The organism is Humidesulfovibrio sp., from assembly GCF_030689645.1.
Taxonomy (GTDB): Bacteria; Desulfobacterota; Desulfovibrionia; order Desulfovibrionales; family Desulfovibrionaceae; genus Humidesulfovibrio.
The window spans coordinates 56612-111503 of sequence record NZ_JAUYFU010000110.1; the positions used below are offsets into that span (position 1 = coordinate 56612).

The 54892-nt window shown below is 63.6% G+C and carries 49 protein-coding genes and 1 pseudogene; 19 read left to right on the forward strand and 31 right to left on the reverse strand.

All coding sequences use genetic code 11. The annotated features are described in order from the left end of the window. Positions 1–930 precede the first annotated feature (930 nt). The 7 genes from Q8O35_RS14500 to rpmH all read right to left on the reverse strand — a co-directional run bounded on the left by Q8O35_RS14500 (position 931) and on the right by rpmH (position 6751). Complete coding sequence (locus tag Q8O35_RS14500; protein WP_305574604.1) at positions 931–1449, reverse strand: OmpH family outer membrane protein; 519 nt, start codon at positions 1447–1449, stop codon at positions 931–933. Between the two features lie 84 nt (positions 1450–1533). Continuing rightward, entirely contained in the window at positions 1534–2970 is a 1437-nt protein-coding gene (gene mnmE, locus Q8O35_RS14505; RefSeq protein WP_305574606.1) for a tRNA uridine-5-carboxymethylaminomethyl(34) synthesis GTPase MnmE, read from the reverse strand. A gap of 81 nt (positions 2971–3051) precedes the next feature. After that, on the reverse strand, positions 3052–4302 hold the full coding sequence (locus Q8O35_RS14510; RefSeq protein WP_305574608.1) for a protein jag: 1251 nt from the start codon (positions 4300–4302) through the stop codon (positions 3052–3054). Between the two features lie 42 nt (positions 4303–4344). Further along, on the reverse strand, positions 4345–5949 hold the full coding sequence (yidC, locus tag Q8O35_RS14515) for a membrane protein insertase YidC (RefSeq protein ID WP_305574610.1): 1605 nt from the start codon (positions 5947–5949) through the stop codon (positions 4345–4347). 3 nt (positions 5950–5952) lie between these two features. Next, complete coding sequence (yidD, locus tag Q8O35_RS14520; protein ID WP_305574612.1) at positions 5953–6237, reverse strand: membrane protein insertion efficiency factor YidD; 285 nt, start codon at positions 6235–6237, stop codon at positions 5953–5955. Then, the gene (gene rnpA / locus Q8O35_RS14525) at positions 6231–6626 is read right to left on the reverse strand and encodes a ribonuclease P protein component (RefSeq protein ID WP_305574701.1); all 396 of its coding nucleotides are present in this window, start codon (positions 6624–6626) and stop codon (positions 6231–6233) included. The genes yidD and rnpA overlap by 7 nt, the downstream gene beginning before the upstream one ends. Then, positions 6614–6751, reverse strand: a complete 138-nt coding sequence (gene rpmH, locus Q8O35_RS14530) for a 50S ribosomal protein L34 (protein ID WP_305574614.1) — start codon at positions 6749–6751, stop codon at positions 6614–6616. The genes rnpA and rpmH overlap by 13 nt, the downstream gene beginning before the upstream one ends. A gap of 149 nt (positions 6752–6900) precedes the next feature. Between rpmH and Q8O35_RS14535 the strand changes: the two genes are divergently transcribed. Beyond that, positions 6901–7653, forward strand: a complete 753-nt coding sequence (locus Q8O35_RS14535; RefSeq protein WP_305574616.1) for a UPF0280 family protein — start codon at positions 6901–6903, stop codon at positions 7651–7653. An 18-nt stretch (positions 7654–7671) separates the two neighbouring features. On the opposite strand, the gene Q8O35_RS14540 is transcribed toward Q8O35_RS14535, so the two are convergent. The 6 genes from Q8O35_RS14540 to Q8O35_RS14565 form a co-directional block, all read right to left on the reverse strand. After that, a complete protein-coding gene (locus Q8O35_RS14540) occupies positions 7672–8145 on the reverse strand; it encodes a tetratricopeptide repeat protein (protein ID WP_305574618.1) in 474 nt (157 codons plus the stop codon). Continuing rightward, positions 8142–8765 (reverse strand): C39 family peptidase, encoded by a 624-nt coding sequence (locus Q8O35_RS14545; RefSeq protein ID WP_305574621.1) that lies wholly within the window; start codon positions 8763–8765, stop codon positions 8142–8144. The genes Q8O35_RS14540 and Q8O35_RS14545 overlap by 4 nt, the downstream gene beginning before the upstream one ends. A 32-nt stretch (positions 8766–8797) precedes the next feature. After that, the gene (locus Q8O35_RS14550) at positions 8798–9196 is read right to left on the reverse strand and encodes a PA2779 family protein (RefSeq protein ID WP_305574623.1); all 399 of its coding nucleotides are present in this window, start codon (positions 9194–9196) and stop codon (positions 8798–8800) included. 215 nt (positions 9197–9411) lie between these two features. Then, positions 9412–10452 carry a low specificity L-threonine aldolase gene (locus Q8O35_RS14555; protein ID WP_305574625.1) on the reverse strand — a complete coding sequence of 347 codons (1041 nt, stop codon included), beginning with the start codon at positions 10450–10452 and terminating at the stop codon, positions 9412–9414. Between the two features lies 1 nt (position 10453). Beyond that, on the reverse strand, positions 10454–11857 hold the full coding sequence (gene gltX / locus Q8O35_RS14560; protein ID WP_305574627.1) for a glutamate--tRNA ligase: 1404 nt from the start codon (positions 11855–11857) through the stop codon (positions 10454–10456). 3 nt (positions 11858–11860) lie between these two features. Further along, positions 11861–12082, reverse strand: a complete 222-nt coding sequence (locus tag Q8O35_RS14565) for a NifU family protein (protein ID WP_305574629.1) — start codon at positions 12080–12082, stop codon at positions 11861–11863. Positions 12083–12272: 190 nt separating this feature from the next. Here Q8O35_RS14565 and Q8O35_RS14570 point away from each other — a divergent pair, with 190 nt between their 5' ends. Next, positions 12273–13130, forward strand: a complete 858-nt coding sequence (locus tag Q8O35_RS14570; protein ID WP_305574631.1) for a substrate-binding domain-containing protein — start codon at positions 12273–12275, stop codon at positions 13128–13130. A gap of 332 nt (positions 13131–13462) precedes the next feature. Here Q8O35_RS14570 and Q8O35_RS14575 read toward each other — a convergent pair whose 3' ends face one another. Genes Q8O35_RS14575 through Q8O35_RS14585 form a run of 3 tightly spaced genes read right to left on the reverse strand, consistent with a single transcriptional unit; the run spans position 13463 to position 14912 of the window. Next, positions 13463–13999: a GNAT family N-acetyltransferase gene (locus Q8O35_RS14575; RefSeq protein ID WP_305574633.1), complete on the reverse strand. Its 537-nt coding sequence runs from the start codon at positions 13997–13999 to the stop codon at positions 13463–13465. A 43-nt stretch (positions 14000–14042) separates the two neighbouring features. Beyond that, the gene (locus Q8O35_RS14580) at positions 14043–14417 is read right to left on the reverse strand and encodes a NifB/NifX family molybdenum-iron cluster-binding protein (protein WP_305574635.1); all 375 of its coding nucleotides are present in this window, start codon (positions 14415–14417) and stop codon (positions 14043–14045) included. A gap of 18 nt (positions 14418–14435) precedes the next feature. Then, entirely contained in the window at positions 14436–14912 is a 477-nt protein-coding gene (locus tag Q8O35_RS14585; protein ID WP_305574637.1) for a DUF134 domain-containing protein, read from the reverse strand. 232 nt (positions 14913–15144) lie between these two features. On the opposite strand from Q8O35_RS14585, the gene Q8O35_RS14590 reads away from it, so the two are divergent. Next, a complete protein-coding gene (locus Q8O35_RS14590; protein WP_305574639.1) occupies positions 15145–16047 on the forward strand; it encodes an NAD(P)-dependent oxidoreductase in 903 nt (300 codons plus the stop codon). Positions 16048–16118: 71 nt separating this feature from the next. Here the strand turns inward: Q8O35_RS14590 and Q8O35_RS14595 are convergent, their stop codons facing one another. The 6 genes from Q8O35_RS14595 to Q8O35_RS14620 form a co-directional block, all read right to left on the reverse strand. After that, on the reverse strand, positions 16119–16772 hold the full coding sequence (locus Q8O35_RS14595) for a carbonic anhydrase (RefSeq protein ID WP_305574640.1): 654 nt from the start codon (positions 16770–16772) through the stop codon (positions 16119–16121). Positions 16773–16962: 190 nt separating this feature from the next. Next, complete coding sequence (locus Q8O35_RS14600; protein WP_305574642.1) at positions 16963–19071, reverse strand: methyl-accepting chemotaxis protein; 2109 nt, start codon at positions 19069–19071, stop codon at positions 16963–16965. 319 nt (positions 19072–19390) lie between these two features. After that, a complete protein-coding gene (locus Q8O35_RS14605) occupies positions 19391–19879 on the reverse strand; it encodes an ATP-binding protein (protein ID WP_305574644.1) in 489 nt (162 codons plus the stop codon). A gap of 8 nt (positions 19880–19887) precedes the next feature. Continuing rightward, on the reverse strand, positions 19888–20220 hold the full coding sequence (locus Q8O35_RS14610) for an STAS domain-containing protein (protein WP_305574646.1): 333 nt from the start codon (positions 20218–20220) through the stop codon (positions 19888–19890). A gap of 24 nt (positions 20221–20244) precedes the next feature. Beyond that, positions 20245–22305 (reverse strand): SpoIIE family protein phosphatase, encoded by a 2061-nt coding sequence (locus Q8O35_RS14615; protein WP_305574648.1) that lies wholly within the window; start codon positions 22303–22305, stop codon positions 20245–20247. After that, a complete protein-coding gene (locus tag Q8O35_RS14620) occupies positions 22302–23279 on the reverse strand; it encodes an ABC transporter substrate-binding protein (RefSeq protein ID WP_305574650.1) in 978 nt (325 codons plus the stop codon). Before Q8O35_RS14620 ends, Q8O35_RS14615 begins: the two co-directional genes overlap by 4 nt. 228 nt (positions 23280–23507) lie before the next feature. On the opposite strand from Q8O35_RS14620, the gene Q8O35_RS14625 reads away from it, so the two are divergent. The 6 genes from Q8O35_RS14625 to Q8O35_RS14650 are packed head-to-tail and all read left to right on the forward strand — an operon-like array spanning position 23508 to position 30108. Then, positions 23508–25016 (forward strand): benzoate-CoA ligase family protein, encoded by a 1509-nt coding sequence (locus Q8O35_RS14625; protein WP_305574652.1) that lies wholly within the window; start codon positions 23508–23510, stop codon positions 25014–25016. A gap of 14 nt (positions 25017–25030) precedes the next feature. After that, positions 25031–25273 (forward strand): acyl carrier protein, encoded by a 243-nt coding sequence (locus Q8O35_RS14630; protein WP_305574654.1) that lies wholly within the window; start codon positions 25031–25033, stop codon positions 25271–25273. Continuing rightward, on the forward strand, positions 25264–26382 hold the full coding sequence (locus tag Q8O35_RS14635; RefSeq protein WP_305574656.1) for an acyl carrier protein: 1119 nt from the start codon (positions 25264–25266) through the stop codon (positions 26380–26382). The genes Q8O35_RS14630 and Q8O35_RS14635 overlap by 10 nt, the downstream gene beginning before the upstream one ends. Positions 26383–26387: 5 nt before the next feature. Then, complete coding sequence (locus tag Q8O35_RS14640; RefSeq protein WP_305574658.1) at positions 26388–28697, forward strand: xanthine dehydrogenase family protein molybdopterin-binding subunit; 2310 nt, start codon at positions 26388–26390, stop codon at positions 28695–28697. Further along, positions 28694–29269 carry a (2Fe-2S)-binding protein gene (locus tag Q8O35_RS14645; protein ID WP_371133152.1) on the forward strand — a complete coding sequence of 192 codons (576 nt, stop codon included), beginning with the start codon at positions 28694–28696 and terminating at the stop codon, positions 29267–29269. Before Q8O35_RS14640 ends, Q8O35_RS14645 begins: the two co-directional genes overlap by 4 nt. After that, entirely contained in the window at positions 29266–30108 is an 843-nt protein-coding gene (locus Q8O35_RS14650) for a xanthine dehydrogenase family protein subunit M (protein ID WP_305574660.1), read from the forward strand. Before Q8O35_RS14645 ends, Q8O35_RS14650 begins: the two co-directional genes overlap by 4 nt. Positions 30109–30111: 3 nt before the next feature. On the opposite strand, the gene Q8O35_RS14655 is transcribed toward Q8O35_RS14650, so the two are convergent. The 4 genes from Q8O35_RS14655 to Q8O35_RS14670 all read right to left on the reverse strand — a co-directional run bounded on the left by Q8O35_RS14655 (position 30112) and on the right by Q8O35_RS14670 (position 35062). Next, positions 30112–31338 carry an MFS transporter gene (locus Q8O35_RS14655; protein ID WP_305574662.1) on the reverse strand — a complete coding sequence of 409 codons (1227 nt, stop codon included), beginning with the start codon at positions 31336–31338 and terminating at the stop codon, positions 30112–30114. Continuing rightward, positions 31335–32465: a histidinol-phosphate transaminase gene (locus Q8O35_RS14660; protein WP_305574664.1), complete on the reverse strand. Its 1131-nt coding sequence runs from the start codon at positions 32463–32465 to the stop codon at positions 31335–31337. Before Q8O35_RS14660 ends, Q8O35_RS14655 begins: the two co-directional genes overlap by 4 nt. Continuing rightward, positions 32446–33822 (reverse strand): ATP-binding protein, encoded by a 1377-nt coding sequence (locus Q8O35_RS14665; RefSeq protein ID WP_305574666.1) that lies wholly within the window; start codon positions 33820–33822, stop codon positions 32446–32448. The genes Q8O35_RS14660 and Q8O35_RS14665 overlap by 20 nt, the downstream gene beginning before the upstream one ends. A 154-nt stretch (positions 33823–33976) precedes the next feature. Beyond that, positions 33977–35062, reverse strand: coding sequence for a peptidoglycan bridge formation glycyltransferase FemA/FemB family protein (locus Q8O35_RS14670; protein ID WP_305574668.1), 1086 nt, complete (start codon positions 35060–35062; stop codon positions 33977–33979). 696 nt (positions 35063–35758) lie between these two features. Between Q8O35_RS14670 and Q8O35_RS14675 the strand changes: the two genes are divergently transcribed. The 6 genes from Q8O35_RS14675 to Q8O35_RS14700 are packed head-to-tail and all read left to right on the forward strand — an operon-like array spanning position 35759 to position 43660. Further along, a complete protein-coding gene (locus tag Q8O35_RS14675; protein WP_305574670.1) occupies positions 35759–36466 on the forward strand; it encodes a tetratricopeptide repeat protein in 708 nt (235 codons plus the stop codon). After that, complete coding sequence (locus tag Q8O35_RS14680) at positions 36463–37101, forward strand: tetratricopeptide repeat protein (protein ID WP_305574672.1); 639 nt, start codon at positions 36463–36465, stop codon at positions 37099–37101. The genes Q8O35_RS14675 and Q8O35_RS14680 overlap by 4 nt, the downstream gene beginning before the upstream one ends. Beyond that, entirely contained in the window at positions 37091–40207 is a 3117-nt protein-coding gene (locus Q8O35_RS14685) for a tetratricopeptide repeat protein (RefSeq protein ID WP_305574675.1), read from the forward strand. Before Q8O35_RS14680 ends, Q8O35_RS14685 begins: the two co-directional genes overlap by 11 nt. A gap of 8 nt (positions 40208–40215) precedes the next feature. Further along, entirely contained in the window at positions 40216–41841 is a 1626-nt protein-coding gene (locus Q8O35_RS14690; protein WP_305574677.1) for a glycosyltransferase family 2 protein, read from the forward strand. Then, a complete protein-coding gene (locus tag Q8O35_RS14695) occupies positions 41838–42869 on the forward strand; it encodes a glycoside hydrolase family 26 protein (RefSeq protein ID WP_305574679.1) in 1032 nt (343 codons plus the stop codon). The genes Q8O35_RS14690 and Q8O35_RS14695 overlap by 4 nt, the downstream gene beginning before the upstream one ends. Next, a complete protein-coding gene (locus Q8O35_RS14700) occupies positions 42866–43660 on the forward strand; it encodes a PilZ domain-containing protein (RefSeq protein WP_305574681.1) in 795 nt (264 codons plus the stop codon). Before Q8O35_RS14695 ends, Q8O35_RS14700 begins: the two co-directional genes overlap by 4 nt. Here Q8O35_RS14700 and Q8O35_RS14705 read toward each other — a convergent pair. Genes Q8O35_RS14705 through Q8O35_RS14715 form a run of 3 tightly spaced genes read right to left on the reverse strand, consistent with a single transcriptional unit; the run spans position 43655 to position 47931 of the window. Next, positions 43655–44083 carry an ATP-binding protein gene (locus Q8O35_RS14705; RefSeq protein WP_305574683.1) on the reverse strand — a complete coding sequence of 143 codons (429 nt, stop codon included), beginning with the start codon at positions 44081–44083 and terminating at the stop codon, positions 43655–43657. The genes Q8O35_RS14700 and Q8O35_RS14705 overlap by 6 nt on opposite strands. Before the next feature lie 4 nt (positions 44084–44087). Next, positions 44088–44444 carry an STAS domain-containing protein gene (locus tag Q8O35_RS14710; protein WP_305574685.1) on the reverse strand — a complete coding sequence of 119 codons (357 nt, stop codon included), beginning with the start codon at positions 44442–44444 and terminating at the stop codon, positions 44088–44090. Between the two features lie 13 nt (positions 44445–44457). Continuing rightward, entirely contained in the window at positions 44458–47931 is a 3474-nt protein-coding gene (locus Q8O35_RS14715; protein ID WP_305574687.1) for a PAS domain S-box protein, read from the reverse strand. 325 nt (positions 47932–48256) lie between these two features. Between Q8O35_RS14715 and Q8O35_RS14720 the strand changes: the two genes are divergently transcribed. Both Q8O35_RS14720 and Q8O35_RS14725 read left to right on the forward strand, forming a co-directional pair. Further along, complete coding sequence (locus tag Q8O35_RS14720) at positions 48257–50149, forward strand: diguanylate cyclase (protein WP_305574689.1); 1893 nt, start codon at positions 48257–48259, stop codon at positions 50147–50149. 267 nt (positions 50150–50416) lie between these two features. Beyond that, on the forward strand, positions 50417–50560 hold the full coding sequence (locus tag Q8O35_RS14725; RefSeq protein WP_305574691.1) for a hypothetical protein: 144 nt from the start codon (positions 50417–50419) through the stop codon (positions 50558–50560). 419 nt (positions 50561–50979) lie between these two features. Here the strand turns inward: Q8O35_RS14725 and pal are convergent, their stop codons facing one another. Continuing rightward, a complete protein-coding gene (gene pal, locus Q8O35_RS14730; protein ID WP_305574693.1) occupies positions 50980–51393 on the reverse strand; it encodes a peptidoglycan-associated lipoprotein Pal in 414 nt (137 codons plus the stop codon). 427 nt (positions 51394–51820) lie between these two features. Next, positions 51821–52381 (reverse strand): annotated as a pseudogene (locus Q8O35_RS14735) (universal stress protein). A gap of 513 nt (positions 52382–52894) precedes the next feature. Here Q8O35_RS14735 and Q8O35_RS14740 point away from each other — a divergent pair. Both Q8O35_RS14740 and Q8O35_RS14745 read left to right on the forward strand, forming a co-directional pair. After that, positions 52895–53257 (forward strand): hypothetical protein, encoded by a 363-nt coding sequence (locus tag Q8O35_RS14740; protein ID WP_305574695.1) that lies wholly within the window; start codon positions 52895–52897, stop codon positions 53255–53257. A 96-nt stretch (positions 53258–53353) separates the two neighbouring features. Beyond that, positions 53354–54841, forward strand: a complete 1488-nt coding sequence (locus Q8O35_RS14745) for a sigma-54 dependent transcriptional regulator (RefSeq protein WP_305574697.1) — start codon at positions 53354–53356, stop codon at positions 54839–54841. Positions 54842–54892 lie beyond the last annotated feature (51 nt).

Genomic DNA, 54892 nt, shown 5'->3' on the forward strand with positions numbered 1-54892 from the left:
GCGCGAAGCTTGGAACGAGGCAAGTGAAAAGGTCCGGGCAAAACCCGGACTTTTTTTGTTGACCGGGGTCCCGTGTGGCTCCGATGGGCTGCCAGCGGAAAGGCCGTTAGGCGCAGAGCACTCGACGATACGGTTCGTGGGCGGATAATTAGATTGGAGTGCGCACTCAGTAATCCTGCAAAATCATAGGGGCGATGGCAATTGACGGTCTGCGGCTTGGAACGTATGATAAAAGAAGAACAACAGAATATCACCGCAGAAGGATTGTCATGCAAAAGATTGTTTTCAAGAGAGCCATACCTTTTCGCACAGAGTCAGGCACAATATTGACCGACACCATTGTTGTGGAAAGCGATATTCCTTGCCCTGATGGTTCGTTGGATATTGTCGCGTTGTTGGATCAGTCAAAGAGTCTCGTGCGTTATAGTAGAAAGTGCGTATTCAGCAAGAATAGCATCATCCACACGGAACCCTTTGGCGGGATTGATTTGCCGGAGCCCGTGTAGCCTCTTTAGACAACAAGCCGTCTTTCTTCCTTTTTTACTCTCCGCTGGCGAATCGTAAACAAGAGAGCTCCCCCCTGAGGGGCTCTCGCTGCCATCCCGTGGCCTCTGCGTATGCTTGTCAGTCGACTGGCTGGAGTTCCTTTTTTTGCGAGATTTTCTAGGGACTGCAGAGCTTGGAAGGCTTCAGCCATCGCGGTGAGCCTGCCGGATTTCGTTCATCTTCGTTCTCGCTTGCCGGATGATCACGTCGAGCGGGTGAGCAATACGCTATGCCCACAAATCTGGCGTTTCGTTGGGATCAATGATGAATCCTTGTGGGCTGCGCTACCTTTACGTGTTCTATCTTGGTGCAAGGCCGGCCAAGCATCGCAGCATCAGTTGGGTGACCGCACACGCCCAGAGAGACTCTGCGCCCCTGGTGAAGCTAGTTGCTCAGATTGACCTGTTTTATGATTTCCTCTGTAATGTCGAGGGAGCTGTCGAAATAGACAAAGGATCCGCTATCCTGGATGGCAGTGATGCCGTTTTCCTTGGCGTACTCTTCAACCACCTTATGCAGCACCTCAATGATCGGCTTGAACCGGGCGCCTTCCTCCTGGGATACTTCTTGTATGAGTTTGCGCTCTGCTGCGCCATAAGCCTGAAGCTTCTGCTGCAACTGGGCTGTATTCGGTCCCCTCGTCTGAGGTTTCTGCCCAGCAGCCTGAAGCTTCAATATCTCTTGCTGCAAAACGCCTAACTCTCTGCGCTGGTTTGAGAATTTGCTCTGTATCTCGCTGATGGCCGCAACGCCCTTGTTACTGCGAGCGAGCGCTTCGCGAGAATTGATGACGGCCAGCTTTAATGCTGGCTGCGCCGTCGGCTTGGCTTCCTGCGCGCTGGCGGGACTGGACAGACACAGGGCAAGGGCAAGCAATGCGGTCATGAAAGCTGTGGACTTCACGTGGAATACCATCCTTTGATTTGTTCGGAGCAACGTGGCTGTGCGTGTGGCGAGAGTGTCACAGGTCGATCTCATGCACAAAAATTATTTCCCAATGCAGAAGCGGGAGAAAATGGCGTTCAGCACCTCGTCGGGCGCAATGTCTCCGGTGAGCTCTGAGAGTGCGCGGCAGGCGGCGTCCAGCCGCAGGCCCAGGATGTCGTAGGGCAGGGCGGCTTCCGTCTCGTCCGCTAGGGAGAGCAATTCGCCGTGCGCCAGTGTTAGGGCCTGGGCTTGCCGTGCGTTGGGCGCTATCTCGTCCGGATCTGGTTCGCGTTGGTCGTCCGTCAGGCGTTGCCGCATAATGTCGCACAACTCCTCCAGTCCGCTTCCGGTCTTGGCTGAAATGCGGGCCGACGCAAGGCCCAGCCCGTCGACAGTCGCCAGCGTCTCATGGAGTGCATCATTCGCACCGGGTAGATCGCACTTGTTCAGCACCACCAGTGCGCGCCGGGCGTCGAGTCGCGTCAGGGCCTCGCGGTCCAGCAAGCGCAAGGGCTTTGATGCGTCCAGCACATAGAGCACAGCCTCGGCGCGGGCCATGAAATCTCGCGCCAGCTCCTGGCCTGCGGCTTCCACCGGATCGATGCCCGGCTTGTCAAGGTCATTTGCTTCGGCACCGGACAGCGAGTCCCGCAGCCCGGCTGTGTCCACAAGGCGCACCAAGAGGCCTGAGAGGTCCAGTTGCTCCTCCAGGTAGTCGCGCGTGGTGCCGGGCGTCGCCGAAACAAGGGCCCGGTTGCGGCCCACCAGGGCATTGAGCAGGCTTGATTTGCCTGCATTGACGCTTCCAGCCAGCACGGCCAGAACCCCTTCACGCCAGGCGCGCGCTCGTTCCACCCCGGCCAGAAGCAAGGCAAGGGCCTCACCCACGGCGAGGGCTTCCTCCCGCAGGGCGGGCAGAGGCAGGCACTCGATGTCTTCGTCCGGGAAATCTACGGCCAGACAGAGTTTTGCCCGCAGATTTTCCAGGCGTGTGCGCAGGTCGGCGATGCGGGCGGAAAGCGCGCCGGAAAGTTTGAGCTGGGCCAGATGCAGGGCGGCGCGGGTGGGCGCGGCGATGGTTTCGGCAATGGCTTCTGCCTGGGCCAGGTCCAGCTTGCCGTTCTTGAAAGCACGGTAGGTAAATTCGCCGGGTCCGGCCAGCCGGGCTCCGCGCGCCAGCAGCTCTTCCAGCACGGCCCGCAGCACTGCCGGACCGCCGTGGCAGAACAACTCGGCCACATCCTCGCCCGTGAAGGACCCGGGGCCAGGCATGAAGGCGGCGAGGATCTCGTCCAGCGCCCGGCCATTAGACCCGGTGAGAACTCCGTGATGCAGACGGTAGGGCTTGAGCCCGCAGAAGCCTGGTCGGGAGGAGCGGAAGAGGGCTTCCGCAAGGGCGCGAGCCTCCGGGCCGCTGATGCGTATGATGCCTACGGCGCCAGGGCCTTGTGCTGTGGCGATGGCGGCGATGGTGTCGCCAGTGCGCAGTTGGGCCATTGGGTGCCTCCCTGAAAAGAAAACGCCGGGGCTGGAGAGAATGTCTCCGGCCCCGGCGGCGTTTTCGGTGTGAACCAGGGCTTAGTCCCGGGGGTCGTCGTCGAATTGCCGGGCCGCGTCCTGGGGGATCTCGTTCACCATTTCGCCGTTCTTGCCCTTGCGCTTGGTCATGATGAGCACGCGCTTCATGGAGCCTTCGCCCTTGCTGCGCGTGAAAACGTGTTCGTCGTCCTGCAGGGTCAGGTGCACCACGCGGCGGTGGTAGCTGCTCATGGGGCGGGTGCTCTGGGTGCGGCCGGAGGCCATGGCCTTGTCCGCCAGGTGGCGGGCGATCTGGCGCAGGCGCTCATCCTGGTTCTCGCGGTAATCCCCGGCGTCGATCTGCACGCGTACGGAGGCGTCCATGCGCTTACTGACCAGGCGGTTCACAAGGTACTGTATGGAGGCCAGGGTCTGGCCCTCGCGTCCGATGAGCAGGCCGGAGTTTTCCGGGTCTTCGATGCGCACGCACACGCGGTCGGCCAGGAGCTCCACGTTCACCTTGGCGTTTTCCACCAAGGGTTCAAGCAGCTTTCCGGTGACCTCGCGGGCCACCTCCTCAAGCTTTGCCTGGTCAAGGTGGGCGATGCCCTGGGGCGCGCCATTGTCCTCGTCGTCGTGAGGGGCGTTGTGCATGGCTTCGCTGCGTGGAGCAGGAGCGCGGTTGCCCTCGGCCTCGCGGCGTGGGCCGCGTTCGCGGCGGCGCGGAGCAGGCGCGCGGTTGCCGTCCACATCGCCGGCCTTGTCGGCAGGCTTGTCGGCAGACCTTTCAGCAGGCTTGTCGGCGGATCTTTCACCGCCGCGTTCGTTTCGTCCACGTCCGCGTCCGCGGCGGCTGCGCTCCGAGCGGCGGGCCTGCTCGCCCTGGGGCTGCTCGGTCTGTGAATCAGTGTTTGCTGTGGCGCCTTCGCCCTCCGCCTCGGCCCGGGGGGCGCGTTCAGCCGAAGGAGCAGCGCGTTCGGCCTCGCGGCGAGGTTGCGGGGCCGGTCGTTCAGCCCGCTCAGGTCTTTCGGACCGTTCGGGCTGTGCAGCCTGCTCCGTGGGTTCGGCCCGTTCTGCAGGTTCGGGACGGCGCTCCGTACGTTCGGGCGCTGCCTCCGGCTGGGTTTTGAAACTGCCGCGGGGTTTGGCCCGCACGATGGCCTTCTTCACGCCCACCAGCCCGAAGATGCCCGACGATCCGCCGGAGACGATTTCGATCTCCAGCTTGTCGCGCTTCAGGTCAAAGTGCTTGCACGCGGCCTCGAAGGCCTCGTCCAGGTTTTTGCCCTGGAATTCTTTGGTTTCGCTCACGTGTATCCTCCCAGCAGATCTGTTACGCCGCCATTTCGTCCGTTACGCTTTGCGTATCATCCACCACTGCTGGGCGATGGAAAGGACGTTGTTCACCAGCCAGTAGACCACGAGCCCGGCGGGGAAGCTCAAGAACAGGAAGGTGAACACCACAGGCATGAGCAACATGATTTTTGCCTGCAAGGGGTCCCCTCCGGTGGGGGTCATTTTCTGCTGGATGAACATGGTGGCCCCCATGATGACGGGGGTGACATAGTAGGGGTCCTTGGCCGAAAGGTCGGCAAGCCACACGATATCGGTGAAGGGCACGTTGGCGATGAACGGTGCGTGCCGCAACTCGATGCTGCCCAAGAGGGCCTTATAGAGGCCGAAGAACACGGGGATTTGCACGACCATAGGCAGGCAGCCGCCCGCCGGATTAACTTTGTAGGTTTTGTAGAGCGACATGATCTCCTTGTTCATGAGCTCTTTGTCGTCCGCGTACTTTTCGCGCAGCTTCTGGATCATGGGCTGGATCTTCTTCATCTGCTCCATGCTCTTGTAGCTTTTGTGCGAGAGGGGCCAGAAGATGATCTTGATGAGCACGGTGAGCAGGACGACGGCCACGCCGTAGTTGTGCACGAATCCGTAGAACCAGTTCAGCATGAACAGGAGCGGCACGGCGATGAGATGGAACCAGCCGAAGTCAACGGCCTGCTCCAGCTTGTTCGGCATTTTCGCCAGGATGGCGCGGTCAGCAGGGCCCATGTAGTAGGAGCAGCCCACGGTCTTGGCCTGTCCGGCCTCGAAGGTGACGGCGTTGCTCACGGCCAGGTTGAACACGCCGTCCTTGAGTTTGCCGTTGGTCAGCGCGTCCTCGGCCTTGGGCATGGCGGCGAACAGGAAGTAGTTGCTCTCAACAGCGGCCCAGTTGATTTTCTCTTCCGGGGCCACGCCCTTCTTCTCCAGGTCGCCGTGGTCGGTTACCTCGTTGAAGCCGCTCTTGACCGTGCCATAGGCGATGCGCGTGGGGTTGTACTGGTCCTCGCCTGTGGGGGAAAGGCCCGCCGTGGCGATGGTGAAGGCCACGCGGCCGCTGACCGGCGCGCTTCCGGGGTTTGTGACGGTGGTCTCTTCGGTGACGAGGTAGGTGTCGGCGCTCAGGGTCAGGCGGCGCTCGATCTTGAGGCCTGCGGCCTCGCCCACGAAGACGAGGGTCTTCTTCTCGCTGCCGGAAAGCTCTGCGTCTGTGCCCTCAAAGGTCCAGCCCGGCGCGTTCCAGGTGTGAACCTCTCCGCCTGCGGGCAGAATTACCAGGCCCAGCGCTGCTTTGTCGCTTGCGGCTTTGCCCACGATGTCGATGTGCGGGGCATCCTTGCGGATGGTTTCGCGGAAATTGTTCAGCACAAAGCTTTCGAGCACTCCGCCCTGGGTGTTGAACCGGGCGGTGTAGAGCGGGGTCTTCACGGTGATGGCGCGGCCTTGCGCAAGGGCTGCGGCGCTGGCGGAAACCACTGGTGCTGGGATTTTTGCGCCCTGTTCCAGCTTGGCGTCGGGCTGTGCTGCAACGGGAAGGGGCTTGGGCTCGTCAGGCGGGAAGAGGTAGCTCCAGCCGAAGAGGACAATGAGGGAAAGGGCCAGGGCCGCGATAAGGCGTTTAGTGTCCATGTGTCAGCTCGCGTGAGTGTCTGGGATGTTGGGGAGGAAACAGACGGGCACGGGATCGTACCCGCCCCGGCACAGGGGCTGGCAACGCAGGATGCGCCAAAAGACCAGCAGGCTGCCCTTGAGCGCGCCGTGCATGATAACGGCCTGCTGGGCATACTGCGAGCAGGAGGGCTCAAAGCGGCAGGAGCCCGCGAAGAGAGGGGACAATAGTCTCTGGTAGAGCCAGATGAGCGCCAGCAGAACGGACTGCCCAAATGAGCGCCCCGCCCCGTGCGTGCCTCTCAGCATGGAGACCTCGCGTCGGTGATCCCGCCCCCGGCCTCCCGGACAAGCCGGGAGAGCGCGGGGAGGAACTCCTGTTCCACCAGGGCCATGTCGATACACTTCGGGTCCAGGTTCCGTTTGGGAACAACGACGATATCGAGGGGCCTGTCGATCATGGCCTGGTGCAGCCTGAAAAATTCGCGCAACACGCGTCGCACGCGGTTGCGCCAAACCGCCCGGCCAACCTTGCGGCTGACCGTAAGCCCAAGACGAAAACCTTCCTCCGCTTCTTCGCGCTGCAAAATAAACAGTACGAAATGGCGGGTGAAGATTTTGCGTCCCTGGTCATAGCACGCGCCGAAGCGCTTGCTGTTTGGCAGGCGGCGGCTTTTGGGCCAGTCTAGAGGGCTAATCTCTTGCGCCCCTTCTGACGGCGGCGGCGAAGGACGGCCTGGCCGCCTTTGGTGCGGGAGCGCACGAGGAATCCGAAGGTGCGTGCACGTCTAATTTTGCTGGGCTGATAAGTACGCTTGCTCATATGTGTTCTCCTGGAAGGATGATGTCGTTTCCGGCTGCGCGGAACCAAGCCGTATAGACGGAAGATTTCCGGTCGTCAAGCTCCGGTTCTTCCTCTGGGCCATGATGTTGGCCTTTTCGGCACTGCTCTGTTCTGGTACTCTGTAACGCATGGCGAAGCAAGTATTCCTTTCACCCCACAGGGCCTACCGAGAGTCTGTCCGCGCGCACCCTGGGGAGACGGCCTTTCAGGTGGTGCTGGAGCAAACCGATCTTTTCGTCACCGCCGAAGCCGACCTGCGCGAACCCATGCTCGACCTGGTTCGCAGCCTTCGCGGCGAGCTCAAGAACTTCATGCTCATGACTCCAGGCTTCCGCGAGAGCCTGACCCCGGTGCCAGCGCCGGAAAGCGCGCCGCTCATCGCGCGGGAGATGGCCAGGGCTGCGGCTGCGGTCAACGTGGGGCCTATGGCTGCCGTGGCTGGAGCCTTCGCCCAGTTTGTGGCCGACCATTTTGCGTCCATGAGTCCAAACATCATTGTTGAGAACGGCGGCGACCTGTACCTGCACTCCACCCGCGAGCGCATTGTGGCGCTCCTGGGCGATCCTGCCTCTGGCGCGCGGCTGGGCCTCAAGCTTTCCCGCCGGGACTTCCCCTTGAGCCTGTGCGCGTCCTCGGCCACCATCGGGCCATCCTTGAGCCTGGGCCAGGGCGAGCTTGTCGTGGTGCGCTCGCGCAGCGGCGCCTTTGCCGATGCTGCCGCCACGGCCCTTGCGAACCTTATCGATACGGCAGACGATCTGGACCTGGTGCTGGCCCGGGCCAAGAAAATGGCCCCGCTCGGCCTTGAGGGCGTGTTTGTGCAGGCCGGGGGCAAGCTTGGGGTGTGGGGGAAAATGGAGTTGGTGGCCCTGGAGGGCTAGGCGTCTGGCGTGGACCTTCTATTTTGCGGCGGCCCGCGCCGCGCGGATGGCCTTCAGGGTATCTTTGTAAGCTGACAGGGCTGACTTGGACGGCGCGCGCGACACGGCGCGTTCCGCCAGGGTCTGGGCCTCTTCGAGGTTGTGCTTGCGCTTGAGCAGCAGCCAGGCCAGATTGTTCATGACCTCAGGATTGTCGGGCAGACGCTCCAGGGCCGCGCGGTACTCGACCTCGGCCTCGGCCAGTTTACCCTGTCCGAACAGAATATTCCCCATATACAACCGGGCCAAGGGCTCGCTGCGCAAGGCCATGCCGTATTCGCTCATGGCGCGTTCGGTCTCGCCCTTGGCTTCGTAGGCCATGCCGAGTTTCAGATGCTCGCGCCCGGAGAGCGGGTCGTCGTGCACGGCTATGCGCGGCATGGCGCAACTGGCGGCCATGAGCGCGCAGCCCAGAAGCAGGATCAGGCAAAGGCGGAGGCGGTTGCGCGTCATTTGCGTTCCTTTCGGGCGGCCTTGCCGGGTGTTTTTCCGGGAGTCAGCAAGAGGGCCCAGCGGTCGGCCCCGTCCCAGGCGGACAAAAATTCTGCCCAGGAGAGGCGCACGCCCTGGCGGCGGCCGGAATTGACCAGCACTCCCTGGGGATCGTAGCCGGTGACGACCATGTAGTGCAGCACGTGGATGCCGCCAAATCCTTCGTCGACCATGACAAGCAGCGGAATGCCCGCATCCACGGCGTCAGCCACGTCCTGCGGCGCGCCCCGGAAGAACCGTGTGGCGAAACCGCGCCCGCGCGGATACAGGGCCAAGTCCAGGCTCAAAGTGCCGCGCAGGCTTTCACGGTAGATGGCGCGGGAGATCTCCTCAGGGGTCGCGGCGTCGCCCAGGTGGTTCAGCACCATGGCCAGGGAGGCCGGGCCGCACTGGTGGTCCTCCTGGGCGTGGAAAGGCACGTTTTGGATCTGCCCCTGGCCCGGCGGCGGGGTGAAGCCTGCCGGGAGCCGGGCGCAGCCCCAGAGGCCCGAGCACAAGGCCAGGCACAGGGCCAGCAGCGGCAAAAACGCGAGGACCGCCCTGGAGGGCGGTCCTGAAACCCGTTGCGGGCGCGTGTTCATCATCAGTCCTTGATTGCGGCCAGGCCGAAAGGTCACCGGATGCTGATGGTCTTGTCGGTAAGCTTCAGTATGACCACCACAAGCAGCACGATGACCAGCAGGGTGACGATGATGCCAAGGCCATCGCCGCCTGCGTCCAGCGCGTTCAGCTGGGAGGCCAGGCTATGCAGCTCCGAGTCGGACACTGCGGAAAGTTTTTCGGAAATCTCGGCGTCGGAGTAACCCAGGGCGGAGAGCTTGGCCTTGACGGCCTTGTGCTCCAGCACCTTCTGCACAGAGGCGAGATCCTGGTTGCGGAGCTCCGAGCTCATGGTCATGGAGGTGGGCACGAGGCTGGCTTCGGCTTTGGGCACGAAGGAGAACAGGGTCATGACGGCGATGAGCAGGAACGCCGTGTGGCGCATGATCATCGTGCTGAGAATCGACTGCATATGGCCTCCCGTGTTGCGAATAAGAGCTGCAATGATGTTATGACAGTGCTTTTGCGCAAGAAGCGCCCTGCGGATGCGCTCCGTTGGACCTTCGGAGCCGGGGGCGCCGCGCACTGGAGCTTCTTACAAAGTGCTCAGGCTTTTTGTCAATAGCTCTGCCGGAAAGCACAGGTGTTCATCTATACTGACGCCCCTCGAAAAGCGCTTACGGCAGGTTATTTTGCTGTCAGGGCTTCCTTGCGCACGGCCTGGGCAAAGGCTTCCACCTCGGCCTCGGTGGTGGCGAAGGAGGTCATGAACCGCACCACGCTCTGTTCATGGTCCCAGGTATAAAAGGCGTAGCGCCGTTGCAGCGTGTCGATGACCTCCGGCTGCAAGGCGGCGAACACGGCGTTGGTCTGCGGGCTTTGCGTGATGCGCACCCCCGGCGCGTCCTTGAGCCTGTCGGCCAGGAGCCGGGCCATTGCGTTGGCGTTGCCAGCGTTTACGCGCCAGAGTGAGTCGTCAAGCAAGGCCAGAAACTGAGCGGCGATGAAGCGCATCTTGGAGCAGAGCTGCATGCCCTGCTTGCGGATGAAAGGGAAGTCCTGCGCGAACTCTGGCCGGAAGAAGACCACGGCCTCGCCGAACATCAGGCCGTTTTTGGTTCCGCCAAAGCTCAGGGCGTCAACGCCTGCATCGCTGGTGATCTCTCGCAGCTCGCAGCCCAGGGCTGCTGCGGCGTTGCCTAGGCGCGCGCCGTCCATGTGCAGGAACATGCCGTGCCCGTGGGCGAAGTCTGCCAGGGCGCGGATTTCCGCAGCCGTGTACAGGGTGCCCAGCTCCGTTGCCTGGGCGATGGAGATGACGCGGGGCTGGTTGTGGTGCTCGTTGCCATGGTGCAGCAGAAAGGGTTCAAGCAGCGCGGGCGTCAGCTTGCCGTCAGGCGTGTCCACATGCATGAGCTTGCAGCCAAGGTGCCTCTCCGGCGCGCCGCACTCGTCCACGTTGATGTGGGCGGAGGCCGCGCAGAGCACGGCGTGGTGCGGTCTTGTCATGGCCTGCAGGGCCAGCACGTTGGCCCCGGTGCCCAGGAACACGAAGAAGGCCTCGGCGCTGTCGCCAAGAACCTCCTTGAAGCGCGCCCGTGCGGCCTGGGTCAGCTCGTCGTCGCCATAGGCCTTGGCCGGGCCGTGGTTGGCCGCAGCCAGGGCGGCCATAACGCGGGGATGCACGCCCGCGTAGTTGTCGCTGGCGAAGCAGGGGGCGTGGGTCACGTTACAGCGCCAGCGCCCGCTTGATGCGCGCGAGGCTCTCGGCCTTGCCCAGCACGCACATGGTTTCGAACAGGCCCGGGCTGGCGGTCTTGCCGGTGAGGGCAACGCGCAGGGGCTGTGCCACGGCTTTGAACTTGAGCCCGCGCTCGTCCAGGAAGGCCTGGGTGGCGGCTTCCAGGGCCTTGTGGTCGGCGTAGTCCGCCGGGGCCTCGTAGATGGGCAGAAGGTCGGTCAAGAGCGCGCGCGACTCAGGCTTCAATTGGTCGGTCACGGCCTTTTCGTCGTAGGCCAGGGAGGCCGCGTCCACCAGGAAGAGCCGGGCCATGTCGGCCATCTCCACCAGGGTCTTGGCGCGGGGCTGGAGCAGGGGCACGATGCTGGCAAGGTAGGCCGGGTCGAGCTTGAGGCCGTCCGTTGCGCCAGCGGCGGCGATGAAGTCCGGGAGCAGGGCGGCCAGGCGCTCGGGCGCGGCCTCCTTGATATAGTGCGCGTTGAGCCACTCAAGCTTCTTGATGTCGAACACGGACGGGGAGTTGCCCAGGTTGCCGGTGCCGAAGAGCTGCACAAGCTCCTCGCGGCTGAAGATCTCCTGGTCGCCGTGGGACCAGCCCAGACGCGCCAGATAGTTCACCAGGGCCTCGGGCAGGTAGCCCATGTTCTTGTATTCCATGACGGAAAGCGCGCCGTGGCGCTTGGAGAGCTTGGCCTTGTCCGGTCCCAGGATCATGGGCACGTGGCCGAACTCGGGCACGCTCCAGCCAAAGGCCTGGTACAGCAAGATCTGGCGCGGGGTGTTGGCAACGTGGTCGTCGCCGCGCAGCACATGGGTCACGCCCATCTCGTGGTCGTCCACCACCACAGCCAGGTTGTACGTGGGCGAGCCGTCGCTGCGGCGCAGGATCATGTCGTCCATCTCGGCGTTCTGCACGGCGGTGGGGCCTTTCACCATGTCGTGAAAGGCGGTGACGCCATCCTGGGGGCCCTTGAAGCGCACCACTCGGCCAGCGCCCGGGCCTTGGCCCAGGTCGCGGCAGCGGCCATCGTACTTGGGCTTTTTGCCTTCGGCCCGCGCCTTCTCGCGCATGGCCTCGACTTCATCTGGCGTGCAGCCGCACCAGTAGGCGTGGCCGCTGGCCAAAAGCTTGTCGATGTAGCTGTTGTAGAGGTCGAAGCGTTGGCTCTGGAACACGGCGGTTCCCTCGGCGGCCAGGTCCAGCCAGGCCATGGCTTCGATGATGGCGTCGGTGGCTTCGGTCGTGCTGCGTTCGCGGTCGGTGTCCTCAACGCGCAACAGGAAGTGCCCGCCTTTGTTCTTGGCCAAGAGCCAGCTGAACAGCGCGGTGCGCGCGCCGCCGATGTGCAGGTAGCCTGTGGGGCTGGGGGCGAAACGGGTGGTGATGCTCATGACTTAGGCCTCCTCAACGGCTTTGACCTGGGGAACTTCTTTCAGGACGATGCGCTCCACGCCGTTTCTCAGGGTCATCTTGGACATTGGGCAGGTTTTGCAACGGCCCGTAAGCCGCACCTTGACGATGCCGTTGGCCGTAATCTCCACAAGCTCCACGTCGCCGCCATCGGCCTGCAACATGGGCCGAACCTTGGCCAGGGCGGCTTCCACCTTCTCGCGCATTGGTGTCCTCCAAAGAAATAAGCCCGCTGAACAATGCCGCCAGAATGGGCGGAAAACGGGCGGAAAATCTGGGCGCAGAACTACGGCCTTTGGCCTGGGCTGTCAACGAAGCGGCCAGGCTGTTGACTGTGCTTCGTCTGTCAGGTTAGGCATATGCCAACACTGACATACTTAACCTGGAGGAAAAAACATGCGCAAACTGTTGCTTGCTTTGGCGGCGGTGCTGTTGCTCGCCGCACCAGTTTTTGCGGAGATGAAGCCGGTCAAGGTCACGGAGTCCTACGGCAAGGGCAATAACGTGTTCAGTCTGGCGACCGGCAGCCCTGGCGAACTGGGGTTGTTGCGGGAACTGGGCGAGGCTTTCGGAAAAAAACATGATGTGCGGCTCGACTGGGTCAAGGCCGGAAGCGGCGAGTCCTTGGAATACCTCAAGGGCAAGCAGGTGGACATGATCATGGTCCACGCGCCTGCCGCTGAAAAGAAGGCCGTGGCCGAGGGCTGGGCCAGCGGGCGCACCCTCATCGGCTCCAACGAGTTCTTTGTCGTCGGACCCGCATCCGACCCGGCGCACATCGCCCATGCCAAGACCGCCGCCGAGGCCTACCAGAAGATCGCTGCGGCCCGCGCCACGTTCTTCTCCCGCGGCGACGACTCCGGCACGCACCGCAAGGAAATGAGTATATGGAAGATGGCAAATGTTCAGCCCTCAGGCGACTGGTACAATGTCACCAAGGCTTTCATGACCGCAACACTCAAGCGCGCCAATGACGAGGGTGGCTACTTCATGACCGATTCCAGCACTTGGGCGTCGGAGAAGAAGTCGTTGCCCGGCCTCAAGATCCTGTTCAAGGGCGACAAGTACCTGGTGAACACCTACCACGCCCTGGCCGCCCCCGCCGGAACAACGGCCGGAGCCAAGACCGCGCAGGCCTTCATCGATTTCGTTGCCTCCGACGCCGGGCAGGAGATCTTCCGCAGCTACGGTAAGAAGACCATCGGCGAGGCGCTGTACGACGACGCCAAGTATGCCAAGCAGTACGACGACTAGAGCAAGAGGAGGGCTGCTTTTCGACCGCCCTGGCCTTGAATCCTCTTCGAATGAGAAATGAAGGTCCGGCGTCAGCCCTGAGCAAAGCGGTTTTGCGCCAAGCTTGCGGCTGATTCCGGGCCTTCGCTGTTGTGATTTCTTCAGGGCGTTTCTGTGGGCTGATTAGTCCCAGGGCGCGCGCGGCTTCGCCGTCCCTGCGAGCAAATCCTCGAGATGGTGCGGCGTTATTCCGTTAAGTTTATGGTATTTCTCATCATAGATGGCGCGAACGAGTGCTTGAACAAGGTCTGGGCCGGCGTCTTGCCCTGGCTCGCATGGGCGGAACAGAAGGTTCATGGGCCAGGAGCAATGCCGTCCAGGGCTGGCTGGCGGTAATCACCGCTGACAACACAGCCGCCATGGCGGCGGAAGAACGCGAGCCGTTTTTCCCTGAGGATTCTGTCCGGCCCGGAGGCGGCGTCTTCCGTCCGCTCCGCCTCCCAGACCATGCCCAGACTGCCGGGCGCCAGCGTTGCGCCTTTTTCGTGGGCAAACTCCAGCAACTTTCCGCCAGCCCCCCGGCCTCTCAGTTCAGGGTCGACGGCAAGGTACACGAGGAACACGGCGGGGATCTTGGGAAGAATGTGCGTTGTGGCCATGGCCACGGTGTTTCCATCCAGAACGGTGCGGAAAGCCATGCCCGCGTTGAGGCGGACGGACTTTTCAATAACTTCGCGCGGCTCTTTTTCGGAAGCTGAAAAGCTGCGCTCATAGATCTCCCAGAAACGTACGTCTCTGGAGAGCGCTCTTTCGTCGAGTTGTTCGTGGCGCAACTGGCCGTCCATTTCATTTCTGCCCACGCCGTGCAGTCGGGGTTTCGTTTGGGTCACGCCAGGGGGAGCGCTCCCCCTGGTCGTCGGATGCTCTCGTGTTCTAGTGGCCGTGGCCGCACTGGTGCCCGGCGCCGTGCTCCAGGCAGATGACCTTGCTGTCCTTGAGGGTGCCGTCAATCCAGGCCTGCACGGCCTCGGCCACATCGCCCTTGGCGCCGCGGAACACCTTGATGCCGGCCTGGTCCAGGCGCATCACCGCGCCCTCGCCCATGTTGCCGGCAACAAGCACCTTCACGCCCATCTCCACCAGGGTGGGGATGAGGTTGGATTTGCAGCCGCAGGCCGGGGGCGGGGTGAAGCGCTCCTGGCCCACAACGGCCTTGTCGTCGTCAAGGGAATAGATGGTGAAGGATTCGCAGTGGCCGAAATGTTCGTCCACCAGTCCGGCGCGTGTGGGAACTGCAAGCTTGAGCATGACGTTCTCCGTTTGGAATCAGGGTTGATCGTTCGGGGAGGCATGGCCGCAGGGGGAACCGGTCCCGGTGCAGCCTTTACGGTGAAAATTGTCTGTCCTGCATGCCGGGCAGGCGTCGGGCCTGCCGGTGCCGAAGGGTTCGTTCCAGCCGTGACCGCAGGCGCAGCAGATGAATTCGCGCACCTGCGGGGCGCAGGAAAGCTCGGCGGCCTCGGCTTCAGTCACCTCAATGCGCAGAACGCAGCCGAGAACCAGGGCCCGCGCCACCTTGCCACGGGCCTGGGCGATGGCCCGGCCAAAGGTCTGACGCGAAACGCCCATTCGCCTGGCCGCCTCCTCCTGGTACAGGCCCTCATGGTCCGCCAGGCGGATGGCCTCGTACTCTTCAAGACTCAGGGTCACCTCCTCCAGGGTAGAGGCGGGCAGGCCAGCGGGCTTGAAGGTCTTGGCAGCCGGGCTTCCGGCGATGCGTCGGCAGCAGCGTGGTCGTGGCATTTGTTCCTCCGTGAGATGCAAGTTATGGGCATATGCTCAAAACGTCAAGGGGTATGGGGCAAATGATTTTCAGGATCCGGATTTGCTGTCGGGCGGTCCAGGCCGCAGCTACCTGATGCGGCAGCGAGCGACACGACCTTCGGGGCTTGCGAAGACTTTCGCGGCCCGTTACCATCGGGGCTGAACTGCTTGCATGTGCTTCCCGCACCCGCAGAAATCCCAGGGAGACCCCATGGCCGCAGCCTTAATGTTGAGCAAGAACGTCCGCATCGGCTGGGTTGGCACCGGCGTCATGGGCCTTTCCATGTGCGGGCACCTCATGGCCGCAGGGCACCTGGCCACTGTGTTTAACCGCACCAAGGCCAAGGCGCAGCCCCTGCTGGACAAGGGCGCTGACTGGGCGGACAGCCCCCGCGCCGTGGCCGAGGCTTCTGACGTGGTGTTCACCATCGTGGGTTACCCGGCGGACGTGCGCAGCGTGTATCTGGAGCCGGACGGCGTGCTGGCGGGCCTCAAGCCCGGCGCAATCGCTGTGGACATGACCACAACCAGCCCCAGTCTGGCCGTGGAGATTTTCGAGTCCGCGCAACAAAGAGGCGCGCATGCCCTGGACGCCCCGGTTTCCGGCGGCGACGTGGGCGCGAAGAACGCGGCCCTGTCCATCATGGTGGGTGGCGAGGCGGAGGTTTTTGAGGCAGTGCGTCCGCTGTTCGAGCGCATGGGGCGCATCATCCAGCATCAGGGCGGCGCCGGGGCAGGGCAGCACACCAAGATGTGCAACCAGATAGTCATCGCCGGGAGCATGATCGGCGTGTGCGAGAGCCTGCTTTACGCCACCCGCGCCGGGCTGGACCCGCAGGTGATGCTCCAGTCCATCTCCAAGGGCGCGGCGGGTTGCTGGAGCCTGGAGAACCTGGCCCCGCGCATCCTCAAGGGCGATTTTGCGCCCGGATTCATGATCGACCATTTCGTGAAGGATATGGGCATTGCGTTGGAGGAGTCGCGGCGCATGGGGCTCAAATTGCCCGGCCTTGAGCTGGTCAGCGGCCTGTACGCCGGGGCGGCCAAGGAAGGCTACGGGCGCGAGGGCACCCAGGCTTTGTTTCTGGCCTTGAAGCGTTTGGCGGAAGCCTAGTATTTTTTTGTCTGAAAGGGGGGGGCGCAGCGGCGACGCTTGCGCCCCCTTTTTCCTTGTGTGCGGCGCTGCTACTTTTTGGGGGTGACGCAGCGGGCCACCAGGGGCTCGAAGGTGCCGGTCTCCGGCAGGTAGCTCAAGAGTTCGCCCTTCTGCATGTCGAAGTACCAGCCGTGCAGGTACACGCGATTCTGCATCACCCGTTCCCACAGCCAGGGAAAAGTCAGCAGGTTCTCAAGGGAGACCAGCACGGAAGCCTGCTCGCAGGCGCGCTGCCGCACATGATCTTCCTGGTCCGGAAGCTGGGCCGACACCTCGGCGAAGGCGGCTTCGGCGATCTTGACCCAGGGCGCGATGAATTCGCCAAGCTCTTCGCGGTTCGGGGTCATAAGCGCCTGGATGCCCCCGCAGCAAGAGTGCCCGAGAACAATGACGTGCTCCACCTCCAGCACCCGCACCGCGTATTCCAGCGCCGCGCTGACGCCGTGGAGGCCGGGGGCTTTTTCATAGGGGGGCACAAGGTTGGCGACGTTGCGCACCACGAACATGTCGCCGGGCTCGCAGCCGGTCAAAAGCGCTGGGTCCACGCGGGAATCGGAGCAGGCGATGACTAGGGCTTTGGGTTTCTGCGCTTGGTTCAAGTCGTTGAAAAGCTCATTGTCGCCGCAGAAATAGGTGCGTTGGAAAATCTTGAAGCCGGAGAGAAAGCTGGCGATATCCGTCATTGGTGCGTGTCTCCGTGGGCGTTTCATCGGGTTTTTTACTGTTGGAAGTGTACGTGAAAGCGGATCATATTTCAAGGGAGGGGCCCAGGGTGAAAAAAGGCGGCCCCCCCAGTCATGGAGGAGCCGCCTGGCTGTTGATGCGTTGGCGCTTGTCGACAGAACGCTCTTAAGTCGGAGCGGCCGCTTTTCGCTAGCCGGACTGCCCGGCCTCTTCCCGCAGCTGGCGGATCAGCGAATTCAGGATCTGGGCCTGGCGCGCCAGCTCGTCAACGGCCTTGGCCGCCTCGTTCATGGCTTGCGAGGTCTCGTTGGCGATGGAGCTCACCTGTTCGATGGAGCGGCTGATCTCCTCGCTGGCGGCGGACTGCTCCTCGCTGGCGGTGGCGATGGACCGCACCTGGTCCGAGGCCGCGTCCACCAGGTGCACGATCTCCTTGAGGGCCTGCCCAGACTCCTCGGCAAGGCCCGTGGCCTCGGTGATGAGCTTGACGGACTTGTCCACGCCCTCGACATTGGCGCGGGTGCCGTGCTGTATGGCGCCGATGGCGTCGCCCACTTCCTTTGTGGCGGTCATGGTCTTTTCCGCCAGCTTGCGCACCTCGTCGGCCACCACCGCGAAGCCCCGGCCCGCATCGCCTGCGCGCGCGGCCTCGATGGCGGCGTTCAGCGCCAGCAGGTTGGTCTGGTCGGCGATGTCGCTGATGACGTTCATGATCTGGCCGATGTCCTCGGCCTGCTTGCCCAGGGTGCCCATGTCGGACTTGAGCTTGGCGGTCTGCTGCTGCACTTGGTTCATGCCCGTCATGGCCTTGTTCACCACGTCAGCGCCGCTCTGGGCCTTCTTGCGGGCCCCGTCGGAGGTTTCCGCAGCCTGGCCGGCGTTCTTGGCCACCTCAAGCACGGTGGCGTTCATCTCCTCCATGGCCGTGGCCGTTTCGGTGATGCGCGATGCCTGGCGATCCGCGCCCCGGCTGGATTCGCCGATCTGAGCGGAGAGCTGGGCCGAGGCTGAGGACACGATGCTCACGATGGCCTCAAGCTTCTCTGCAGCGGTGAGCATGCCCTCGCTCTTGGCGCGTTCTGCGTTCTTGCGGGCCTCGTCGGCTTCGGCCTTGGACACCTCGGCCGCGTGGGCCTTGTCTTCGGCTTCCTGGGTCTTGACGTGGATGTCCTTGATGTTCTGTTCAAGCACTCCGGCGGTTGTGTTCAGGGCGTTGTAGATGGCCCCGATCTCGTCCTGGCGGTTGTGCTTGATGCGGTGGTCGTACACGCCCTTGGCGATGTCGTTCACAAAAGCGGACACGGCGTTCAGGGGCTTCAGGATGAAGTTGTTGCTCACCAGCCAAACGGCCAGCGCCATGACGAGGAGACTGATGATGCCCACGAAGGTCAGCAGGTACAGGGTCTTCACCACCGGGGCGTTGATCTCGGCTTCTTGGATGAAGCCCATGAGCTTCCACTTGGTCTTGGGCGAGGTGTAGACGACGCCGAGATGCTTTTTGCCGTCGATGACGAAGCTCTCGCTGCCGGACTCCATCTTGAACAGGGTGTTCAGGTGCTTGGACTCCAGTTCGGCCACCTTCTTGAAGTTGTAGGCCTCGTGCTTGGGCTCGGCCATGATGACGCCGTCGTCCTGCACAAGGACGAGATAGCCGGTTTCGCCCAGCTTCACGGACTTGATGAGCCCGGTGAGCTTCTTCAGGGAGATGTCGATGCCCATGACGCCGATGACCTTGCCGTCGCGCACGACGGTGCGTGCTGCGCTGGTCACTGCCTCGCCCGTGGTGGACATGTAGGCCTTGGAGAGCATGGCCTTGTCGGTCAGGGGCTTGGCTTCCGTATACCAGGGGCGCTTGCGCGGGTCGTACCCGGCGGGCATGTCGGAGTCCTCAAGGGCGCTGACGAAGGCGCCGTTCTCGCTGCCCAGGAAGACCTCAACGTAAGCCGGGTGGGTGTTTTGCACCGAGGAGAAGAAGTCCACGAGTTTGCGGCCCATGGCGTCGCCTGCGTCCACCTTGGCCTTGCGCTTTTCGGTGCCGCCCACGTGGGTGGTGGTCACCTCGTCCATGCGCATGGCCAGTGGGTTCTTGGCCAGCATGTCGGCGTTCATCAGGCTCTCGTCCAGGAAAAGAGTGATGGCGTAGTCCACCTGGCCCATTTCGCTCTTGGCTGCTCGCACGTAGGACTCGTGTGATTGTTGGCTGAAGCTGTACGCCACGATCGCCAGAATGCCGGCGAGGATGACGGCGATGACTGAGACGAGGCCAAGAATAAGACGGGTTTTGATGGAACGGGGCATAAGGCCTCCTGTCCGGGTTGGTATTTCCACTGTTGCGGCCTGGGGGGAGCACGCTCTTTATGTCATCGTCGCATTCTTGCAAATGCAATAGGTGCTGGTTCGACACCTTGCTACGCTAGCACAGCCTATGAAATCTTGGCAAGCGCATCACGCCGACACGCCATAACTGTGAGAGACGAATGGGCGTATTGCTATGATTCTATGGATGATTTTGAGATGGCAGCGCGTGTTTCGAGGCGCTTTGCGTCCAGATGATGGGGTGCCCGCGTTGGGCAATATGGCGGCGGTGAGCGCCCGGAGCGCCGGGCGGGGAGAGGCGCTAGTCTTCCGTCGTGGGGGGGAATCGCAGGGTCAGCACGTTGGCCTGGCCCTGCCGCGCATAGGCGGGCTGGCTCATGGTGCGGATGAGGAAGAGCCCCATGCCGCCCAGGGCGCGGTGCTCCAGGTCGGCCTCCAGGTTGGATTCCAGCCTGGACAGCAGGTCGTCGTCCTGGTCGGCTGGCGCGTCATCTGATGGTTGCGCCGCCTGGGTGGCTCCAACGGGGTCGAAGGCAGCGCCCCAGTCCGTGAGCACCAGGCGGAACACCCCGTCGGCGTCCGGCCCGCAGGCCAGCTCGATTTGGTGGGCCACGTCTGGGCCCATGCCGCTGTAGGCATGGCGGATGACGTTTATCAGCGCCTCCTCCAGCACCAGCTCCACGCGCTGCTGCGCCGCCAGGTCGAGCCCGGCGCACGTCGCCCCGTCCAGCGCAAACTGGCGAAACTGCGGGAGGCTGTCCTCCGAGGCGGGCAGGCGCAAGAGGCTCATTTTAAGCCTTAGGAGCGGGCCAGGGCTTCCTGGCGCGAGGGGAAGGTGGGGAAAAGCTTGCTGAAGCCGGACACGGCGAAGACTTCGGCCACGATGCCGCCCATGGCGCAGAAGGCCATGTCGCCCCCAGCACCCTTGAGCTTTTTGGCGGCGGAGAGAATGCTGCGCAGACCCGCGCTGCTGATGTACTCAAGCTTGCTCAGGTCCACCACCAGGCGCTTGTCCCCGGCTTCCAGACAGCCCAGGCAATGGGCCTCGAACTGGGAGGAGGTGGCGGCGTCCATGCGGCCCTCAACCTCAAGCACGAGGAAAACGCCTTCTTTGTTCTGCGTGAACTGCATGGTCAACTCCTTAGGCGGGCCGGTTCAGCCCGCGTTTTCGCCAGACCCCAGGTAGCGCAGGGCCAGCATGGTGATGTCGTCGGACTGCTCCGCACCGGAGGCGAAGGACAGGATGTCCCGGCCCAGATGCTCGCACAGGGCTTTGGGCTCAAGGGCGCCCCTGGCCGCCACCTGCTCCAGCAACCGGTCTTCCCCGTAGAGGGCCAGGTCCGGGTTCATGGCCTCGGTGACGCCGTCCGTGTAGAGCAGAATTCCGTCGCCGGGGGCCAGGATCAGGGTGTCTGTGGTGTAGACCACGCCTTCCATGGCTCCGGCCACTGGCTCCTGCTGGGTGGGCAGATATTCCGGGACGCCTCCGGCGCGCAGCAGCACGGGCGGGTTGTGCCCGGCCGAGGCGTAGCGCACTTCCCCGGTGTTCATGTTCAGCACGGCGCAGAAGATGGTCACGAACATGCACGATTCGTTGTCCTGGGCCAGATCGTTGCTGGCGCGGGTAAGGATGCGGCCTGGGTCTGCGCCCCTGCGCGCGCGCACCGCAGAGTCCATGCCGGGGGTGCGCCCCTCGTCGGCCTTGCGCTGTTCGTCGGTTATGCGCTGTTCGTCGGTTCTGCGCTGTTCGCCGGAGCGGGCGCTTTCGGCCACGGCTTTGATGAGGGTTTTGGCCACGGCCATGTAGAAGGCGGCCGGAACGCCCTTGCCCGAAACGTCGCCGATAAGGAAGCAGAACTGGTCCTCGCCGCAGGGGAAGAAGTCGTAGAAGTCGCCGCCGACCTCGCGCGCGGGCACGAGGCTGGCGAAGAGGTCGATCTCGCTGCGGTTGGGGAATGGCGGGAAGATTTTAGGCAAAATGCCCATCTGGATGTCGTGGGCGATGCGCAGTTCGCTCTCCATGCGCTCCCGGCTGGCCGTGGCCTGGGTCAGGTCGCGGATGTAGTCGCGCAGGCTCGTCTGCATGTGTCCGAAGCTCTCCGCCAGTTCACGCACTTCATCTTTGGCGCCAAGCTCCGGCATCTGCGCGTCCAGGTTGCCTTCGGCCACATCCCGCGCGGCGACCGTCAGTCGGCGCAGGGGCCGGGTGATGCCGCGGGCGATGAATGCGATAAGCACGGCCAGGGCCAGGAAACCGCCGCCGCCCAAAGCCGCGGACACCAGGGCCAGGGTATGCACCGAGGCCAGAAGCTCGTCGCGCGGGTAGAAAACACCGAGGGACCAGCCCGTGCTGGGCAGGGGCGCGTAGACCAGAAAGCCTTGTTTGCCCGAATGCAGGCTTGTTTGGGGCAGGAACTTCGACCCGCCGCGAATCATGTCCTGGCCGATCTGCCGCAGGGCCTGGTCCTGGTGCGCCTCGGCCCGGCTGAATATGCTCTCGTTGTAGGCCACGCCAGAGGCCGGGTGAGTGACGTAGGTGCCGGTGCGGGTGATGAGATAGGCGTAGCCGGTGTCGAGCACGGAAGTGCCTGCCACAAGGCGCTTCAGCCACTCAAGAGAGACATCGGCTGTGACCACGCCCGCCACGCTCTGCTTGCCGTCTTTGACGCGGTGGAAGGGCACGGAGCAGGTGGCCATGAGGGAATCGCCGCCGCCCTCGTCGTAATAGGGTTCGCTCCACTCTATGCGGTCCATCTCGCGCGGGATCTGGTACCAGTCCATGCCGTGGTAGCGGTAGTCCGGCCCGCCCAGGAAAGTGGCCTTGGGGCCAAGGGGCGTGCGGAACGTGTAAGGCGCGTAGTAAAGCTGGCCCTTGCGGCGGCCTTCGGGTTCAAAGGCGACAGCCGTTCCGTACAGGGCCTCGTTGTCCTGCAGCAGGCGGCGCTGGCGCTGGAAGATGTCCGCCTCGGCAAGGTCGCCGTACTCCATGTCGTAGGCCATGCCTTGGGCAATCTTTGGAATGGGGGCCAGCACCGATTCAATGTGGTTCACAAGGGCCTGGGAGAAGTTGCGGGCGTTGGCCTCGGCCTGATGCAACAGTGCCTCGCGGGCCATGAAATATGTGGCCAGCACGATGCTCACGAACACCGCTCCGGCTCCGGTAAGCACCAGGGCTGAGAGCCGTAAGGCTAGACCGCGCGGAAAGAGAGGCTTCACTGGGATCTCCCGGTGCGCAGGGCCTGCCCGCGTGAAAAATCTTTGAAAGACGGGGTCTTCTTGATGAACGCGAGGCTTGTCAGCGCGGTGGCGACGCCTTGGTAGTCCGCCTCTTTCAACTCACCCAGGGGCGTGTCCGTCTTGGTTGCCGGCAGCATCACATCGCGCATGCGCGCCAGCATGAAGCGCTGATGCACGCGGCTCACTGGCACATGAGCCTCGCTCATGCGGGTCAGAACGATGTCGAGTGCTTCCTCCGGGTGGGCGAAGGCGTACTCCCAGCCGCGCAGGCTGGCCGATACCACGGCCTGGCAAAGCTCCGGGTCGGCGTTCAGGGTTTTTTCTAAGGTGTAGATACCGTCCTCCGGGAAATTCAGGTCAAGGTCGCGGTAGAAGAACACCCGCAGGTCCTCCGGGTCCAGGCCCGAGGCCAGCAGGGTGTGGAACTCGTTGTACCACATGGCCGAAGCGGCATCCACGCCGCCGCGCAAAAACAGATTCACCGAGCTTGATTGAGGGATGATGGTGGGCTTTATGCCCAGTCGCTGGAACAGGGCGCGGGGCTGGAGCTGAAACTCGTTGTCCCAGAGGCTCACGCGTTTGCCGTCCAGGTCCTTGGGCTCCTTGATGCCGGAGTCTGCGCGGGTGACAAGCATCAGGGCCGAGCGCTGCACCAGCTGGGCCAGGTGGACGATGGCCTGGGGGGTGTTCTGGGTTTCCACCCGGCGCTCGATGCCGGTGGACAGAAACATGGTGGCGAACTGGGCGCGGCCCTGGGCCAGCAGGCGTGACGCCACGACGTCCTGTCCGCCGGGAATGATGGCAAGTTCTACGCCAGCCTCGCGGTAGAAGCCCTTGGCATGGGCCACGTAGTATCCTGCGAACTGGGCCTGCGGCTGCCACTGGAGCACCAGCGCGGCCCGCTTGGGCTCTCCGGCCCTGGCCTCGGCCACGGGACCGCATAGAAGGGCCATGGCCAGCGCCAAGGTCAGCGTAAGCAGGCATGCTGCGCCTGGTGACTTCAAGCCGTTCTTCATCGATTCAGTGTATATCCAAGGCGGCTGCCCTGTCCAGCTCGGCATGATGACGACGCACCCTACGTCAATGCATGTCGCTGCCTTGTTGACCGCCGCGAAGTGAATCTGGTACCTACGCCTTGTGCGCAGTCTCTTCGCCAAATCTAAATGAACACAAGGCGCGCCATGTCAGAACACGCCAACATCGCCGCACGGCTCCTGAACCGCAACCGCAACCGCTGCCCGCACAAGGCTGCCTATCTCTGCGGAGACGACACCCTGACGCATTTGGCCCTGGCTGCGGAAGCCGCACGCTTCGCCAACCTCTTGCGCGGGCGCGGAGTCATGCCTGGCGACCGCGTGTTGCTGGTCTTGCCGGACAGCTTCGCCGCGGTGAAGGCTTTTTTGGGGACCATGCTTTTATCTGCATGCCCCACGCCCGTGAGCACCCTGCTTTCCGCAGAGGAATACGCCTTCGTCCTGGCGGACTCCGGGGCCAGGGCCCTCATTTGCGCGGAGGAGTCTCCGGCTCTGGACGCCGCGCGCGCGGTCCCCGGTGTGGACTGCGTGCTGCCCTGCGGCTTGGACGGCCCCTGGGGCCTGGCCGACTTCTCCACGGGGTTCGAGGCCGCGCCTCCAAGCCCGGACGGCCCGGGCTTCATGCTGTACAGCTCCGGCTCCACGGGCAGGCCCAAGGGCGTGCCCCATGCCCAGGCAGACCTTTTGGTTCCCGGCAAAGGCTGGGGAGGCCTTGTGTTGGGCGTCCGCGCGGACGACGTCATCTTTTCAGCCAGCAAGCTCTCCTTTGCCTACGGTCTGGAATCCTCCGTAAGCCTGCCTCTCGATGCGGGGGCCACGGCGGTGCTCATGCCCGGCAAGCCTGGCCCCTACGAGCTTTTCGAGACCATCGCCCGGCATCGCCCCAGCCTGTTCTTCTGCGTACCCACCCTCTACAGCATGCTGCTGCGGGCCTATGAGCCGAACGCTGCGGAAACAGACCTCTCCAGCGTGCGCTTGTGCTTCTCCGCCGGGGAAGCCTTGCCTGAGGGGCTTTGCCGCCAGTGGACGCGCGCCACCGGGGTGGAGATCCTGGACGGAATCGGCTCCACCGAGGCCTGCAATGTGTTCATCTCCAATCGTCCGGGCCAGGCGCTCTGCGGTTCGAGCGGCCAGGTGGTGCCCGGCTACGAGGCCCGTCTGGTGGATGACGACGGCGAGGGCGTATCCGACGGGACGCCGGGCAATCTGCACGTGCGCGGCGAGGGCATCTGCTCGGCCTACTGGAACCGGCCAGGCAAGACTGCCGAAACCATGCTTGCGGACGGCTGGCTCGCCACCGGAGATGTGTATGTGCGGGACAAGGGCTTTTATTTCCACAAGGGCCGCAGCGACGACATGCTGAAGATCGGCGCGCACTGGGTGTCTCCTGTCCAGGTGGAGGAGGCCCTGCGCGAGCATCCGGCGGTGCTGGACTGCGCCGTGGCTGCATTGGCCGTGGAGGGCCTGGTGCGGCCCTGCGCCCATGTGGTGCCGCGCCCTGGGTTTGAGGCCGGTCCGAAGCTCGCGGCGGAGCTTCTGCGTTTTGCCCGCAGGTCGCTTCCGCCGCCGCAGTGCCCTGTGCGTGTTGTTCTGGTGGACGAGCTGCCGAAAACTGCTACGGGAAAGGTGCAGCGCTTTCGCCTGCGCCAGCTTTAAAGAAGGAGAATCAGATGGCTGTGAGTGTTGCTGATCTGCGCGCGCTTCTGGAAGAGGCTGGGGTGAAGCCCGAGCTGGCCCGCTCCCTGGACCCGGCTGCGCCTTTGCTCCGTCAGGGGGTTGACTCCGTCGATTTTCCGGCCTTCTGCGCTCTGTTGGAGGAGCGCTGCGCGCTGGCCTTGGATGAGGAGGCCGTGTTGAAATTGCGCACCCTGGAGGACTTCGCCAGGTTCCTTGGTGAGGCTTCGTGCAAGTAGCCGACGCCCGCGCCGAGGCCCTGGCGTCCCTGAAAGCCGGTTATGCGGAGCTGACCCCCGGCCAGAAGCTGACGTACCGGCTCTTCCGGCCCGAGGACGCGCCCGGCGTCGGGCGGCTGTTCTGGCAGGTGTATGGTGATGGCTATCCTGTGGATGACCCGTATATCCCAGAACTCCTGATCGAGGCCAACCGCACGGGCCGCATCCACACCGTGGTCGTGGTGGCGGAGGACGGCTCCATCGTTGCCCAGGCCGCCTGCTTCCAAAGTTCTCCGCCCAACCGGCGCCTGTATGAGTATGGCCAGCTGCTGCTGGATAAAGGCTACCGCAATACTTTCGCTGCGGCCCGCATGCACCAGTTCTTCGTCAAGAACATGCTCGGCCAGATGGACGGGGTGGACGGCACCTACGGCGAGGCCGTGTGCCACCATCTTGTGACCCAGAAAATGGTCATTGGCTCCGGCTTCAGGGAGTGCGGGGCGGAGCTCGGCCTCATGCCCGAAACCGCCTACGCCGGCGAGGGCGTGGTGGGGCGGGCGAGCTGCCTGTTCGCTCAGCGCGTGGACCAGGACCAGCCGGGCGCGCTCTATCTGCCTGGCGAGTGGGGCGGCCTGGTGCAGGGCATCATGGGGCAGTGGCCGCTCTCCCGCGACGTGGGTGAGGGCGACGCCCAGGTTCCGGCTCAGGCCGTGACCAGGCTTGAGGCCCGGCAGTTTCCCTTTGCCGGGGTTCGGCGCGTCACCGTGTTCCGCATCGGCGCGGACTTTGCCGCGCGCATGGCTGCGGAGCTTGAGGCCGCGCGGGCAGACCGTGCGACCCTGGTGCAGCTGTTCCTGTGCCTGGGCGAGGCATGGACAGGCGCGGCTGCGCAGGCGCTGCGTCAGGCCGGGTTCTTTTTCGCGGGATTCATGCCGCAGTGGTTCGGCGAAACCGGTGCCGGCCCCGACGGCATCCTGGTCCAACGGTTCCTTGAGCCGGTGACCCTGGCCGGGCTGCGCTTCTGGACCCCGGAGATGGAGCAGCTCGGGATGCGGATTGTGGCGGACATGGAACGCTCCAGCCGCGAGTTCGGCGCGCCCAGCGTGACCTTCCTGCCTGTGCCGGGGTAACGCCCATGCCGCGCCTGTCTCCGCCGCGCGCCGATGCGCTCTCCAAGGCCACGGGCGCGGAACGCTATGCCTTCGACGTGTTGCCCGAGGGCTGCCTGCATGCCGGGGCGTACCGGCCCGGCGCGGCCCTGGGCGTGGCCCATGGCCGGGTGCGCGGGGTGGACGCGTCCGCCGCCCTGGCTGTCCCTGGCGTGCTGCGCGTATTGACCGCCGCCGACGTGCCTGGGCCGAATCTGCACGGCATTATGCACAAGGACCAGCCTGTGCTCTGCGGAGAGGTCATCCGCCACGCAGGCGATCCTGTGGCGCTCCTTTTGGCCGAAACGCCGGAGGCCCTGCGCGCCGGGCTGGCTGCCATGCGCGCGGACATCGAGCCCCTGCCGGGAGTCTTCGATCCCGAGGCTGCGCTGAAGCGCGGCGCGCCGCTGGTGCACCAGGGCCGCAAGGACGGCAATCTGCTCCTGCGCGCGGTCATCGAAAAGGGCAAGGCCAAAGCTGCCCTGAAGGCCGCTGCCGTGGTGGTGCGCGGCGAATTCTCCACCCCGGTGCAGGAGCACGCCTTTCTGGAGACCCAGTGCGGCGTTGCGCAAATGCTGCCCGACGGCATCCTCCACATGACCTTAAGCACTCAGTCCCCGTTTCGCGACCGCTTTGAGATCGGCGGCGCGCTGGGCCTTGATCCTTTCAAGATCCGCATCCGCGCCCCGCACCTGGGCGGCGGCTTTGGCGGCAAGGACGGGGCGACGGTGCAGTGCCTGCTGGGATTGGCCGCGCTGAACACCGGGGGCAAACCTGTGCGCATGGCCTGGGACCGCGAAGAGAGCATTTTGGCCGGGTTCAAGCGCCACGCCGTGCGCCTGCGCTGCGCCCTGGGCGCGGAGGCCGACGGCACCCTCACAGTCTTTGACTGCCGGATGCTTTTCGACACCGGGGCATACGCGCACCTTGGCGGCGAGGTCATGGAGCTGTCCATGGAGCACGCCAGCGGCCCCTACCGCGTGCCCCACGTGCGCGTGGAAGGGCGCTGCGTGTACACCAACAATCCCATCGCCGGGGCTTTCCGCGGCTTTGGCGTGGCCCAGGCCAGCCCGGCCTTCGAGGGCCTCATGGACGAGCTGGCGGCCAAACTTGGCCTGGACCCGCTGGCGCTGCGGCGCAAGAACGCGCTCACGCGGGGGGACGAGAACTGCTCCGGCGTACGCCTCACCGGCTCCACGGACCTGTGCGCTTGCCTGGACGCTGTGGCCGGGCACCCGTTCTGGACAGGGCGCGAGGACTGGCGCAAATCCGCGCCGCCCTTCACCCGTCGGGGTGTTGGTCTGGCTGCGGTGTTTAACGGCATGGGCTATGGCCGGGGACTGCCGGACATGGCCATCGCCAAGGTGGAGTTGACGGAGGCGGGCGAGTTCCTGGTGTACAACGCCGTGGCCGACATGGGCCAGGGCAACGCCTCGGCCTTTGCGCTCCTGGCCGCGCAGGAGCTGAACCAGGAGGCCGCCTCCGTGGGCCTGGTCATGCCGGACACGGAGCGCTGCCACCCCTCGGGCTCGTCGTCCGCCGGGCGATCTACCTACACCTTCGGCAATGCGCTGGTGCGCGCCTGCGCAGCCTTGCGGCATAAACTCATCAGCCGCGCAGCCATGCCGTTTTTGTGCGACACCCTGGACGGCCTTGAACTTGAGCCGGGGCGCGTGGTGCACAGGCCAACGGGCCGGGCAATGCCGCTTTCCGTGCTGGCGCGCTTTCTCCCGCATGACGACCGGATCTGCGTGGCTGAGTTCCTCATGCCCGTGGCTCAGGATATTTCCGGCTCCGCGCGCGGCTTCATGATCGGCTTTCCGCACCTGCTTTTCGCCTATGCCGCGCACTTGGCGCGGATTGAGTTGGACGAACTCACGGGCCGGGTGCGCGTGTGCGACTACGTCTGCGCCACCGACGGCGGCCGCGTGCTCACCCGCCAGGGCTTTGACCAGCAGGCCCAGGGCGGCGCGGCTCAGGGAATCGGCTTCGCGCTGTTCGAGGACTTCCGCCTGGACCAGGGCCGTACGCTTACCAGCGACCTGACGAGGTACCTCATCCCCACGGCGCTGGATGTGCCGGACACGGTCTCCCTCGCGGTGGATGGTTGTGAGGACAGCGGGCCGCACGGCCTCAAGGGCGTTGGTGAGGTGGGCTTGAACGGCCCGGCCCCGGCCATCGCCTCGGCCCTGCGGCACTGCGCGGGGCTGCGCCTGCGCCAATTGCCCTTCACCCCGGAGCGCTTGCTGAAGGCGCTTTCAAAGGCCCGCCCGGCCAAGGCCAGGAGGTCCGCATGATGCTTTTGTTCCGGCTCAACGGGCAGAGCGTGGAGGTTGAGACAGCCCCGGACCGCCGCGCCGTGGATCTTTTGCGCGATCTTGGCGCGCCCCACCCCGATGTGAAGGATGTTAAGGAGGGCTGCGGCACGGGCGAGTGCGGGGCCTGCTCCGTGCTGGTGGACGGCGTGCACCGGCTGTCCTGCCTCATGCTGGCCGCGCAGTTGGCGGGCCGCGAGGTGGTGACGGCTTCGGGCCTGGGAAGCGAGGCCGCACCGCATGCCATCCAGCGCGCCTTTGCCGACCATGGCGCGGTGCAGTGCGGCTTCTGCACGCCGGGCATGGCCGTGGCCGCAGCCGCGCTGCTTCAGGACAATATGGCCCCAGGACGCGAGGACATCCGCCGGGCCATTTCCGGCAACCTCTGCCGCTGCACGGGCTATGTGATGATAGTGGATGCTATTGAGGCGGCTGCGGGAAAAATGCGGAGCGATCCTTCAGCGCTGCACGAAGAGCGTGTTGCGTCGCGCAAGGCGGCAAAGTCTTCGCGCAAAGCAACGATGCCGTCGCGCAAAAAGGCGGGCAAGTCATGAAGGTGTTGACTCCGAGGGAGCTGCCGGAGCTTTTCGCGGCTTTGGAAACACCAGGTGCGCATATGCTGGCCGGCGGAACGGACCTGCTTGTGCGTCTGCGCGCTGCGGAGCGTGAGGGGCGCGCGCTGCCGCAAGCCCTCGTGCGTCTCGATGGCGTTGCGGTTCTGCGCGGCATAGTCCGCGAGGCGGACGGCTCCCTGCGCCTGGGCGCGGCCGCGACCCACGCCGAACTGCTGGCGCATCCGCTGCTGCGGCAGGAGCTGCCTGAGCTGGCCGCCGCGCTTTGCGAACTGGGCTCCCCGCCCATCCGCAACATGGGCACCTTGGGCGGCAACATCTGCACGGCCTCGCCAGCGGGCGATTCGCTGCCGCCGCTCATGGCCCTCGGGGCCGAGGTCGAGCTGGCGTCTCTGGCCGGAACGCGGCGCATGGCCTTGAGCGACTTCATCACCGGGCCGGGCCGCACGAGCCTTAAGCCTGGAGAGGTGCTGACTGCGGTGATCGCACCGCCTGCGCGGAATTTTCAGGTGCGGCATTTCGAGAAGGTCGGGCGCAGAGGCGCGCTGGCCGTGGCCGTGGTCAGCCTGGCCGCCCTTGTGCGGCTGGAGCGGGGCCGGGTGGCGGAGGCTCGTCTGGCGTGGGGCTCCGTGGGGCCGACAGTGTGGCGCTGCCCGGAGGCCGAGGCCGCGCTGATGGGTCAACGGCTGACTCTGACGGCACTTGGCCGCGTTGGGGCCATTGTGCGCGAGAACGTGCGACCCATCGACGACATCCGCGCCAGCGCGGACTATCGGCGCCAAGTGGCGGGCAACCTGCTGCTGCGTTTGGCCGTGCTTTGACCTCTAGACCTTTCGCGGTTCTGCGGGCGTGAGCCGCCCCACGGGCAGCACAGCCAGGCCAGAAGCCAGCAGCAGGCCGCCGCTGACCACGAACAGGCTTTGCAGGCTCAGCCCTGCGGCCAGCGCCCACCCTCCGATGACCGGTCCCAAGATGAATCCGGCGTCCAGCGCCACCAGAAGCAGGTTGGTGTTGGTTCCGCGCAGCTTCGGCTGGCTCACGCGGTACATGGCTGCGTTGAACATCGGCATGCCCAGTCCCAGGGCCACGCCGTAGAGGCCGGCCATGTAAAGCAGCGCGTGTTCGCCGCTCCCCAGCCCCATGCGCGTCGCAAGGCCGAAGCAGGGCACCAGCCCGGCCAGGAAGATCATCGCTAGACCTGCGGCGCGGCCGGGGTTCAGGGTGTCCAGGCTGCGCATGCCCAGCACGCGAACGGCGATGGTAGCGAGGTTGGCGAAGGTGAAGAACAGGCCAGGATTCACCACGCCGATGGTCAAGCTCCAACTTTTCATAAAGAAATAGACGATGGTGTGCCCTGAAGTCAGGCAGAAATTCCCCAGGATGAGCGGAAGCACTCCCGGCTCGCGCAGGCCTGAGAGCACCTCGGACCAGGCCGGGCGGCGGGTGTCTTCCGGGGGCAAGGCTGCGGCCAGGGCGCGGCTCTTACGGCCCAGGGGGGCCAGCAGCAGGATCGCCGGGAGCATGAGCGGCGCGGCCATGGCGTAAGCCCAGCCAGGAGCAGGCAGAAACGGGGTCACGGTCTCCACAAAAGGCGGCATGAGAGCGCTGGGCAAGAGCGAGGTGAGGGACAAGAGGCCGAAGCCCTGAGCCACGCGGTCGCGCGGGAGAAAGTGGGTGAAGGCGGCCATGAGCCCGGAGGCCAGGGTCACGTAGCCTGCGCCGTGGATGACTCGCACCAGGGCGATGCTGGGCGCGCTCTCGGCAAAGGGGTAGCAGAGCAGGGCCATGATGGCCAAGCCAGACCCCAAGCGCATGGCCCTGGTGCTGTTGCCCAGGTTCAGAATCCCGCTTAAGTAAGGCCGCAGGGCCAGGGCCGTCAGCGGCTCCAGCGCCAGCAGCGGTCCGCGCCAGTGCGGGTCAATATTCAGATACTGAAGGTAGTTATAGAATCCATAGAAAATTGCTAGATTGCAGAAACACACCAGGCTCACCACGCAAAGCGCGCAGAATTCATAGCTCATCAATGTTGACGGGGTCTTGTCCTGGCTCATGCTGCCCCGCCTTGGCGCACCAGGTCAACAACATCCCGAAATGCTGAAAGGAAATCGCGCATCACCGGCTGTTGCACCAGGCTCACGCGGATCCAGTTGGGGAAGCGGAAGCCGGTCATGGTGCGCACCATGACGCCCCGGCGCATGAGCTGGCGGTAGATGAGCGAGTCGGACGCCGGAGTTTGCACCATGGCGAAGTTGCCCGCGCCGCAAACGTAGGGGAGTCCAAGCTCGTCAAAGGCAGGCAGGAGCAGCGCCTTGGCCTCGGCCACCATGGCCTGCGTGGACCGGATGTGCTCCGCGTCGTCCAGGAGGGCGGCTGCGGCGGCGGGTTGGCCCAGGCTGTTTACGGAATAGACGATGTGCGTGCGCCGGATGTAGTCCACCGCGTCCTTCTGGCCGCACACGTAGCCCACGCGCAGTCCGGCCAGGGCGTACATCTTGGAGAAGGTGCGGAACACCACCACATTCTTGTGGCGCTCCATGATCTCCATGCCGTCAGGGAAATCCTCATCGTCCACATACTCGCGGTAGGCCTCGTCCAGCACCACGATGGCGCGGCCAGCCACTCCGCGCAGGAACCGCTCCATCTCGTCGCGCTTCCACCATGTGCCTGTGGGGTTGTTGGGATTGCACACGAAGAGGATCTTGGTGCGGCCATTCATGGCGCGCAGCATGGCTTCGGAGTCGAAACCCTGGTTGCGCAGGGGGATGAGCCGGGCCTGGAATCCGGAGAACTCGGCCACCCATTCGTACACGGCAAAGGTCTTGTCTGCGGTGATGATGTTGTCGCCTTTGTCGCAGAAGGCCTTGATGACGCTGGCGATGACCTCGCAGGAACCATTGCCCACCAGGAAACGCTCCGGGTCCTTGCCGAAGCGCTCGCCCAGGGTTTGGCGCAGGAAGAAGCAGTCGCCGCTGGGGTAGGCTGCTGCGCTCGGAGGCTCGAAGCTCTCCAGCACGCGCCGCGCGGCGGGCGGCGGGCCGAGGGCGTTCTCGTTGTTGTTCAGGCGGTGCAGGTGGTCCACCTTGTACGTGCGCATCAGCTCGGCGTCGGGCCGGCTGGGCACATAAGCCTCGAACGCCCGGATGTGCGGCGGCACCAGCTCAGCTATGGGCAGTGACATGCTGGCACACCAGGAGGTCGGAGGCGCCCGCGTGGGGCAGGATGAGCCGGGGCTCGAAGCCGCAGCCGCGTATGGCAGGGTAGAGGGCGGCCTGCCAGGGCTCGGAGAGATCCAGATGCAGGAGGATGTCCGGCGGCGGCCCTTCCTGCGCTTGCTCCTTAAGGGCGCTCACGTGGGCCGCGAGGTTGGTTGCGAAGTCCTGGCCGTCAAGCAGGGGCCTGAGAATAGCCAAGCCGCGCCTGCGGTCCAACGAGGTAGCCAGAAGCGAGTGCTCGGTAGTGTGATGCGTCTGGGTGGGCTCCGCCTTGAGAATGTCGCGGCTGAAGGCAAGCAGATTGTACTGGCGCTCCAGGAACGGGGTCAGGTCCGGGTGGCACCATACCGCGCCGCCCACATCCTCCCGCAGGTGGCGGAAGAGTGCGGCCTGGGGGCTTTCGCCTTCGCCATCTTCTCCACGCAGGGTCAGGCTGCCCAGGCTTTCGAACCAGCCTTCGGGCACATCGGAGGTGGGCCGTTCGCTGAAGGCGCACACGGCCTCTGTGCGGGCCACTGCGGAAAGAAAGCGTTCCGCAAGCAGGCGCGCGGTCTCCTTGGCCAGAACCCGGTCCGGCGCGGCGTCGAACACGTACGGCCCGGAAAAGACCACGGATTTCGGACCGGAGGCGCGCCAGCAGAGCAGACCGGCTGGTTTGCCCGTAGCATCCTGAGCCAGCAGGGCCTGATACTGGCCGGCGGTTACCATGTCGGCGAAGCGCTCCGGTCGGAAGAAGCTCGCCGGGCAGGCCCGGACAGGATAGCGTTCTGCGGCCAGCAGCGCGGCATGTTGCAAGAGCCCCTTAGCCAGAGGACCGTCCTCCGGTCGCGACACGCTGATGGGCGGGATGAGAAATTGAGGCGTGCACAGGGGGGCGGCCTCCGGGTACTGGCGGTCCACCTCGGCCGTGAGCACATACACCCCGGAGCCGCTGGACTCCATGCTGCAACGGTCCGTGGTGCGCGAGGCCACAAGCAGGCCCAATTCCGCTGCCTGGTCCGACAGGGAGTCTGGGCCGGAGGCGAGGTCCACCTGGGCGGCGAAGTTGAGCGCACGCAGGCTCACATCGCCCGCGCGGAAGCGGAAGGCCACGCGAACGAAAGTTCCGCCCTGACTCAACGTCAGCCGCAGGGGCTCCTCGCGTCCAGCGAAGCGGCACAAGTAGGCGAAGAACTCCTCCACCGCCAGGGAGAGCTTCAGGGTCCCGTTGCGATCCAGGCCGAAGACCTGGGCGGCGTTTTCTGCCGCGCTGGCTGCGGTGGGCAGATAGGCCACATCGGGCGGCAGCTCGAGAGTCAGGCATTGCGGGCTATGTGCTGGCACGGCGTCCCCTCAGGGTTCAATTTGGGCTGGCAAAAGACATGCTCCATTGGTTGGAATTACGTATAACAGAAGCCGGAGCCGTGTACAACCACTCGCCTGCTCTTGCCCCTGAGCCCCACAGGACTCTGGAAGCAGGAGCGAGAACAGCACGGATTTATTGCTGTTGGTCCGAATCGCTGTGCGCATATGCAGCATACACGCTTTCGGCGTTGCACAATTCTCTGTATGCGGCTGGAATCAAAGGATAGTCCCAGGACCCTGTTCTGTATTCGATCCTGCCGCCAAATCCTGTTTTGAAACGGTAGAGACCGTAAAACGGATGGGACGGGTCATCACTGGGTGACACCGCTCCCATTTCATATCTGGCGCAGCCCCTTGCGTGGGCTTGGAGCATGCCGGTCCAGTGCATGAGGCTGGGCGCCATCAGGTCCCGCTTGATGTTGGCCGAGGCCCCGTATAGGAAATTTGCCGTTTCGCCTGCGATTCCCACGATGGCCCCGGCAAGGAGGTCGGAGCCATGCTTTGCAAGCAGGAAGAGCAGTTCCGAATGGCCGGGCGCGCAGACCAGGCATTGAAACATGGTGGTGAAGTGCTTCAATCCGCATGACTTGAAGCCGTTGCGCAGCGCTGTTTGCTGATATAAGGCGTAAAATTCGGGCAGGTCTTGGACGCTGCCCTCCTGCACAGTGACCCCTTTGCGCAGAGCAACCCTGATGTTGTAGCGCGTCTTGGGCTTCATCCTCTTGAGCATCGCGTCCTCGCTTCCAACAAGGTCTACGACGAGGGAGCTGGCCACGGTCATGTCCTCCGGCGCTTTTTTGATGTTCCAGTGCCTGGTGCCCATGTTCATGCGCAGCTCTCGCAGTCGTGGTTCGGGAAAGCCGTCCCAACCACCCTGTTGCATTTCGCCTGCGTAAGGAGAAATCCAGGGCAGGTCATAGCGGATGAAGGCCACACCAGGGCCAAGGGTTTTGGCCAAGGCCATGGAAAAGTCTTCAATGAACGTGCCATAATCCTCCTCCGGGGGTGCAAACTCAGGCCCTTGTGGCACAATGGCGATGGTGTGCTTTCCAAAAGGCTTCAGCAGGACCAGGACGTCTTTATCCGGACCGGCAGCTTGAATGTCGAATGCCCGTGGATGAAGACCGAGCCGGGCTTTCACCTGCGCCCAGAAGGAGGTCTGGAACAGAATGTCCGTCGGAAGCAACGCGTTCATGGCCTTTGATGTGACATCAATCATGTCCTTCTCCATTTGTGCGTGGCAGGCGCGCCATGCGGCCACAGCCCCATGGCGGTCTGGATTTCAGGTTTGGCTGCGGTTTCGGCCTTCTTTTGTGCAGACGAAAAAAAGCCCCATCTTCCGGCGTTCGGAAAGATGGGGCCTTCATGCAGGCGTTTCACTGTGACGCGCTACACGACAGCCCCCGTCCTCCAGGAGAGGACGCGGTCCTCCCTCTGGGCCTTGGCATATCCGGCGACAGCCGAATGTGCATGACGAAGGGATTGGCGCTGCATACGCTTCACGAGACACTCCAAAATGACGATTTTATTCGTTGCAAGGAAAAGTATACAGGCATCACCAGGGAAATCAACCGCACGGCCCGCACGCCGTCTGCTGGCACGCAAGCTCCGGGAAAGACGAGCGATGCCATCGGAGCAGCCGCCTTGGCCTGGGGGCATGACCAGGCCGAGCTGGCAAGGCGCAAGCGCCCCCGGTCTTCGCTGAATCTCGAACGAACCTGTTGTGCCAGCGCAAGCTTGTCTCGGCGTCGCATGAGTAGGATTTGCATCTGCCAACATCGGGTTGATGGATTTTCGGCTCTTTGGGAAGGCAGTTTGGCTTGATGTGCTTGACAGTACAGGGGCTTTGGGTTTTGGTTAAGCCAATGTTACGTAGCAGTGGGCATTTTCCACCATGGTAGGTTGCGCGATGCGAATGCAGGCTGGCAAGCTGCGTCAGATCCTGACTTTCATCGGCTTGGCCGTGGTAACTGTGGCTGTCTGCATCTGGGCATATCCCCAGGTGCGGCGGGGGCAGTTGCTCGTGGTGCAGTCGGAGCGCCTGCTGGCCCAAGGCAAGGTGGAACAAGCCCTGGAGGCTGTCCGCGAGGCCATGCGCCTGGGGCGGGTGCCCATCGGCGGACTTGACGGGATGCTCGACGCGGCGCTGCGGGCCGGAGAGGCGCGGGTCGCGCGCGACCTGGCGCTGTTGCTGATGGAGAAGGGCAGGCCCGTTGATTCCGGCCTGGTGGGGCGCGCGGCCGGGTTGCTCGACGCCGATGGCGATGCGGGCGGCGCTCTGGAGATTTTGGAAAAGCGCCGCGCCATGGGCCCCCTGGCCGGGCCGGAAAACATGCATCTGGGCGACCTGCTGCGCCGCGAGGGACGCTTCAACGAGGCGCTGGCCCTCTATGCGGACCTGCTGGCGAAGAATCCCGACGATACCGCCGCCGGAGCGGACCGCGCCGAGACGTACATCTGGATGGGGCGCCACGCCGAGGCCGAGCAGGCCGCACGCGCGCTGCTTTCCCGCAGGCCGGACTCCCGCGCGGCCCGGATAATTCTGGCGCGGGCCATGGCTGCTGCCGGCAACGCCGATGCCGCCATCGCCGAATACAAAACATTGCTGGGAGACAAGCCGTGAGCCAATTCAGCCGCAGCGCCACAGCTTTCATTCTGATGCTCCTGCTGGCGTTGCCCGTGCCTCTTGCGGCCCAGGCGCCCAGCCAGATTCAGGCCGCCGGGTCAGGCCTGCCGCCCGCGCGCGACGACATCTCCGACTGGCAGGCCCGGCTGGAGCTGGCCAAGCTGCTCACGGAATCTGGCCGCCACGCCGAGGCGGCTGAGCAGTACCGGAAGATTCTGCGAGACAAGCCCGATCTGGCCCAGGCCCGCGCTGGACTGGCCCGCGCCCTGTTCTGGAGCGGCAAGCCGGACGAGGCCGCAGCCGAACTCAGCAAGGCCCCGACCGCATCCCTCAGCGCCGAGGACAGGCTGCTTCAGGCCGAGCTGCATCTGGCCGCAGGCCGCCACGAGGAAGCCATCGCGGCGTTGCGCGCCTACCTTGCCATGCGCCCGGCGGACGTGAAGGCGCGCCTGAAGCTGGCCGACGCCCTTTCCTGGCGCAAGCGCCTGGACGAATCCCTGGTCGAATACGAGAAGGTTCTCGCCGCAGCGCCGGATGACCAGCAGGTCCGCCGCCGCTATGCCCGCGTGCTCACCTGGGCTGGCCGCAACGACGAGGCCATCCGCGAGCTGAGGAAAAGCCTTGGGCAATAGGCGCGGCATATTTGCGCTGACGCGGGCCGCGCTGTGCGTCCTGGTCCTTGTGCCGGCAGTGGCCTTGTCCGCGCCGGGCAGTCTCGTCGCGCCTTCCGAGCGCATCTCCGACACAGAGGCCCGCCGCGAGCTGGCCCGGCTTCTCGCCTTTTCCGATCAGGGCCGCGACGAGGCCATGGACATCCTGCAGAAACAGCTGCGCCAGTCGCCGGATGACGCCGAGGCGCGCCTGGCCTTGGCGGAGCTCCTCGCCCGCACGGGCAGGCTGCCTGAGGCTGAAGCCGCCCTGGGCATGCTGCCTTCCAAATTTCTTGCCCTGGCGGAGACCCAGGAGCGGGTGGGCGACGCCTACTTCGCCGCTGGGCGCATGGCCGAAGCCTCCCGCCATTTCCAGAAGGCGATGGACGGCGGCCGTCCGGTGCTGCGCAAGCTGGCCCAGGCCCTGGCCTGGAGCGGCGATACCCGTCAGGCCCGGCCCATGCTGGAAAAGCTTGCAGCGTCCAACCCAGCCGACCGCGAGGTCGCGCTTCTGCTGGTGCGCCTGCGCCTGGCCGATGGCGACGCCATCGGGGCAGCCGTCCTGGCCCGGGATCTGGCCAAGGCCGCGCCGGACAGCCCGCTGGCCCTGGCCGAGCTGGCGGATGTGGAGACGGCCCTGGGCCATGCCTCCGCGGCGCGCTCCCTGTACGAAAAGGCCTTGGTCCTGCCCGGCGGGCAAGAGCTGCTGCCGCGATACGCCCAGGCCATGAATCTCTGGGGAGCCTTTGGACGCGCCATCACCATCTGGCGGGAGCAGGCCGCCAAGGGCGACGCCGAGGCCCACTTGCCGTTGGCCTTGGCCTACGTTGCCGCCCAGCGCGGAGCCGACGCCGAGGGCGTTTTGCGCGGGATCATGCGGACCGGAGCCGCACCAGGCGCAGCGTCTGGCGCTGACCGGGCCGCACGCCTTGCCCTGGCCCGGCTCAAGCTGGAGGAGGAGGATCCGCGCGCGGCGCTGGAAGTCCTGCATCCCCTTGTGGCGCAAGGCGTTTCGGCGGAAGCTGATTCTGTCCGCGAGGCCCTTGTGCTGGCCGTTCAGGCCCAGCGCAAGCTTGGCAGGCCGCAAGATGGTTTGGCCCTGCTGTCGCGCTTGCCTGCGGACGCCGAACCGGCGCTGCGCGCCCGGCTGCTCATGGCGGCGGGCAGGGCGCCCGAGGCCGAGGCCTTGCTCGGCAAGGCAGTTGTCTCAAACCCAAAGGATCAGGAGAGCGCTTTTCTTGCCCTGGGCGACCGGGCCGCTGGCCCTGCGCAACTGGACGCCCTGACGGCTCCGGGCGCGCGCACCCCGGCGGAGCTGACGGCCTGGGCCGCGCTCTGCGCCGAAAAGGGCTGGCGCGACGGGGCGATTCGTTGCCTGCGCGCGGCCATCGTGGCCGACGCCCAGTATTTCCCCGCGCGCATGGCGCTGGCCGAAACCCTCGCCGCCTCGCGCCGTTACGCCGAATCTCTGGCCGAGCTGGACGCCCTGGCCGCAGCTTTCCCCGATTCCTCCAAGGTGCTGCTCGCCCGCGCACGTGTGCTTTCCTGGGACAGACGCTACGACGAGGCCCAGGACGCTTACGCCGCGCTGGCCAAGGCCGACGCCAGCGATCCCGTGCCCGTGCGCGAGGCCGCCCGCGTTCGCTTTTGGGCCAAGGAGCGCGCCCAGGCACTGGCCGCGTACGCCACCCTGCGCACTCCGCCCGTGGATCAGCGTCTGGCCGAGCGGCTGGACAAGGCCGGGCAAGCCAACGGGGACGACCAGTTGCGCGACACTGCCAGAAATATGCTGCGCAGCGCGGCCGAGGGCTCCGAATATCGCCGCTACGAACGCCTGAGCCTGGGCCGGGAGCCCGGCCTTTCCGCCGAATCCGCCCTGGCTGCGGACCAGGCCCTGGCGGACCTGCTTCCGGCCTATCGCATCCAGAAAGGCGCGGGCCTTGAGGCCGAGGCGAAGGATCTCGCTTTCAACCGGCGCTTCAGCCGGTCGCTGCCGGTGTATGATGAATTGCTGGCCTTTGAGCCCGGCAACCAGGAAGCGCGGTTCGACAAGGCACAGTCCGCCTGCGCGCTGGGTCTGTGCAGCCAGGAGCGGCAAGCCTACAGCAGGCTTCTGGAGATCGACCCGTTGAACACGTTGGGGGGCGCGGCCCTGGAGCGCCTGGACCAGCGCACCGCGCCTGCCGTGTCGCTGCGGCAGAACGTCTGGCACGAGGCTGGCCGTGGGCAGCTTGCGCGCATTCTGCGGCAGCGCACGGACCTGGGATTGAGTGCGGGCCTGGCCGATGACCACCGCCTCAGCCTGACCCAGCACCGCTGGTACGAGAGCCCGCGCGGCACGCAGTCTTACGAGGCGCTCGGCCAGACCCTGGCCTGGGACGGGGTTTTCAGCTCCACCTTGCGCGGCGCGGCCTCCTGGACCAACAAACGCTACACCATGGGCAGCCTGAACAACGTGGACACGGGCCGGGCGAGGCTGGAGTTCAATCTGGACGATGTGACGCGCCTGGGCCTTGGCTTCGAGCGCACGGAAGAGCTGGCCAACCATTTCGCCCTGCGTCAGCAGAGCCAGTCGGACAACGCCTTCGTGGATCTCCTGTTCACCCCGGGGCGGGATTGGGAGATCGCCGCCGAGCTGCGCGGCAAGAATTACAGCGACGGCAACCTGGGCGACATGCAGAAGCTGTCCATCGGCTACAGCCTCACCGACCACCCGCGCCAACTGAAGGCCATTCTTTCCGGCGAGCGCCGCAATACCGAAAATAAGAGCCAGGAAATCTACAACGGCGCGTTCCTGTCCGCCATCCGCCACCCCTACTGGACGCCCCAGGACTACACTGCCGCGTCCTTCTCCTTGCAGTGGCGGCACGACCTCTCGGACCTGCAGTTCTGCGGAGCGCCCCAGCATTATTACGACCTCCGCGCCACCGCGGGAACCGACTCTGAAAACAACCCCTCGGTGCGCTTCGAGGCGGAATGGAAGTACGAGTTCGCCACGCGCTGGACCGTCGAGGCCAAGGGGCTTGTCCACCGGTCTCCCCAGTGGGACGCCGACGGCCTGTGGCTCGGCCTGGGCCTGGGATTCTAGGGGGCGTCGTGGCGGGAAAACTCGGCAGAAAACTCTTCGCCAGCAGCCTGACTGCGGCCATGCTGTCCGTTTTTATGTATCTCATCGCCCGCACGGTGCTGTTCATGATGTCGGCCAGGCTTTGGCAGGAGATGGCCGTAGGCGGCATGCTGCTCCTGGCCGAGGCCTTCACCATGCTCCATGCCTTCGGCTACTTCCTCAACGTCTACCACGGGCTGGCCGCTGCAGACGCGCCGCGCATCACGCGGGACACAGTGCCGCCCCTTGATGACTATCCGCCCGTGGCCATTGTGGTGGCCTCGTACAAAGAGCCGCTGGACGTTCTGGAAGACACCCTTACCTGTTTCTACAACCTCACTTATCCGAATAAGCACATCTTTTTTCTGGATGACACCCGCTACGACAAGCCCGGCGAGGACCCCAGGCAGATGGTCGAGTACCGCGCGCAGATCGACGACCTGTGCCGACGCATCGGGGTGAACCTGTTCCGGCGTCCCTGGCGCGGGGCCAAGGCCGGAATGATAAACGATTTCCTTGATTATCTTGCGGACAAGCCCGTGCCCGAGGCCACGCTCTCCGTCTTTGAAGACCGTCCACGGGAGGGCGCGGAGAAGTACGTCATCGTGTTTGACGCGGACATGAACCCTCTGCCTGACTTTGTGGAGCCCCTGGTGGCCTTCATGGAGAAGTATCCGAAGCTGGCCTTCATCCAGACACCGCAGTATTATTCCAACTTCGAGGCAAATCTGGTGGCCAAGGCCGCCGGGCTCCAGCAGGCCGTGTTCTACGAGTACATCTGCGAGGGCAAGAGCGCGCAGGACGCCATGTTCTGCTGCGGCACCAACGTTATTCTGCGGCGGCAGGCCCTCCTCGAAGTGGGCGGTTTTGACGAGACATCAGTCACCGAGGATTTCGCCACCTCCCTGCGCTTTCATATGAACGGCTGGAGCAGCGCCTACCTGAATAAAATCTGCGCCTTCGGCATGGGGCCGGAGGATCTGGGCGGCTACTTCAAGCAGCAGTTCCGCTGGGCGCTCGGCACCGTCGGCCTGCTGCGCTCCATTGGTCGAGAGTTTCTGCGCGGGCCGTCGCGGCTTCCGGCAGCCAAGTGGTGGGAATATTACCTTTCCGGCACCCATTACTTCGTGGGCTGGGTTTTCGTGATCATGGCCATTTGCCCGCTGTTGTACCTGTTCACTGACACGCCCAGCTACTTTGCCAGGCCGGAGCTCTACTTCCTGTTCTTCATGCCGTACATCGTGCTCACCGTGACCATCTTTCTTTACTCCATGAGCCAGCGCAAATACCGCTTCTGGGAGCTTGCCCAAGGCATTTTGCTTCAGGCCATAACCTTTCCAGTGTACATGAAGGCCTCGCTGTTGGCCTTGCTGGGCGTGCGCGGCACCTTCGGCATAACGCCCAAGGGCGGCAGCACCTCTCTGCCCATGTACCGGCTGTGGCCGCAATTGACCCTGGCCCTGGCCAGCCTGGGCGGCTTCACCTGGGGAATGCTGCGCCTGTATCACGGTGATGGCCCGGCCCTGGCGCTGCTGGCAAACTCCAGCTGGTGCCTGTACCATTTTTGTATTCTCTCCACCGCATTGCATTTCAACTTCCCGGAGGTGGCGGAATGAGGCGCGCCTTGCTGCTGGGAGCCCTCTGGATCCTGGCTTTGGGAGCCTGCGTTCCTGGCGGGCGCGCGGCGCGCAGCACTCCGGCCTTTGGCGTGGCGCTGGACGGCCAGCCTGTCACTTCGGCCATGATCGACGCGGCCAGAGCCTCTACGGGCTTGCCTGTCCGGTTGGTGGAGTTTTACGCCCAGTGGCCCGATAATCCTGCCGGATCCGTTGAGGCGTCCGTGGCTGACCTTGGGGCCAGCCTGAACGCCATCCGCGCAGCCGGGGCCGTGCCTTGCGTCACCTGGGAGCCCATGAGCATCGGCGCGGGCGGCACGGAGACCGTCATCCCGGCGCAGCGCATTCTGTCCGGGGAGTACGACGCCTATATCGCGGCTTGGGCGCGCGCCGTGCGCGGCTACGGGCTGCCGGTGTTGCTGCGTCTGGCGCATGAGATGAACCTGGAGCGGTACCACTGGGGCACTGATGCGGCCGGATACGGTCCCAACAGCCCTGAGCTCTACAAGGCCCTGTTCCGCCGCGTGGTCGAGGTCTTCCGCGCCCAGGGAGCGAACAACGCGCTCTTTGTGTTTTGCCCCAACGTGGACTCCATACCCGTCGCAGCCTGGAACAAGCCCGGCGCCTACTATCCTGGCGACGCCTACGTGCAGGTGCTGGGCATGGACGGCTACAACTGGGGCACCACGCACACCAAGGCGGCGCATGGCTACGACAGCTCGTTCCGGTCCTTTGCGGAGATTTTCAGGCCGCTGCACGACGAATTGCGCGCCCTGGCCCCGACCAAACCGGTGATGGTGTTCGAAACGGCTTCGGCCTCTGCCGGGGGCGACAAGGCCCGCTGGGCTGCTGAGGCCTACGGGACGGCTGCGGACTGGGGGCTGTGGGCTGTGGTCTGGTTCGAGGTGGACAAGGAGCAGGACTGGCCCTTGCGCAAGAACGCCAAGGATGATCCGGCTCCGGGCGTGCGCCCGCACGTCACCGACGATCCGGCTTGGCTGGACAAGCTTCTGGGGGCGCGGCCATGACCGAGGCAAGGCGTCGCGAGAAGCGGCTGGACGTGGAGTCTGTGGTGCTGCCGTTTTTGGGGTCGCGCGCGGCGGACTATCAGACTTTCGAGTACCTGCTGCAGGACGTGAGCCCTGGCGGGGTTGGCCTGAGCCTGCCGCGCTGGCTTTCCGCCCGCGAGCTGCTGCGCCAGGGCGAGCGCGTGCACCTGCACCTGCCCTTCGAACTGGCCGGCAAGATGCTGCAAAGCGGATTGGTTTCCTGGGCGCGCTGGGATGAGGAGCAGGAGGCGCAGCTGGTCGGAGTAGTACTCGACGCCGCAGCGCCGTCGCTCTATCCGGTGTTCGTGTCCATGGCCACTCAGGAAATCGCCATCGACCTGGCGGGCTTTACCGGGCTGGAGCACATCCTCGCGCGCGTGCTCAAGGACTGTGTGCTGCTCAAGCGCGGCATACTGGTTTACCTGAAGCACCTTTCGGCCTATTTTTCACGCGTGTGCGACCTGGGGCGCGAGGAGTACCTCCTCTTCCGCGAGGTCATCATGGATGAGGTACGCCGAAACGTGGAGACGCACCTGAAGGTTTTGGAGGGCATGTTGCGCCAGGCCGAAGAAAACGGCGCGCTGGCCTTGGAGCGGCTGGATCTTGATGAATTGCGCCGGGCCATGGACCCGGAGCTCTACATCGACATGTTCAGCGCGGCTCTGGGCGACGAAACCGTGGGCCTGTTCCTCAAGGCTGTGAAGGAGCTGGAGCGCAAGCTCTTGTCCAACTACAACACCTCGGTGCTGCTCTACATCAATGTGCTATGAGCCCTTGCGAAAGGCTTTGCGGATGACGAGCACGTTGTCTGGATCTCCCGCCTTGTAGCCTACGCTGTCTGCGGCATTGCGGATGAGGAACAGTCCCATGCCGCCCTCCGGCAGATCCTCCAGAGTTTGGGCCACGGCCAAGTCCCTTGTGAGCTGCTTGGCATCGTCCAGGGGCGCGCCCCGGTCCTGCACGCAAATCACCAGCCCGGTTCCGTCCACCGCCATCGTCACCCGGACCTTTCCATCCGCGCGTCCCTTGTAGGCGTGTTTGATGGAGTTGTTGGCCGCCTCGCACACGGCCAGCTCCAGGGCGTCCGTCTCGTCTGCGGTCAGGGGCAGCCCCTGACAGATGCCGCGCACGGCAAGGCCCAGAAGGTGCACCAGTTCCAGGCGGCTGGCTATCGTAAGGTTAATGCCATCCATGGCGTCAGCCCGCCCTTGGCGCCGTGGAAAGGGCGCTCACGGCCTCGGCTTCGGTGTCGAAGATGCGGAACACGCCCCTGTCCAGCCGGGTGATGGCGAAGAGCTTGCGCACCTTCTCGCCCAGGCAGCACACTGCCATTTCACCCCGTCCGCCAAGGGTCTTCATGCTCGACATGAGCGAGGCCAGCCCGCTGGAGTCCATGAAGTCCACGGCCTCAAGGTTGAGCACGAAGAGCGTGCCGCCCTGCTGGATGAGATCAACCATGTGGCTTTTGAATAATTGAGCGGCAGAGGCGTCAAGGCGCTGGCCGTTGATGTTGACCACCGTGACTCCCTGCTCGACCTTGTTCTGGAAATCCATGAAACCCTCCTGTTCAAATTCTGCTGAAGCGCACGCAAACTAGGGAAATGTCATCGTCCGGCGGTCGGCCGTCGGCATGGGCCTGAAGCTTGCCTGTAAGCGTTTGGAGCACTGCCTCCGGCGACTGGTCGTGCAGCTCCTGAAGCAGCGATTCCAGCCGCTCCGTGCCGAACTGCTCACCCATGGGGCTTTCCAGTTCGCTCACGCCGTCGGTATAGATGAGCAGGAGGTCGCCTTCCTGGATCTGCACCTGCCCTCGTTCATAGGAGTCTCCCAGCCCAAGGCCCACAAGGGTGCCGCCATCTTCCAAAAGCTGCATCCCGCCTGCGGCGCGCAGAAGCATGGGCGCTGGGTGCCCTGCGTTGCAATACGAAAGGGTGCCGCTTTGCATCTCGTACAGCATATAGAACATGCTGAAGAACTTGTCGAATCGTTCCAGCGGGAAGCTCATGTCTATGCGCCGCAGCACTTCCTCGGGGGCCCTGGGCTGCTGGGAGGCTTCGTCCATGAGCAGCCCTCGTCCGGGCGAGAACTCTTGCGCCACGGAGACCGAGACCAGGGCGGCGGGCACGCCGTGGCCGCTCACGTCCATCATGTACAGGCCGGAATGTTCCGAACCCAGGCATACGACGTTGAAGATGTCGCCACCGATGGTGGCGCTGGGCATGAAGCGGAAGTCCATTTCCATGCCGAGGGAGCAGGTGCCTTCCTTGGGCAGCAGGCTGCGCTGGATCTCTCCAGCGGCCTCCATGTCCGAGTCCAGGCGGGCCTGGCGCTCAATAAGCAGGGTGTTGGCGTTCTCCAGCGCTTCGCGCGCGCGCACGCGGTCAGAAATGTCGCGCAGGATGCCGGTGAAGATGCGTTCCTCTCCGCTGAAGAATTCGCTGACCGACAGCTCAAGCGGAATGATGGTCCCGTCCTTGCGCTTGCCGATCACCTCGCGTCCACCCTTGCCGAGGATGTGCGGATCGTTGGTCTCGCGGTACCTGGCCAGGAATCCGTCGTGCTGGCTGTGGTAGGGCTCGGGCATTAAAATCTTGACGTTTTTCCCCTCAAGCTCTCCCTGGGTGTAGCCGAAGGTGCTGCGCGCGGCGGAGTTGGCCGTGCGGATGTGGCCGAAATGATTGATGGTGAGGATGGGGTCAACGGCGGTCTCCAGCACGGCGCTTAGCCTGGCCTTGCTTTCGCGCAGGGCCTTCTCGGCCTGGATGCGCTTGCCGATGTCCATGACCGTGCCGAAGTAGCCCTGCACCTCGCCTGTGTCATCGCGCCAGGCTGTGGCGTTGCCCGTCAGCCAGGTTGTTTTTCCGTCCGGCTTCAGAAAGCGGTATTCCAGCGAGAAGTCGCGGTTGCGCTCTGCCGCCTCTATCCATTCAGAAAACACGGCGTTGGTGTCCTCCGGGTGGATGGCGTTCAGCCAGCCCCGGTCCACGGCCTGGGCCAGGCTCAGGCCCGAGAATTCTTGCCAGCGTTTGTTGACGAACAGGCAGTTGCCGTCGGCGTCAGTCTCGAAAATGCCCACAGGGCTTAGGTCCAACAGGTTGCGGAAGCGCTGCTCGCTCTGCCGGAGGGCCTTCTCGGCCTGAACGCGAGTGGAGATGTCCACGGCGATGCCGAGAAATCCGAGGATGCGCTGTTCCTTGTCGCGGATGGCCGTGATCACAAGCTCCACGGAAATGTGGCGGCCATCCTTGCGCACGTAGGTCCACTGGCGCATTTCGTGGCCGCCTTCCCTTGCGTGGGCCACGAAGGTCTCGAATCCCTCCACCGGGCGCTTCATGGTCTCGGAAAGCTTCTGGCCGTGCTCTACCACTTCATCCTTGAGGTGGAGTATTTCCGGCGTGTGCAGGCCGACCATTTCAGACGCTTTGTAACCGAGCATGTTCTCCGCGCCGCGGTTGAACACGGTGATGAGCCCCTGCGGGTCTGTGGCGATGATGGACACCTGCCCGGCGGCGTTGACCAGCCCGGCCAGCTTGGCCGAGTCCGCCTCGGCGCGCTTGCGTTCGGTGATGTTCTGGAACACCACCACCGCGCCTACGATCTTGCCGTCGCGCCGTTGCGGGTACGACCAGTATTCGACGGGGAAGCTGGTGTTGTCGGCGCGCCAGAAAGCCTCGTTGTCTGAATGGGTGCCTTCGCCTCTTATGAACGCCTGGAAGATGTGGCAGTCCTTTACATCGAGCGGGGCGCCGTTGGACCGGGTGTGGTGGATGAGAGTGTGCATGTTGCGGCCCAGCAGATCCTGGGGGGTTGCGTACCCCAGTTCGCGCAGGCAGGCCGTGTTGCAGAAGGTGCATTCGCCTTTGAGCCCGATGCCGTAGATGGGTTCGCCTGTTGAGTCGAGGAGGACGCGCGTGCGCTCCTCGCTTTCCCGCAGGTCTGCGGTCATGGCGTCGGCCAGAGCCAGGGCGCGGCTGCGGGTGTTCAGAAGCGTCAGAGCGATGAAGAACAACAGCAGGCTGATGCAGGCCCCGCCCACGAGGACAAGACGGGGTGCGGTGCGGTCGATGGTGGCCTCAAGGGCTGGCAGGGAGGAGAAGCTCAGCGTCCATGTGTGGCCGTAATACTCCTTGCTGATGGAGAAGACGAAGAGCGGGGTGTGGCCTGGTGATGCGCCGTGCAGGCCTTCGGTTCTGTACAGCAAGGTCTTGTCGGACTTCTCCGTTCCGTCATGAATCTCCAGGCTCAGGTCCGGGGGACTCGCGCCCAGCTGGGTCTGCATGAAGTCTTTCATGCGGAAAGGGCTGTAGACGAAGCCCCGGATGGCCGCCCGCCGTTCCGACAATGTGTCGGTGTGGCTGCCTTGCGCATACACTGGCAGGTACATGAGGAATCCTGCCTGCACGTCCTTTCCGGTTTCCTGCACCAGGGTGACTTTTCCGCTGACAGAGGTCTGCCCGGTGTCGCGCGTGCGTTCCATGGCCGCCCGGCGCGTGGGCTCGCTGAACATGTCGAAGCCGAAGGCGCGCTGGTTGCGGGCGTCAAAGGGCTCCAGAAAGATGATGGCGGTCATGAACTCGCGTTCGCCCGCAGGACGGATGGAATATTCAGGGAAGCCGTCGCGCCGGATGTCGTCGATGTGCTTCTGCCGTTGCCCGGCGGGCACCACCACGCTGTACCCCAGGCCCTGGATGCCAGGGTAGTTCTGGAGCACGTTGAGCTTTGCGACGTAGTCGCGCCATTGGCCGCGGCTGATGTTTCCTGTGGCACCGACAAAGGCCTGCCCGCCGCGCAACGCCATCTCATAGGTGCCCAGGCGGTCTTCCATGACGCGCGCGATTTCTGTGGAGCGTGCAACGAATTTATCTTTGGCCAGCCTTTCGGTCAGCAGCCCCGTCGCGTGCCAGCCGAGAAGCGTGAGCCCAAGACAAATCAACAGGAAGGCTGCTGCGGCCAGCATGCCTCGCGGGTTGCGCGAGGCGGCCAGCTTCGCGGCAATGGTGTCTTGCCCTGCCGTGAGAAGCGTGCGGAAGCTGTGGTTCATCCCTCTCCCTGTTCACCCGTTGTATGGGCGCACTGTTCCGCATCGTCGCGGCACTGGAAGCCGCCGTGCCGACAGCGTGCGTCTTATGGACGCTGGGCCAAGCCCGTTTGTCGCAGTGCCGCTGCTATGGAAGCTAAATATTATTCTGCTATGGACGATTCGGCAAGTCCAGTGTGAATATTATGACAGCTGGGTGTTTGCTCTATGAGTAGATGGCGAGAGGTGGGCTGCTGAGACAATTTGTTGAACCTGGCCCTAACGTGGTATAGGTTTGAAATATGAGTAACTGGACTATGGTCAACTTTTCTCGTGGGAGCCTTGAGATATGAGCTTGGCACCATTGCGCATAGCGCGGCCAGCTCTCATCCAGTGGGCGATCTTCGGCGTCAGTCTGCTGTTTCTTGGTTTCGTCCTTGCTGCCAATCGCCAAACGGAGCGGAGCCGCATCGAAGCACAGGAACAGGAGCGGCTCCTGTCGCAAACGCAAGTGGTGCAGCAGGCTCTGGACAACAATCTTGTGGCGCTGCATACGGTCCTTGGATTGTTGAGCAACGACTGGGCGCAGGGCAACGTCGGCAAGGACTTCGCCCTCCTGCTGGAGACGCTGAGCCAAGCCATGCCCGGAGTGGGCTCGCTGCTCATCCTTGACGAGAAGGGGATTTGCCGCGCCGCGAACCGCCGGGACCTTCTCGGCAGAGACTTCAGCGAACGAGCGTACTATCAGGTTCCGCTGAAGTCGCCCGACCGTGATGTGCTCTACGTGAGCCCGCCCTTCCAGAGCGTGCTTGGAGAGCATGTCATCGTGCTGTCGCGCATCATCCAGAGTCCGGGGGGCCGCTTCGCGGGGGTCGTGGCCGCGAACCTGGACCCGGAATTCTTCGCCTCCATGCTGCGCTCCGTGCTTGATGCTCACGACGTTCAGGCGACAATAACCCACGGAAACGGCTCCCTGTTTTTGATTGTTCCAGAGCGTAATGGGCTGGCCGGAACGAATTTGAATCGACCGGGGAGCCTTTTTCGCAGGCACCTGGACACCGGCCAGGAGGCCAGCGTGCTGCAAGGCGTTTCGCTTCTCTCGGGACGCGAGGGCGCCTGGGCCTTGCGGACCGTGCAGCCACCGGACGCCAAAACCAACGCAGCGCTGGTGGTGGCCATCGGGCACAGCCCGGAGGCGCTGCTGAGCGACTGGCGCAAGGGCACGCTGTTTCAAGGCGGCTTGTTTCTGCTGTTTGCCGTGGCCTTCGGCGTCATTCTGATGCTGTTCCAGAAGCGGCAGCAGGCCTTTGAGCTGGAGCGAGCCCAGGCCGCCGAGGCCGTGGCCGAAAGTGAGCGCTTCATGCGCACCATCACCGACAGCATTCCCGGCTTGGTCGCCTATTGGAATGATGAGCTGAAGTGCGTCTACTCAAACCACGCGTACCTCGACTGGTTCGGTAAGACGAAAGAGCAGATGCAGGGCATACACATACGCGAACTGCTGGGCGAGGAACTGTACAAAAAGAATGAGATGTTCATCCAGGCTGCGCTGTGGGGGCAAACGCAACATTTCGAGCGGGCCATCCCAAAGGCCGACGGCAGTGTCGGCTACACGCTGTCGCATTATGTTCCGAACATATTCGACGGCGTTGTGCATGGCTTCTTTGTGCTTGTCTCTGATGTGACGGAGTTGAAGACCATTCAGACCAAACTGGAGCGCCGGGTGCAGGAGCTGGACTCACTGGCGACGACGGACCCGCTGACCGGGATAGGCAACAGGCGGTATTTCCTGGAGCACGTCAAGAATGAGCTCATCCGCAGCGGCCGCTACGGCCTGCCTCTGACCGGCCTGGCACTCGATATTGACCACTTCAAGCATGTCAACGACACCATGGGGCACGACGCGGGCGACGAGGTGCTGAAGGCCATGAGCGCGCTCATGCGCGACACCTTACGCAATACGGACTTCATCGGCCGCATGGGCGGAGAGGAGTTCGCGGCGATGCTCATCCAGACCGGCCTGGATGAGGCCAAAGTCATTGCGGAACGTTTGCGCATCGTCATTCAGGATTCCGTCGTCGAGACAGCAAGCGGCCCCATCCGCTATACCGTGAGCATCGGCCTGGCGGCGACCACCGGAAGCGGCGACACTGCGGAGGATATTCTGAAGCGCGCCGACCTTGCTCTGTATAGGGCCAAGGAGACGGGGCGCAACCGGGTGCGCTGGCACGGGGATGTGTAGTCCTTGCGGCGAGACCTGTGTGGGGTTGCAAGGGCCCCTGTGATCATTGTCGGCGTGCCAGGTCTGCGTATGTCAGATCAGCCTCTGGAGCGTGCTGACGGTCGCAGTGAGCCCAAGCTTCTCAATGGCCAAAATCACGTTTCAAAGAAATAGCGGAACGGCGTTCGTTTTTCATTCCCTAAGTGGACGAGACGCGGGCGGTGCTTCTCTCCGCCACGTGTGGGTTTAAGCACCTCTGCCTTATGGCATAACCTCTGGATCTCGACGATGCTCGACAAACGTGTGGAGCTGTCCGTCACGGCCTGTTTAGCTGGAAAGGGCCTCAAGATGATCATCGAGGGCGACGACAAGTCTCTTGCCAAGGAGACGAAGAACGCGGCCTTATTATTGCCGAAGCTTGGGACGCGCTGACGGCACCTGTTTAGCTGAACACGCTGGTTCAGACCGTATGAAAAAGTTGTGTTCCCCAGGCGTGCGGCAAAGAAAAAAGGCTTGCGAAGCGATTCGCAAGCCTTTTTTCTATCGGTGGTGGAGCTGGAGAGAATTGAACTCACGGCCTCTTGAATGCCATTCAAAGTGATGCCATCAGAGGTGTTGAAAGTATTCGTATATTTTCTGACTGCACTACAAAATCACGACCTTTTGGGGACATTTGTAGTGCGGATTTGTAGTGCAATCGCCGCAGAACTGCTGCGAGTTTTAGATGGTCGTAGAAGGTGGGAATTTCGAAATCAGAGGCAGGCAAAGTATGGTCAGGCTGGAGTGCTTGTTGCGACGACCCGCCGCAACCTCAATGGTCACGGCGGTCGTCATGTTTTAACCTGTTCTGACTAGTTCTGGATCTTGAATTCGTCGCGGCGATTCTTGGACCAAGCCGCCTCGCTGTGCCCCGTGTCCTGGGGGCGCTCTTTGCCACAACTCACGACAGTCAAACGCTCGCCAGCCACACCCAAATGGTTCAGGAACTGCTGGGAAGCCTTGGCGCGACGCTCACCCAAGGCCAGGTTGTATTCGCTGGTTCCGCGTTCGTCGCAGTGTCCTTCGATGACTAGGTTGAAGAGGGAATACTTCTTCAGGGAATCGGCCTTGGTACTGAGAATGTTTCGGCTTTCCGGGGTCAGCTCATACGAATTAAAAGCAAAGAAGATCATGTTTCCGACTTCGCGCTGGACCTGCTTGCGCTGCTGCTCGCGTATCTCGCTTTCGGTCAAGCTGCGTGGTTCCGGGGCCGGAGTGCTCTGCATGCTGGTGTCCTTATTGTTAATCGCATGAGTGCGTTCACTGCCTTTCCGCCGAATGACACTTGTTGAACCACACACCCAGCCGCTTGTGATGACATTCGCGTGCCCGCCCCCAAAAGATAGAGAGCACGATCCAACGAAGCCCATGGCGTTGCTGGCTCGCTCCAACGGTATCAAGAACCTTGCCAACGGGCGCATGCCGTCAATGTGCAGGGATTATTATTGATTATCCATCGTCGTTGAGAGCCATCTAACAATACTCCTGAAACACAGGAGCAACTGCGCAAGATTGCTCTGCTCATTCAGGAGGAGTGTGGGCCGGACAGTGTTCCTGTCGGTCAGCGAATTGGTTGCGCGCTCGCCCTATCTGTCATTGTACGAAATAATCTTGGCAGGCTATTTCCGGCTTGGCGAAACTATCAGCGCTACGCTAGCGTGTGACAAGCACCGGGCAATGGGCAGCAGCGAGGACCCGATGCGCCACGCTGCCCAAAATGATCCCTTCCAGTTCCGAAAGGCTGCGGGAACCCATGACGATCAGGTCGCAGCCGCTGTCTCGGGCTTCCTCCACGATTACATTTTCAGGCCGCACTTCCCAGATAATGAGTTCCGGCGTCATGCCAGCCTCCCGCTAGGACGCAGCAAAGGGCTCCATAAGCTTCTCACTCTCCTCATGCAGTTCTTTGGTCAACTGTATGCGGCCCTCACCGCCGATGAGCATGGGGATGCGCCCGTAGCAGTGCAAAAGGACGATCGTCGCCTTCTGGCCTTGGGCCAGTCCTAGAGCATAAAGGAGCGCGTGCTTGGAGTGCTCCGAACCATCAATAGGGACCATGATTTTTGATATTTCCATACACAGCTCCGGTTGGCAGAAGGATAACGACTCTTCAACTTTGCCCGAGGCCAGGAAGGGAGGCAAGGCAGCGTGTCCTCCGAGATGGAACTGGTGGCACCCGGCTGCTCTGGTTCCAGAATTTCCGCTCAGCACCATCGCAGTGGAAGCCCTTACAGAGAGCGTCGACAGAGCATGCTGCTGGAGTATGTGATGGATGACGATGCCTGCTTGGTGCCGACCCTGGCGGGTCAGAGGAAACACCCGATCAGGGCACAGGCTCTCTTGATTTGCCGCAAAAGCGGAATGAGGATGACAATGCCTCAGACCACCCAGTTTAATAGTGCACCTGGTGTCCTGAATGTTCAGAGCGTCTTGCGCGGATGCTCCTGCCTTTCAGGAATATTCAGCGGACAGAAGAAGAGGGCAGAGTCTATTGTGTGTAATTTAAGTGTATTGTGCCAGCATAAATATTGGCAGGCTTCTTGATAAGGCCTGACCATGGTCATCGGCCATGTCTCAGGCTTCTGTAAGTCCAGGGGGTCTGGCTGTGACCACCGTTTTTAAGATTCTAGCGCGGGAAGTCTCTTTCATCCCTTTGCATTGCTAAAATTTTATCCCAACGCTCCCCGTGTGCCAAAAGGTGCCAATCAGGAGCAGGAGAGCACGAATATGATGGGAAAAGACGCTGTGCCAACAGAGTGTCAGGGGGTGGACTTCAGTAAGGCTGTGGACCGCATGTCCGCCAAGATGGGAGCACTGTATTTATCGGCAGGAGAACAGCGGCTGCGTGAGTTGGACCAGGCCATGGCGGCCGGGAGCCCCTCCGCGGTAATGGACGCCGCCCATTCCCTGGCCAGCTTGACGGGCCTATGGCCCATCAAGGCTCTGGAGAGCTACGCCAGAGAAATTTACGCCGCAGGGGAAAGAAACGAGTTGGCGGCGGCCAGCCATGCCCACAAGCGGCTTCAGGTTGTCATGGGGTGGGTGCTCGTGAAACTGCGCAGCCTTGGGTATGGCGTCAATGCATCGTGAAGATTTGCCTGAATCCTGGCGCTTGGGTATGGTGGTAAGCAGGACTATTCCTCGTCGTGCGCGGCACCATAACCAAAGAGACATGTGAGGCAACTGGTGACCAGAGTCTGCATCATCGATGACGATGAATTCTTCGCGAACTTGCTCGCATCCATGCTCTCCGGCCCGGAGGTTGAGACTGCCGTGGCTCAGGATATGGCACAGGCGAGGAAGCTGCTGTCGGAGATTGATTTCGACGTGGTGCTCCTCGACGTTCGCCTGCCCGACGGCAACGGTCTTGACCTGGCGCCCGGCATCAAGGAACTGCCCTCGGCCCCGGAACTGATCATCATGACCGGCCTGGGAGATCCTGATGGCGCCGAGCTGGCCATACGCAGCGGGGCCTGGGATTACATCCAGAAGACCGGCTCGCCGGAAGGGCTACAGCTTTCCTTCAAGCGGGCGGTGGAGTTCAGGAAGAGTAAGCAGTCGGCGCAGCCTGTGGAGCGACGTGGAATCGTGGGCGAAAGTCCCCGGCTCCAAGAATGCATTCGGCAGATGGCCAAGGCCGCTCGTAGCTCGGCCAACGTGCTCATTCACGGCGAAACCGGCACGGGCAAAGAGAACTTTGCGCGGGCCGTGCATGCCAACAGCCCACGCAAGAGCAAAAATTTCGTGGTGGTTGACTGCGCCTCGCTTCAAGAGGCCCTGGTGGGCAGCGACCTGTTTGGGCACCGCAAGGGCGCTTTCACTGGTGCGGTTTCGGATAAGGCCGGCGTGCTTCAGCGCGCCGATGGCGGCACCTTGTTTCTGGATGAGATCAGCGAGCTTTCCTTGGAACTGCAGAAGAGCTTTCTGCGCCTGCTGGAAACCCACACATTTCGTCCGCTGGGTGACACCAGGGAACTGCGGCTGGACTTCCGGCTGGTCTGCGCCAGCAACAAAAGCCTTGCCGAAATGGTGGCTGCAGGCACGTTCCGCGAGGATCTCTTCTACCGCATCCGCTCCGCAGTGCTGGAATTGCCGCCCCTGCGCGAACTTGGCGAGGATATACTAGCCATCGCCGCGCACCATCTGGAGCGCATCTGCCGGGATAGCAGGCTGTGCCCGAAGACGCTCTCCCATGAGCTTAGGAGTTTCTTCATTGAATACGCGTGGCCCGGCAATGTGCGCGAACTGATCCACGTGCTGGAGGCCATGGTGGCGTGCGCTCCGGACGAAGAGATGCTCCTGTCGGCGTATCTGCCCCAGGAACTGCGCATTCAGATGCTGCGTGCCCGTGTGGGTAAAGCCAATCAGCCCCCCCCACCCAAGCATGAAGGGATGGGGCAGATAGCGGGCCCCCTGACCAGCTGGGGCGAGTACAAGAAGCAGGAGCAAGAGCGAATTGAACTGGCCTATGTGGACGACCTCATCAGCGCCAGTGGGGGAGATCTGCGGCGTGCCATCCAGATTTCCGGCCTGAGTCCTTCGCGCCTTTACAGCTTGCTGAGCAAGCATGGCCGCTCCCTTGGAGAGAGGACGGGGAGCCGTAACCAGAGCATGGAGGTCAGGAAGGGACAGGGCCTTCCGGGCGGCGACTCCGAATCAGAGGAGAAGCAATGACCGGAGGCTACAGAAGCCAAGAACGGCCGATCCTACCTCCCGATCGGAGCA

What these genes read in the sequence shown, in the direction of transcription:
- mnmE (WP_305574606.1), bottom strand. Translation starts at nt 2,970, where the DNA reads ATGGCCCAACTGCGCACTGGCGACACCATCGCCGCCATCGCCACAGCA.
- yidC (WP_305574610.1), bottom strand. Translation starts at nt 5,949, where the DNA reads ATGGACACTAAACGCCTTATCGCGGCCCTGGCCCTTTCCCTCATTGTC.
- yidD (WP_305574612.1), bottom strand. Translation starts at nt 6,237, where the DNA reads ATGCTGAGAGGCACGCACGGGGCGGGGCGCTCATTTGGGCAGTCCGTT.
- rpmH (WP_305574614.1), bottom strand. Translation starts at nt 6,751, where the DNA reads ATGAGCAAGCGTACTTATCAGCCCAGCAAAATTAGACGTGCACGCACC.
- Q8O35_RS14535 (WP_305574616.1), top strand. Translation starts at nt 6,901, where the DNA reads ATGGCGAAGCAAGTATTCCTTTCACCCCACAGGGCCTACCGAGAGTCT.
- Q8O35_RS14540 (WP_305574618.1), bottom strand. Translation starts at nt 8,145, where the DNA reads ATGACGCGCAACCGCCTCCGCCTTTGCCTGATCCTGCTTCTGGGCTGC.
- Q8O35_RS14545 (WP_305574621.1), bottom strand. Translation starts at nt 8,765, where the DNA reads ATGAACACGCGCCCGCAACGGGTTTCAGGACCGCCCTCCAGGGCGGTC.
- Q8O35_RS14550 (WP_305574623.1), bottom strand. Translation starts at nt 9,196, where the DNA reads ATGCAGTCGATTCTCAGCACGATGATCATGCGCCACACGGCGTTCCTG.
- gltX (WP_305574627.1), bottom strand. Translation starts at nt 11,857, where the DNA reads ATGAGCATCACCACCCGTTTCGCCCCCAGCCCCACAGGCTACCTGCAC.
- Q8O35_RS14565 (WP_305574629.1), bottom strand. Translation starts at nt 12,082, where the DNA reads ATGCGCGAGAAGGTGGAAGCCGCCCTGGCCAAGGTTCGGCCCATGTTG.
- Q8O35_RS14570 (WP_305574631.1), top strand. Translation starts at nt 12,273, where the DNA reads ATGCGCAAACTGTTGCTTGCTTTGGCGGCGGTGCTGTTGCTCGCCGCA.
- Q8O35_RS14580 (WP_305574635.1), bottom strand. Translation starts at nt 14,417, where the DNA reads ATGCTCAAGCTTGCAGTTCCCACACGCGCCGGACTGGTGGACGAACAT.
- Q8O35_RS14585 (WP_305574637.1), bottom strand. Translation starts at nt 14,912, where the DNA reads ATGCCACGACCACGCTGCTGCCGACGCATCGCCGGAAGCCCGGCTGCC.
- Q8O35_RS14590 (WP_305574639.1), top strand. Translation starts at nt 15,145, where the DNA reads ATGGCCGCAGCCTTAATGTTGAGCAAGAACGTCCGCATCGGCTGGGTT.
- Q8O35_RS14595 (WP_305574640.1), bottom strand. Translation starts at nt 16,772, where the DNA reads ATGACGGATATCGCCAGCTTTCTCTCCGGCTTCAAGATTTTCCAACGC.
- Q8O35_RS14600 (WP_305574642.1), bottom strand. Translation starts at nt 19,071, where the DNA reads ATGCCCCGTTCCATCAAAACCCGTCTTATTCTTGGCCTCGTCTCAGTC.
- Q8O35_RS14605 (WP_305574644.1), bottom strand. Translation starts at nt 19,879, where the DNA reads ATGAGCCTCTTGCGCCTGCCCGCCTCGGAGGACAGCCTCCCGCAGTTT.
- Q8O35_RS14610 (WP_305574646.1), bottom strand. Translation starts at nt 20,220, where the DNA reads ATGCAGTTCACGCAGAACAAAGAAGGCGTTTTCCTCGTGCTTGAGGTT.
- Q8O35_RS14620 (WP_305574650.1), bottom strand. Translation starts at nt 23,279, where the DNA reads ATGGCCCTTCTATGCGGTCCCGTGGCCGAGGCCAGGGCCGGAGAGCCC.
- Q8O35_RS14625 (WP_305574652.1), top strand. Translation starts at nt 23,508, where the DNA reads ATGTCAGAACACGCCAACATCGCCGCACGGCTCCTGAACCGCAACCGC.
- Q8O35_RS14630 (WP_305574654.1), top strand. Translation starts at nt 25,031, where the DNA reads ATGGCTGTGAGTGTTGCTGATCTGCGCGCGCTTCTGGAAGAGGCTGGG.
- Q8O35_RS14640 (WP_305574658.1), top strand. Translation starts at nt 26,388, where the DNA reads ATGCCGCGCCTGTCTCCGCCGCGCGCCGATGCGCTCTCCAAGGCCACG.
- Q8O35_RS14645 (WP_371133152.1), top strand. Translation starts at nt 28,694, where the DNA reads ATGATGCTTTTGTTCCGGCTCAACGGGCAGAGCGTGGAGGTTGAGACA.
- Q8O35_RS14650 (WP_305574660.1), top strand. Translation starts at nt 29,266, where the DNA reads ATGAAGGTGTTGACTCCGAGGGAGCTGCCGGAGCTTTTCGCGGCTTTG.
- Q8O35_RS14655 (WP_305574662.1), bottom strand. Translation starts at nt 31,338, where the DNA reads ATGAGCCAGGACAAGACCCCGTCAACATTGATGAGCTATGAATTCTGC.
- Q8O35_RS14660 (WP_305574664.1), bottom strand. Translation starts at nt 32,465, where the DNA reads ATGTCACTGCCCATAGCTGAGCTGGTGCCGCCGCACATCCGGGCGTTC.
- Q8O35_RS14670 (WP_305574668.1), bottom strand. Translation starts at nt 35,062, where the DNA reads ATGATTGATGTCACATCAAAGGCCATGAACGCGTTGCTTCCGACGGAC.
- Q8O35_RS14675 (WP_305574670.1), top strand. Translation starts at nt 35,759, where the DNA reads ATGCAGGCTGGCAAGCTGCGTCAGATCCTGACTTTCATCGGCTTGGCC.
- Q8O35_RS14695 (WP_305574679.1), top strand. Translation starts at nt 41,838, where the DNA reads ATGAGGCGCGCCTTGCTGCTGGGAGCCCTCTGGATCCTGGCTTTGGGA.
- Q8O35_RS14700 (WP_305574681.1), top strand. Translation starts at nt 42,866, where the DNA reads ATGACCGAGGCAAGGCGTCGCGAGAAGCGGCTGGACGTGGAGTCTGTG.
- Q8O35_RS14705 (WP_305574683.1), bottom strand. Translation starts at nt 44,083, where the DNA reads ATGGATGGCATTAACCTTACGATAGCCAGCCGCCTGGAACTGGTGCAC.
- Q8O35_RS14710 (WP_305574685.1), bottom strand. Translation starts at nt 44,444, where the DNA reads ATGGATTTCCAGAACAAGGTCGAGCAGGGAGTCACGGTGGTCAACATC.
- Q8O35_RS14715 (WP_305574687.1), bottom strand. Translation starts at nt 47,931, where the DNA reads ATGAACCACAGCTTCCGCACGCTTCTCACGGCAGGGCAAGACACCATT.
- Q8O35_RS14720 (WP_305574689.1), top strand. Translation starts at nt 48,257, where the DNA reads ATGAGCTTGGCACCATTGCGCATAGCGCGGCCAGCTCTCATCCAGTGG.
- Q8O35_RS14725 (WP_305574691.1), top strand. Translation starts at nt 50,417, where the DNA reads ATGCTCGACAAACGTGTGGAGCTGTCCGTCACGGCCTGTTTAGCTGGA.
- pal (WP_305574693.1), bottom strand. Translation starts at nt 51,393, where the DNA reads ATGCAGAGCACTCCGGCCCCGGAACCACGCAGCTTGACCGAAAGCGAG.
- Q8O35_RS14740 (WP_305574695.1), top strand. Translation starts at nt 52,895, where the DNA reads ATGATGGGAAAAGACGCTGTGCCAACAGAGTGTCAGGGGGTGGACTTC.